Raw genomic sequence first — 57,671 nt, forward strand, 5'->3', positions numbered from 1 at the left:
GTGCCTCGCGGTGTGCCGGGATCCCTGCCGCGGTCAGTCCTGAACGACCTGGTAGATGCCGTAGACGACACCGGGAAGATGGCCGCAGAGCTGGAGCAGGAAGGCCCACAGCACCTTCATGCTCGGGCCCTCCTTGATGAGCACCGCCAGCCACGGCAGGACCAGGCAGAGCAGTACGAGCAGAACCTTCACCATGATCGCTCCTCGATCTCCTGGGGCAGCCGTGTCGCCGGGACCAGGTCGGGGCGATCCGGCCGAGCATCGTCCGGGCGACGGATGGCCAGGAAGTCCCCGGACTCCGCCCACCGGTCTAGCAGACCCGCATCGGTACCGCGACACCGATCGATTCCGCGAACGGCGTGGCGCCCCGTCACGGGCGGCCGCCCCGAGGCCGGGAAAACCGCTCGCGGCAGCACAACCGCGGCACGCGTGGGCTGACGGAACACGGGTACACGCTGGGCACAGCGCCCCTGGCCCGGTCCCCCGGGCAACTCCTGGGGGCGCCGAACAGCGTCGAAAAGGAGCCTCCCATGCTCGCTCTCGTCCTTGTCCTGCTACTCGCGCTGCTTCTCGGCGGCCTGGGGTTCGCGGTCCACGTGCTGTGGTGGGTGGCACTCGTGGTTCTGGTGTTGTGGGTGCTCGGCTTCGTCTTCCGCGGCGCGGCGGAGGGCGGGCGCAGCCGCTGGTACCGCTGGTAGCCGTCGACAGGTCCCACCCGGCCGGCCCGACAGGCGGGCGCTGCCCTCAGCGGCGGCGCCCGCCTGCTGTTTCATCGGCCTCACGGTCTTCGTGACCGTCCGTCCGACTGACGCCCGTCCGACTGACGCCCGTCTGCCGCGTCCGGGAGGCCCGCGAACGAGTCGCGTCCTAGATTCGGGGGCGGACGATGCGGCACACCCAGAGGAGGAAACATGCCTGCGGGTTCGAGCAAGAAGCGTGAACGGCAGTACGAGCACATCAAGGACAGCGCGCTGGACCGCGGGGAGAGCCGGAAGCGGGCGGAGGAGATCGCGGCCCGGACCGTGAACAAGGAACGGGCCCGGCACGGCGAGTCGAAGACCGCCAGCCGTTCCTCCACCCACGACATGTCCTCCTCCCGGCGCGGCGGACTGCACTCCCACTCCGGCTCCCAGGGGCCGACCAAGGAGCAGCTGTACAACGAGGCCAAGCAGCGCAACATCCACGGCCGTTCGAAGATGAGCAAGAAGGAACTCGCCAGCGCCCTCGGCCACTGACAGCGCCGGCCCACCCGGTGCGCTGCCCCCACGAACGACACGTAGCAAGAACGACACGTAGCAAGAAGGACGATGCGATGAGCACGGACGACACGGGTACCCGCGACGAGAACGACGCCTCGAGGGAGGACGGCGGCAAGGTACGGGAGCGGTCCGCGGAGGAGCGCAGCATCACGGCGCCCACCCCGAAGGATGTCCGGGCCAAGGCCGAGGCGGGCAAGAGCGACGAGGACGGCGAGGAGCCCAAGCCGCCCGCCGCCGACACCCAGGCGCCCTGACCGCCGGCAGCGCCACTGCCGCCCCCTGTCTCCCGGGCCGGGAGACAGGGGGCGGCGTCCGCTCCGACGGCGCGCTTGCCGAACCAGTGACCGGCGTGCGCTCCGACGGCGAAGACGCCGACCGATGCCACGATGCCGATCACGCCCAGAGCCCTGAGCCGGGAGGGGCCCAGCCCCGGTGCCGGTACCGGCGTGCCGCGCGACTTGGCCCGGATCGCGGAAGGGCTCGGCTGCGACCTCCTCATGGTTTCCGACCACGACGGACGGCCTGCCGGGCACCGCCACCGCCACCGCCACCGCGTACGGTTCGCCTCCGCTGCTTGTCCGCGGCGGCGCAGGACCCCGCCCGCCCCCGGCGCCTAGGTTCACCGGAACCGCAGGACGGCGAGAGGGGCATGCGTGAACTGGCTTATCCACGACTACCGCGAGGACGATCTGGCCGGCGTCGTGCACCTGATCGACAGCACGGCGGAGCTCGGCCAGGAGTCGGTGTTCTCACTGGCCGAGTGCATCACGGCCCTGACGGAGCGTCAGCCCGCGGTCGTCGCGGTGCACGGCTCGGTGCCGGTCGGGGCCGCGGTGGCCCAGGTGGGCGGCGAGCGGGCCTGGGTGATGCGGATCGCCATCCACCCGGCGTGGCGGGGCCGCGGCCTGGCCAGCGCCCTGCTGCGCGAGCTGGAGCGCCGACTCGTGCAGGCGCGGGTGCGGCGGATCGCCTACGTACTCCCGCAGGAGGAACTGCTCGGGGACGGGCTGCACAACGCCGGTTACGTGCGGCGCCCGGCCGTCGCGTACTTCGAGAAGACGGAACCCGCCTCGGGCGGATCGGCGGACGTGCTGGCGGACCTCGGCGGGCGGCTGCTGCCGTCGGGCCTGTGGGACGCGGTGGCCGGGATGGCCGCCGAGAAGGCGCTGATCGAGCGGCGCGTGGTGCTGCCGTTGGCCGAGCCGGAGCGGGCGGCCCGACACGGCGTCCAACCACCGCGCGCCATCGCCCTGTTCGGCCCGCCCGGAACCGGCAAGACCACCTTCGCCCGGGCGGTGGCCTCCCGGCTGGGCTGGCCGTTCGTGGAGCTGCTGCCCTCCCGGCTGGCCGACGAGGGCAGTCTGGCGGCCGGGCTGCGCGAGGCCTTCGCCCAGATCGCCGAGCTGGAACGGGTGCTGGTCTTCATCGACGAGGTCGAGGAGATCGCGCCGGTCCGCACCGGCAGCTCGGCGATGCACGGGGTCACCAACGAACTGCTCAAGCTGATCCCCGGGTTCCGGGAGCGCGGCGAGCGGCTGCTGGTCTGCGCCACCAACTCGGTGCGGTCCCTGGATCCGGCGTTCCTGCGCCCGGGGCGGTTCGACTACGTGATCCCGATCGGCACGCCCGACCAGGAGGCGCGCCGGGCGATCTGGTCCCGGTTCACCGGCCACGACGCCGCGGTGGACGTGGCGGCGCTGGTAGCCGCGAGCGAGCTGTTCACGCCGGCCGACATCGGGCACGCGGCGCGGACCGCGGCCCAGGCGGCCTTCGAGCGCGACCTCGCCGCCGAGCGGGCCGGAGCCGATCCGCTGCCCGCCGGGGCGAGCACCGACGACTTCCGCGCCGCACTCGCCCAGTGCCGGCGGACCGTCACCAGCGAGATGGTCGAGGAGTTCACCCAGGACATCGCCTCCCACGGCCGGGTGTGAGCCCGTCGACCGGACGGGGCCGAGCCCGGCGACCGGACCGGCGGCACCCTGACCGCCGCCCGGCGCGCATCGCCTCCTGTGCTGGGCCCGCTGGCTGACGGGCCGTCAGTCGTGCCGGTCCCGACCGCCCGGTCGGCGCCACCTGGCGCGGGGCGCCCGGGGGTACGGCGAGCCGGAGCTAGACGGCGCGGGGGCGGCGGCGGATCGGGCCGGCCGCTCCCCAGACTCGCGGGTGTGCGGTGCGCTGCACTGGAGGTCCTCCCAGTTCCGGTGTTCGTGGACGTCCCGGACGTTATTTGCGGCCCGTCTGACGCCTGTAAGATCACCGCAACATGTCCGAATGCGAACGGTGAGTGATGAGCGAGCGGCCCGAGCCCGTGCGTTTCAACCTGCTGGGGCCCGTGAGCGTCACAGTCGGTGACGGCGAGGTGGTACTGCCCTCGGGGATCCCGCGCACCGTGCTGGTGCTGCTGCTGGTGCACGCGAACCGGGTGGTGCCGGCCGAACAGCTGGCGTCCGCGGTCTGGGGCGAGCAGCGCCCCGCCGCGGCCGGGCCGGGGCTGCGCAACCACGTGCTGCGCCTGCGGCGGATGCTCGGCGAGGAGGCGGGGCAGCGGCTGCGCACCGTGGCACCGGGCTACCTGGTCGCGGTGCACCCCGGCGAGCTGGACGTGGAGCGCTTCCTGGACGGGTGCCGGCTCGGCGCGCAGCAACTGCGGGCGGGCGAGGTCGCCACCGCCCGGCAGACCCTGAGCAGCGCCCTGGAGCTGTGGCGCGGCGACCCGTTCACCGACCTGCCGGCCGGCCTGGACGGCGCCGCCCGGGCCCACCAGCTCGACGAGACCCGGATGAAGGCCTGGCAGGACCGGGTCGACGCGGACCTGGCCCTGGGCCGGCACCGCGAGCTGGTCGCCGAACTGCGCGGCCTCACCCAGGCCCACCCGCTGCGCGAGGCGCTGCACGGCCAGCTGATGGTGGCGCTGTACGGGGCGGACCGCCAGGCCGAGGCGCTGGCCGTCTACCAGGAGCTGCGCACCCGGCTGGTCGCCGAGCTCGGCGTCGAGCCCTCGGCCCAGGTCGCGGAGCTGCAGCAGCGGATCCTCGCCGCGGACCCCACGCTGCTCGAACCGGCGGTGCCGGGCGCGGCGGCGCAGGGTGGCGAACCGGCCCCGGCCGCCCAGCCCGCCCCGGCCGCCCCCGCCTACACCCCGCGCAACAGCCTGCCGCGCGACGTCGCCGACTTCACCGGCCGCGGCGCGGAGACCGACCGCCTGCTGACGGCCGCGGCCGCACCGGCCACCAACGCCGTGGTGATCTCCGCGATCGACGGGATGGCCGGGGTCGGCAAGACCGCGCTGGCCGTGCACGTCGCGCACACCCTGGCGCCGCGCTACGCCGACGGCCAGCTCTTCATCGACCTGCACGGCTTCACCCCCGGCCACACCCCGCTGGACCCCGGCACCGCGCTGGCCCGCCTGCTGCGCGCCGTCGGCGTGCGGGAGGAGGCACTGCCCGCGGACCCCGAGGAGCGCGCGCTGCTGTGGCGCAGCGAGGCGGCCGAGCGCCGGCTGCTGATCGTGCTGGACAACGCCGTGGACGCCGCACAGGTCCGCCCGCTGCTGCCCGGCTCCCCCGGCAGCCTGGTGCTGGTCACCTCACGGCGCCGGATGCCCGCGCTGGCCGGCGCCGGCGCACTCTCGCTGGACGTGCTCGACCAGGAGGCGGCCGTCGCCCTGTTCGGCCAGATCTGCGGGCCGGACCGGATCGCCGGCGAGGAGGCGGCGGTCGCCGAGATCGTCCACCTCTGCGGCCACCTGCCGCTGGCCATCCGGATCACCGCCGCCCGCCTGGCGCACCGCAGCTCCTGGACCCCGTCCCACCTGCTGGCCCGGCTGCGCGACCGGATCAGCCTGGCCAACGAGTTCCGCACCCAGGACCAGAGCGTGGCCGCGGCCTTCGCCGTCTCCTACCACGCGCTCGCCCCCGACCAGCAGCGGCTCTTCCGCCTGGCGGGCCTGCACCCCGGCGACGACTTCTCCGCCTATGCCCTGGCGGCCCTGGCCGACCTCCCGCTGGCCGAGACCGAGGACCTGGTCGACGAGCTGCACGGCCACCACCTGCTGATCGAGCGCTCGCCGGGCCGCTTCACCTTCCACGACCTGCTGCGCCAGCACGCGCACGGCCTGGCGGAGTCAGAGGAGTCGCCGGCCGGTCAGCAGGCCGCGCTGGAGCGGCTCTTCGACTACTACAACCACACCGCCGCGGCCGCGGCCGACCTGCTCTACCCGCACGAGGCGCACCGGCGCCCGCACCCCCCGAAGCCCGCCACGCCCGTCGACCGCCTGCGCACCGAGGAGGACGCCCAGGCCTGGCTGGAGATCGAGCTGACCAACCTGCTCAGCGCCGGCACCCACCCCGCCGCGGCCGCCACCCGGCACTGCAGCGACCTGTCCGGCATCCTGGCCCGCTACCTGGAGTACCAGGGGCACTACAGCAGGTCCCTGGTACTGCACACCGCGGCCGCCGAGGCCACCGCGACCGCCGGGGACCCGGCGGGGCACGCCACCGCCCAGACCAACCTGGCCGGCTCGCTCTGGCTGCTGGGCCGCTACCCGGACGCCATCGACGCCTTCCAGGCCGCGCTGCGCGACTTCCGGAGCATAGGGGACCAGGCCGGGGAGCGCCGGGTACTGACCAACCTCGGGGTGACCTACGCCCACCTGAGCCGCTATCAGGAGTCGCTGGAGCACCTGACCGGGGCGCTGGCCGCCTACCGCGAGGCGGGCGACCGGGCGGGCCAGGTGATCGTGCTGAACAACCTCGGCTCGGTCTGCGAGCACATCGAGGACTTCGCGCAGGCGGTCGAGTACCACCAGCAGACCCTCACGCTGGCCCGGGAGGTCGGCGACCAGGTGTCCGAAGGCCGGGCGCTGGGCAACATCGGCATCTCGCTGAACCGCCTGGACCGACCCCTCGAGGCCCTGGAGTTCCTGCACCAGGCGCTGGAGTCGGCCCACAGCTCCGGCGACCGGATCCGCCTGCTGGTGGCACTGAACGGCCTGGGCGACGTCGAGCGGGCGACCGATCCCGCCCAGGCGCTGGCCCGCCACCAGCAGGCCCGCGACATCAGCGCCCAGATCGGCGACCGGTTCACGCTGGCCGGCTGCCAGCTGCGGATCGGCGACGACCACCAGGCGATGGGCGAGCACGCGCTGGCCCGGGCGGCGTGGGAGCTGAGCGCCGCGCTGTACACCGAACTGAGCGCGAGCTCCCAACTGGAGGCGGTCCGCGCCCGACTTGACGGACCGTAACCTCTTACGGGTCTCTTTCCCACTGCTTACGTGGTGCTGTCGATCACCCGTCCGGGCTGTCCCGGCCGCTCGGCCGGCGGCAGGGTGGTGCTCACGAAGTCCCCTTCCTACCCAGGAGCTTGGTGTGCTGACCCCTGCTAAGAAGCCGCGCCGCCGGACCGCCCTGGCCGTTGCCGCGGTGCTCGGCGCCGCGCTGGCCGGCCTCGCCACCCCCGGCGTCGCGGCCGCCTCCACCGAGCGCGCGGCCACCGTCTACACGCTCTCCAACTCGGCGGCCGGCAACAGCGTGCTGGCCTTCCGCGACCTGGGCGGCGTGCTGACCCCGGCCGGCTCCTACCCCACCGGCGGCCTCGGCTCGGGCGCCGGGCTCGGCTCCCAGGGCGCGGTGGTGCCGGCCGACCACGGCCGGCTGCTGCTTGCCGTCAACGCCGGTTCGAACTCGGTGACCGCGCTGCGCGTGGCCCGCGACGGCGGCCTGACCGCGGTCTCCACCGCCCCCTCCGGCGGCACCGACCCGGTGAGCGTGACCGTCCACGGGGACCTGGTCTACGTCCTCGACGCCGGCAGCGCCACGATCGCCGGCTTCCGCCTGCAGCACGGCTCCCTGGTCCCGCTGGCCGGCTCGAACCGCGCGCTGTCGGCGGGTGCGGCCGGGGCGGCCGAGGTCGCCTTCTCCCCCGACGGCCGCCGACTGGTCGTCACCGAGAAGGGCAGCAACGCGCTCGACACCTTCACCGTGGACCGCCACGGGCTGGCCTCCGCGGCCGCCCGCACCGCCTCGGCGGCCGCGGTCCCGTTCGGTTTCGACTTCGACGACCGCGGCAACGCGGTGGTCTCGGACGCTGCGGCCAGCGCCGTCACCACCTACTCCCTCGCCTCCGGCACCGCCCGCCAGCTGTCCTATTTGCCGGACGGCGGCGGCGCGGCCTGCTGGCTGGTGGTCTCGCACCGCACCGACACCGCCTACGTGGCCAACGCCGCCACCGGCACCATCTCCACCTACCTGGTCCGCGACGGCGCCCTGACCCTGACCGCCCCCGTCGCCGCCACCGTAGGCGGCCACCCCACCGACGAGGCGCTCGGCCGCGGCGACGTGCTCTACGTCCGCGACGCGACCGGCAACCGCCTGCAGGCCGTCCGCTTCGGCGCCGGTGGTGCGCAGGTCGTCAACGCCCCGGCGGTGCTGCCGGCGAGCGCGGCGGGTGTGGCGGTGGCCAGGTAGCTGCTGCCTGACCTGCGGGAGCCCCGCCGCGGCCGGTTCGCACCGGTCGCGGCGGGGCTCCTGTTCCCGCGTGCTGTCCGTGCTACGGCACGGTCCAGCGTTGGGCACCGGTCCCGTTGCAGCCCCAGAGCTGGAGTTGGGTGCCGTCGGTGGTGTTGCTGTTCGGCAGGTCCAGGCACAGGCCGGTGGCCGGGTTGACGATCGACCCGTCCGAGCGCGGCCACCACTGCTGGGCGCCGGTGCCGTTGCACTGCCACAGGTCCACCTTGGTGCCCGGCGTGCTGCCGCTGTGCACGGCGTCCAGGCAGTTGCCGAGGACCTGAAGGCTGCCGTCCGAGGCCAGGGTCCACTGCTGCGCGGCCGTGCCGTTGCAGGTCCAGAGCTGGATCTTGTTGCCCCAGGTGGTCTGGCTGAGCGAGTCGTCCACGCACTTGCCCGCCAGGCCGGTGATCTGGCCGGTGACCGGGACGGCCGGACCGGTGTCGAAGGACGGCGGGGCACCGGCCGCCGCGGTGCCCCAGCCCGGCGAGTCGGTGCTGCTGAGCGTGTAGCCCAGCGTCCCGCCGTGCTGCACGAAGTCCTCGCTGAGCCAGGGCTGCTGGGACGGCGAGCCGTTCACCTGCAGAGCGGTCACGTAGGGCGTGTTGTCGGTCGCCCCGGGCGCGGTGATGTCGATCGTCACCCCGTTGCCCCGGGTGATCGTGATCCCCGGGAAGAGCGGGCTGGCCAGCGCCAGTTCGGCCCGCCCGGGGATCTCCGGGTACATCCCGAGCGCGGCCCAGACCGCCCAGGCGGACATCTGGCCCAGGTCGTCGTTGCCGACCTCGCCGTTCGGCCCCCAGGAGTACAGCGAGGTCAGCGCCTGGCGGACCACGGCCTCGGTCCGGTCGGGACGGCCGGCGTAGTCGTAGAGCCAGGGGATGGCCGAGGACGGCTCGTTGCCCAGGTAGGCGCCTGCGGCGTTCGGGCCGGCGTTCAGGCCGGTGCCGAAGAGCGCGTCCAGCCGGGAGACCGCCGCCCCCGCGCCGCCCATCGCGTTGATCAGCCCCTTCGGGTTCTGCGGCACCAGCCAGGTGTACTGGGCGCCGTTGCCCTCGATCCAGCCGTTCTGCGAGGTCGGGGTGAAGCCCGGCCAGCTGTGGTCGGCGTTGCGCGGCTGCAGGTACCCGCTGTCGTGGTTGAACAGGTTGCGCCAGTTCGCCGACTTGTGCAGCAGGTCGTCGTGGATCGCGGTGTCGCCGAGCCGGCCGGCCAGTTGGGAGACCGCGAAGTCGGCGGTGGCGTACTCCAGGGTCATGGAGCCACCGCCCCAGACGCTGTAGGGCACGAAGCCCTCGCTGTGCTGGCTCTCCTGGGCGGGGCGCTCGTTGTCCTTCACGGTGCCCTGCCAGGATTCCCAGAGCAGGTTCCAGTAGTCGAAGTCGGTCGCGCCGAAGGCGTACATGTCGCTGCCGATGATGGGCAGCGGGTCGCCGACCATCACGCCGGTGTTGCCGTTCGCCAGCGTCCAGCGGTCCAGGTACCCGGCCTGCGCGCCCTGGTTGACGATCGACTGGGCGACGTCCGAGGCCTCCTTGGGGGCCAGGAAGGCCAACAGCTGCGCCTGGGAGCGGTAGACGTCCCAGCCCGAGAAGTCGGCGTACTCGGCGTGGCCCGCGGGGACGGTGTGGAGCTGCCCGTCGAACCCGATGTAGCGGCCGTCCGTGTCGCTGAACACGCTCGGGTCCTGCAGCGCGTGGTAGAGCGCGGTGTAGAAGGTCGCGGTGTCGAAGACGTTCCCGCCGGTGGCCGCGATCCGCCCGAGCATCGCGTTCCACGCCGTCCGGGTCGCCGCGCTGACCTGCGGGTAGCCGCTCGCCCCCTGCTCGGCCTGCAGGTTGGCGTACGCGTTGTCCGCGCTGACGAAGGAGATCCCGACCTTCGCCGTGACCGTCCGGTTGGCCGAGGTGTCGAAGGAGACCTGGGCCAGCGACCCGCCGGTGAGGCTGCTGGTCGCGAACGGGTGGTCGAAGACCACCGAGAAGTACAGCCGGTAGCGGTTCCCGCTGCCGCAGAAGTTGCCGCTGTCGGTGTACCCGGCGATCCCGTTGGAGCTGAGCGACACACTGCCGGTGGCGGCGTTGAACGCCTTGCCCGCGTCCACCGTCAGCGAGGCCTGCTGGCCCGCCGGGTAGCTGAACTGGGCGATGCCGGAGCGCTGGGTGACGGTCAGCGCGGTCTTGATCCCGTTGTCGAAGGTGACCGAGTACGTCCCCGGCGAGGCGGCCTCGTTGCTGTGCGAGAAGGTCGAGTAGCCGGGCGAGCTGCTGCCGAGGAACGGCAGGAACGGGACGTTGCCGTAGTCCCCGCAGCCCGCCCCGGATATGTGGGTGAGGCTGAATCCGCGGATCCGGGTGTCGTCGTAGTCGTAGCCCCCGTGCTGGTAGGTCACGGTGTCCGGGCTCCACTGGATCATGCCCAGCGGCGCCACCGCGCCGGGGAAGGTGTTGCCGGCCCCGCCGCCGTTGCCGAAGTCGGTGGCGCCCTGCTGGGTGCCGACGAACGGGTTGACCCACTGGGCCGGGTCGTTGACGGTGTAGTGCTGCGTCGCGGCCACCGCCTGGGTGGCCCCCTGCAGGCCGGCCGTGGCGGCCACCAGGGTGGCGCAGGCGGTCAGCGCGAGCGCCGCCCGCCGCGGGCGGGGTGCGAGGTCGTTGGGGCCACGCCGGACAGCGGGGCCGGAGGGACGAACGGGGTTGCCGGGCCGCCGAGTGGGGCGAGCCGGGCGCGGGGGCCGCTGGGGCCGCAGGTGGCGCGAAATACTAGGGCGTCGCAAGATTCGCAACTGAACCCACCTCCCTGACTTACCGTCAGTGTCCCCCTGCGGAGCGTGATGAACCGGCGAATCGTGCATCTGTTCAGCTGTAATTTCCGGCTAGCGGTTGACAGCGGCTTCTTGACCCTGCTCACTCTGGCGCCAAATCAGGGTCAGCGGCTGGCGCGGACGCTCACGGATCGTCAGGTCGGGGTGTGGAAGGGGCCGCGGTCCAGATACTGGTGACCGGCCGCGCGCGACCCGTGCCCGCGGCCTCGACGCACGAAGACCGGGACGGGCAGCCGTCCACGAGGAGTGACCGTGACCCACCCCACCCCGACCGAGCGCTACCGCGCCGCCCGGGACCTGATGCTGCGCCGGCGGTCGGCCGACCCCGAGCCCTTCCACTGGCCCGACCTGGGCGAGCGGTTCAACTGGGCCCTCGACTGGTTCGACGCCATCGCCCGCGGCAACGACCGCACGGCACTCTGGCTGGTCGAGCAGGACGGGTCCGAGGCCCGGTACAGCTTCGCCGAACTGGCCCACCGGTCCGACCAGGTGGCCCACCATCTGGCCGGCCTCGGCGTGCGCAAGGGCGACCGGGTGCTGCTGATGCTCGGCAACCAGGTCGAGCTCTGGGAGGCGATGCTGGCGGTGATGAAGCTCGGCGCCGTGACCATGCCGACCACCACCGCACTCGGCCCCGCCGACCTGGCCGACCGGATCACCCGCGGCCGGGCCGCGCACGTGGTCGCCAACGCCGCCGACACGGCGAAGTTCACCGGTAGCGGGGTGACCCGGATCGTGGTCGGCGGCCCCGTCGAGGGCTGGGCCGCCTTCGAGGACGCGTACCTGATCGCCGACCCCGCGCCGCTGCCCGCCGTCACCGCCGCCGAGGACCCGCTGCTGGTCTACTTCACCAGCGGCACCACCAGCCGCCCCAAGCTGGTCCAGCACACCCAGGTCTCCTACCCGGTCGGCCACCTCACCACGATGGCCTGGGCCGGCCTGCGCCCCGGCGACGTGCACCTCAACATCAGCTCCCCCGGCTGGGCCAAGCACGCCTGGAGCTGCTTCTTCGCGCCGTGGATCGCCGAGGCGACGATCTTCGTGCACAACTACACCCGCTTCGACCCGGCCCGGCTGCTGGCCGAGCTGCGCCGGGCCGAGGTGACCACCTTCTGCGCGCCGCCCACGGTCTGGCGGATGCTCATCCAGGCCGACCTGTCCGGCGGCCCCGGCACCCTGCGCGAGCTGTTCGCGGCCGGCGAGCCGCTCAACCCCGAGGTGATCGCCCAGGTCGAGCGGCACTGGGGCCTGACCATCCGGGACGGCTTCGGGCAGACCGAGACCACCCTGCTGATCGGCAACCTGCCCGGCGACCCGGTCAAGCCCGGCTCGATGGGCCGCCCGCTGCCCGGCGTGCCGGTGGTGCTGGTCGACCCGGTGAGCGGCGAGCCGGCCGACGAGGGCGAGATCTGCCTGGACCTGGCGCAGCGTCCGGTCAACCTGATGACCGGTTACCTGGACGACGAGGAGCGCAACGCCGAGGCGATGGCCGGCGGCTACTACCACACCGGCGACGTGGCGAGCCGGGACGCCGACGGGCAGATCACCTACATCGGCCGCACCGACGACGTGTTCAAGGCCTCCGACTACAAGGTCTCGCCGTTCGAGCTGGAGAGCGTGCTGATCGAGCACCCGGCCGTGGCCGAGGCCGCCGTGGTCCCCGCGCCCGACCCGACCCGGCTGGCGGTGCCCAAGGCCTACGTGGCGCTGGCCCCGGGCTGGGAGCCGACCCGGGAGACGGCGCTGGCCATCCTGCGCCACGCCCGCGAGAACCTGGCCCCCTACCTGCGGGTGCGCCGGCTGGAGTTCTTCGAGCTGCCGAAGACGATCTCCGGCAAGATCCGCCGGGTCGAGCTGCGCACCCGCGAGCAGCAGGGCGCGGAGCTGGCCGGCGAGTGGCGCGACGACCAGTTCCCCGAGCTGAAGGGGTGACGCCGGCCTGACGACTGCCGCCGGGCCCGGCCCGGCCGATCACCTCCGGTCGGGGCGGCCACTGGTGGCCCCGACCGGTCGTCGGGCGCAGGGCGCCGGGCAGTCCGCGCACCCCCCAAACTGCCCACCGGGCACAGGTGGCCGCGCAGTGGATGGCAATCGAACCTTGACCCTCAAGGTGGTCTATGCCAATCTCTCAGCCAGGTCTGGACCATTGCCGTGGCGCGAGGCACCGGCAGCCGACGGAGCTTCCACGGGGGACGTGTCACTTTCCATGCAGCAAAGCGCACTTGACCACAGAACCGACCCGGCGCCGGCACCCCGCAGCTCGGCGCAGGGCTCCCGGACGGTCCACGGGCTGTTGGACCTGCGGGCCGCGGCACAGCCCGACCGGACCGCGATCAGCACCGACACCGGCACCCGGCTGACCTTCGCCGACTGGCGGGACCGCTCGGTGCGCGCCGCCCGCGCCCTGGTGGCCCGCGGGGTCCGGCCCGGCGACCGGGTGGGCCTGGTCTTCGGGCTCCGCGACTGGCCGGAATTCGCTGTCCAGTACTGCGCGGTGACCCGGGCGGGCGCCGTCGCGGTGCCGATCTCGGACGGGCGTCCGGCCGAGGCGGTCGGCGGCCTGCTGGAGCACTGCGGCGCCAGTGCCGTGGTGGCCGGCGCCGGCGCCTCGGTGCCGCTCGGCCCGTGGTGGATCGCCGCACCGGCCGAACTGGCCGCCGAGGCGGCCGAGTCCGGGGCGGCGGCGGTCCAGCTGCCAGAGGTGGCAGCGGCCGATCCGGCCCAGGTGCTCTACACCTCCGGCACCACCGGCCGCCCGATGGGCGTGCTCGCCAGCCACGGCAACGTGGTGCACGGCACCCGCCCGCTGGCCCGGCACCGCCCGCTGGCGCACTCGGAGGAGTTCCTGCACGCCTTCGCGGTCGGCACCAACGCCGGCCAGACCATGCTGGTCAACGCGCTCGACGCGCACCCGGCCGCCCTGGTGGCCACCCGCTTCACCCCGGGCCGGTTCGCCCGGCTGATCGAACAGCGGTCGGTGGGCAGCGTGTTCGTGGTTCCGGCGATGGCGGCCGAACTGCTCGGCGCCGGCGTGCAGGAGCGCCACGACCTCTCCTCGGTGCGCCTGTTCGGCTCCACCGCTGCCGCCCTGCCGCCCAGCGTGGCGACCGCGCTGACCGCGGCCTTCCCGAACGCCGTGGTGGTCAACTACTACACCTCCACCGAGGCCGCACCGGCCCAGACCGCGATGGTCTTCGACCCCTCCCGCCCCACCGCGCTCGGCCTGGCCGCCCGTGGCGCCGTCATGGTCGCGGGACCGGACGGCCGGCCGCTGCCGGCCGGCGAGACCGGGGACGTCCTCCTGCGCTCCCCCGGCGCCCAGCGCGCCTACTACCGCGACGCCGAGGCCGGCGCGGCGGTGTTCCGGTCCGGCTGGGTGCGGATGGGCGACGTCGGCTACCTGGACCCGGACGGCTACCTGCACCTGGTGGACCGGGCCTCGGACGTCATCAAGTCCGGTGCCTACAAGGTCTCCACGCTCCAGGTGGAGTCCGTGGCGCTGGAGCACCCGGGCGTGGCCGACGTGGCCGTGGTCGGCCTGCCGCACCCGGTGCTCGGGACCAGCGTGGCCGCCGCCGTGGTCCCGGCCGCCGGAACCGCGTTCGACCCGGCCGCCCTGCGCTCCTTCCTGGCCGAACGGCTGGCCGCGCACGAGATCCCCAGCACCATCCGCACCCTGGACGTGCTGCCGCGCAACGAGGCGGGCAAACCGCTCAAGCGCGCCATCCGCGAGCTGCTGGCCACCTGAGGCCCACCGGCCCTCCCCCAGCTCGCCGCACTGACGATCCGTCATCTCCACCTGTTCACAGGGTCCCGCCTCCCCAGCCCCTGACACCGAAGTGAGTCCCCCCATGCCCGACTCCGTCGCGATCCCGGCCGGCCCCGCCCAGCAGGGCGTCTGGCTCACCGAGCGGCTCGGCGCCGCCCGCACCAGCTACCACCTCCCGGTGCGGATCTCCTTCGACCGGGTCGACCCGGTCGCACTGCGCACCGCCTGTGCGGGCGTGACGGCCCGCCACCCGGCGCTGCGCAGCTGTCTGACCGAGCGTGAGGGAATCCTCGCACTCGTGCCCTGCGCGGCCGAGCCGACCATGACCGAGAGCACGGCGGCGGACTCGCCCGCCGCCCTCACCAAGCTGCTCGAGGAGGAGAGCGCCCGCCCGTTCGCGCTGGAGCACGGGCCGCTGGTCCGGTTCACCCTGTTCCACGGCCCGGCGGGCTCGGCCGAGTTGCTGGTGGTCGCCCACCACGCGGTCTTCGACGGGATGAGCAAGGACCTGCTGGTCGCCGACCTGGCGGCGGCCTACAACGCGGCCCTGACCGGTTCCGACACCGACGCCCGGCTCGGCACCCCCGCCCGACCCGCCCACCTGCCCGTACCGGATGCGGCGCTGGTCAAGGCGGCCGCCGACTGGTTCGCCCCGCGCTGGGCGGACCCGGCGGACCTGGTGCTGCCCGGGGTGCGCCGCGCGGTGCTCGGCGCGGGCGCCGGCCAGGCCCTCACCCGGCGGCTCGACCGGGCCGCACTGGCCGCCGCCGCCCAGGCCTGCCAGGTGACCACCTTCGAGTTCGTGCTGACCGCCGTCCACGCGCTGCTGCGCCGCTACGGCAACCCGAACGCGCCGGTGTCCCTGGCGCTCTCCACCCGGACCCCCGAACTGGCCGGGGAGATCGGCCTGTTCGTCAACGAGCTGCCGCACCACGCACCCGCCGCCGGCGCCGCCCCCTCCTTCGCCGAGTTCGCCGCCGCCGTCCGCACCGAGCTGCGCGAGCTGTACCGGTTCCGCACCGTGCCGTTCGGCGCGGCGGCCGGCGGGCTCAGCCCGCGGGTGGGCCTGACCCCGGTCTCGTTCAGCTACCGCCGCCGCGGCGCCGAGCCGCAGTTCACCGGGAGCACCACCCGGGTCGACTGGATGGTCTTCAACGGGACCGCGCGCAACACCCTGCACCTGCAGGCGGTGGAGTCCGCCGAGGAGTGCGAGCTGAGCCTGCAGTTCGACCCGTCGGTGCTGTCCCCGGAGGCCGCCGAGCGGATCGCCGACCACCTCGGGAACCTGCTGGCGGCGGCCGCGGCCACCCCGACCCTGGCGCTGGACGCGCTGCCGCTGCTCGGCGAGGAGGAGTTCCGGCTGGTCACCGAGGCCTGGAACGACACCGCCCGCGCCTACCCGGCCGACCGCACCGTGCTCGACCTGTTCGACGCGCACGCCGCCGGGCAGCCGGACGCGGTGGCCGTCACCGCCGTCGACACCAGCCTGACGTACCGCCAGCTCCACCAGCAGTCGGTCGACCTGGCGCACCGCCTGGTCGCGGCCGGGGTCCGCCCCGGCAGCCTGGTGGGCCTGCACCTGCGGCGCAGCTCGCGGCTGCCGGTCGCGCTGCTCGCGGTGCTCCGGGCCGGCGCGGCCTACCTGCCGCTCGACCCCGGCTACCCCGCCGAGCGCCTGGCCCTGGTGCTGGCCGACTCCGGCGCCGCGCTGCTGCTGGCCGACCTGGACCCGGCCGCCGAGGTGGCCGCCGCGGCGCCGACCGTGCTGCGCCTGGACCAGCCCGCCGAGCCCGTGGCCGGGACCGCCGCCCCGGTGCCCGCGGAGCATGAGGCCGCCCCGCCGCTCACCGAGCCCCTGACCGGGACCGCCGCCCCGCTGCCCGTCGCCACCCCGGCGGACCGGGCCTACGTGCTCTACACCTCCGGCTCGACCGGCCGCCCCAAGGGCGTGGCCGTGGGCCACCGCGCGCTGGTCAACCTGCTCAGCTCCTTCGCCGACCAACTGGACTGCGGCCCCGAGGACGGCTGGCTCGGGCTGACCTCGCTCTCCTTCGACATCGCCGGCCTGGAGCTGTTCCTGCCGCTGGTCACCGGCGCCCGGCTGGTGCTGGTCGGCGACGGCCTGGCCCTGGACGGGCCGGCCCTGACCGAATTGCTGCGGCGCGAGCGGGTCAGCCACGTGCAGGCCACCCCGTCCGGCTGGCGGGTGCTGCTCAGCGGGGACGGGCTGCCCCCGGGGCTGACCGCGCTGGTCGGCGGCGAGGCGCTGCCGCTGCCGCTGGCCCGCGAGCTGCGCGCCCGGGTGGCGCGGCTGTTCAACGTGTACGGGCCGACCGAGACCACCATCTGGTCCACCTGCGCGGAGCTGCCGGTGGCCCCCGAGCGGATCCGGATCGGCCGACCGATCGCCAACACCCGGGCGTACGTGCTGGATCCGCTGCACCGCCCGCTACCGGTGGGCGTTCCCGGCGAGCTCTACCTGGGCGGCGACGGGGTGGCCGAGGGCTACCTGGACCGGCCCGAGCTGACCGCCGAACGGTTCGTCACCGACCCCTACGCGGGCGGGCGGATGTACCGCACCGGGGACCTGGCGGCCTGGACCGAGGACGGCGAGCTGGACTTCCTGGGCCGGCTCGACCACCAGGTGAAGATCCGCGGGCACCGGATCGAGCTCGGCGAGATCGAGTCCGCGCTGCTGGAGCACCCGGCGGTCGCCGAAGCGGCCGTCGCCGTCGACCAGGATGCGGCCGGTGAACCGCGGCTGGTCGGCTACCTGGTCGCCGCGGCCGCCGTACCCGGGCCGGCCGAGCTGCGCGCGCACCTGTCGCGCACCCTGCCCGGCGCGATGGTCCCGCAGCTGTTCCTGGTGCTGCCCGCGATGCCGCTGACCCCCAACGGGAAGCTGGACCGGCGCGCCCTGCCGGCCGCACCCGCCACCGTGGCCGAGCCCGTCGCCATCCGCCACGGCGCCGGCGCGGGCGACCCGGTCGAGGCCGAGCTCTGCGCGATCTGCTCCGAGGTGCTCGGTCTGCCGGACATCGGGGTGGACGAGGACCTGTTCGACCTGGGCGCGCACTCGCTGAGCTTCATCCAGATCGCGGCCCGGATCCGCAAGTCCTTCGACGTCGACCTCGACCTCGACGTCTTCTTCGAGACCCCGACCGTGGCCGAGCTGGCCGAGGCCGTGAAGGAGTCCCAGTGACCGAGCAGTTGAGCACGGATCAGGCCGGTCCGCTGCTGGCCGAGTTGGCCCGGATGACCGCCCGGGCCAGCGACGAGGCGGTCACCGAGGCCGAGCTGCTGGCCGAGCCGGCCACCTCCTTCGTCGCCCTGGGCCTCGGCTCGCTGGCCCAACTGCGCCTGGTGGACGCGGTGGAGAGCCGCTACGGGGTCTTCCTGGACCTGGACGGCGGCCAGGAGTTCCTGGCCAGCGTGGCGGCCCTGGCCGCACACCTGACCGAGCAGCACGGCATCAGCGGGGCGAGCGGCGCATGACTGAGACCCGATCACGCCCGGCCGACTGGTCGGAGGCCAAGCGCGCGCTGCTCGCCCAGCGGCTGCGCGGCGCGGCGGCGCCCGTCCAGGTGGTCCGGGCCCGCCCGGCCGGCACCGTGCCGCCGCTGTCCAGCGGGCAGGAGCGGCTCTGGTTCATGGAGCAGTTCGCCCCCGGCGGCGCCGCCTACGCGCTGACCCCCGCCCGCCGGCTGCTCGGCCCGCTGGACCGCGCCGCGCTGGATGACGCCCTGACCGAGCTGGTGGCCCGGCACGAGGCGCTGCGGATGGCCTTCCCCACCACCCCGGACGGCACCGCCGAGGTCACCCTGGCCGAACCGGGGCCGGTGACGGCCGAGTTCACCGACCTCAGCGGGCTCGCCGAGCCGGCGGCGCGGGCCGCCGAGCTGATCGAGGCGCGCACCGCCGAGCCGTTCGACCTGGCCGCCGGCCCGCTGCTGCGGGTGCTGCTGCTGCGGCTCGGCGCCGAGGAGCACGTGCTGGCCCTGGTGCTGCACCACATCGTGGTCGACGGCTGGTCGGTGGACATCCTGCAGCGCGAGCTGGACGCGCTGTACGCCGCGCGCACCGGCGGCGCACCGGCCGACCTGGCTCCGGTGCCGGTGCAGTTCGGCGACTACGCCGCCTGGCAGCGCGAGCGGCTCGCCGGTGGGGAGCTGGACGGCGACCGGGAGTACTGGCGCACCGCGCTGGCCGGGGTGCCCGCGCTCGACCTGCCCGCCGACCGGCCGCGCCCGCCGGTGCTCACCCACGCCGGCGCCGCGCACGCCTTCCACTGGGACCGCCGGCTGACCGACCGGATCGCCGAGGTGGCCCGGGCCTACGGCGCCTCCACCTACATGACGGTGCTGGCCGGCTACCAGGCCCTGCTGGCCCGGTACGCCGGGCAGCGGGACTTCGCGGTCGGCTCACCGGTGGCCGGCCGACTGCACCGCGAACTCGAAGGCGTGGTCGGCTCGTTCGTCAACATGCTGGCGATCCGGGCCCGGTTGGAGGAGGGCCTGACCTACGGGCGCCTGCTCAGCCGGGTGCGCGAGGCCACCCTGGACGCCTACGCCCACCAGGAGGTGCCGTTCGAGCAGGTGGTGGCCGACCTGGACGTGGTGCGCGACGTCAGCCGCTCGGCCGTGTTCCAGACCACCTTCGCCTTCCAGAACTACGGCGAGCGCGGGGCCGCCCAGCCGCCCGCGCTCGCCGCGGCCGAGGGCTTCCACTACGCGGCCGGTTCCACCCACTTCGACCTGGCGCTCTACCTCGGGGAGCAACCGGACGGCCTGCACGGCCTGTTCACCTATCGCACCGACCTGTTCGACGAGGCGACGATCGTCCGGCTGGCCGAGCGCTTCGAGCTGCTGCTGGACGCCGCACTGGCCGACCCGGACCTGCCGGTGGACGAGCTGCCGCTGCTCACCGCCGCCGAGCGGGCGCAGCTGGCCGACTGGCAGCAGGGTCCCGCACTGCCCGCGGCGGGCCCGGCCACCCTCACCGAGCTGCTCGCCCGCACCGCGGCCGCGTACCCGGACCGGCCCGCCCTGGTCTTCGCCGACCAGCAGCTGACCTACCGTCAACTCGACCAGCAGGCGAACTCGCTGGCCCGGCGGCTGCGCGGACTCGGGGTCGGCCCCGACGACCGGGTGGCCCTCTGCCTGGAGCAGTCGCCGCGGCTGGCGGCGGCGCTGGTCGGCGTGCTCAAGGCCGGCGGCGGCTACCTGCCGCTGGACCCGGAGCAGCCGCCGGCCCGGCTGGCCCACCTGGTCGCGGACGCCGGGGTCAAGGTGCTGGTCACCGAGACCGGGCTGCGCGAGCGCTTCCCCGACCACACCGGGCCCACCCTGCTGCTCGACGCCCTGGCCCCGGACCCGGAGGGCACCGCGCTGGAGCCGGTCGCCGGGCCGGACGACCTGGCCTACGTGATCTACACCTCCGGCTCCACCGGCAAGCCCAAGGGCGTCGCGGTCCAGCACCGGCAGATCGTCAACTACCTGACCGGCGTGGGCGAGCGGCTGCGGATCGAGCCGGGCGGGCGGTACGGGCTGCTCCAGTCGCTGGCCTTCGACTTCAGCCTGACCGTGCTCTACCTGGCGCTCACCACCGGCGGCACCGTCCACCTGCTGGAACGCCGCATCTCGGGGGCCGAACTGGCCGACCAGGTGGCGGCGCTGGAGCTGGACTACCTGAAGATGACGCCCTCGCACCTGGCCGCGCTGACCGCGGACGCCCCGGCCGAGCGGCTGCTGCCCGGCAAGGCCCTGGTGCTCGGCGGCGAGGCGTCCGGCTGGGCCTGGGCCGCGGAGCTGGCCGCGCTGGGCCGGTGCGCCGTCTTCAACCACTACGGCCCGACCGAGGCGACGGTGGGGGTGACCGTCTTCGAGGTCACCGCGGGCCGCGCCGGCCCCGGCAACACGCCGATCGGCACCCCGCTGGCCGGCGCCCGCTGCCTGGTGCTGGACGAGCGGCTGCGCCCGGTGCCGCCCGGCGTCACCGGCGAGCTGTACCTGGGCGGCGACCGGCTGGCCCGCGGCTACCTGGGCCGGCCCGACCTGACCGCCGAGCGCTTCGTCGAGGCCCCGGACGGCTCCGGCCGGCTCTACCGCACCGGCGACCTGGCCCGCTGGCGCCGGCCGGAGGCCGGGGAAGGCACCCTGGACTACCTGGGCCGCGCCGACGACCAGCTCAAGGTGCGCGGCTACCGGGTGGAGCCCGGCGAGATCGAGGCCGCGCTGGCCGAACTGCCGGGCGTCACCCAGGCCGTGGTGGTCAGCCGGGGCGAGGGCGTGCGACAGAACCTGGTCGGCTACCTGGAGCACCCGGGCGGCGGCGAGCCGCCCGCGCCCGCCGAGGTCCGCGCCCACCTGCTGGAGCTGCTGCCGGACTACATGGTGCCGGCCCGGTTCGTCTGGCTGGACCGGCTGCCGCTGCAGGCGCACGGCAAGGTGGACCGCAAGGCGCTGCCGGACCCCGCGGAGGCGGTGGCGACCGGGGAGTTCGTCGAGCCTGCGGGCGAGGCCGAGACCCGGGTCGCGGCGATCTACGCCGACCTGCTCGAGGTGGCCCGGGTCGGCGCGCTGGACGACTTCTTCGCCCTCGGCGGCCACTCGCTGCTGGCCACCCAGGTGGTCGCCCGGCTGCGCCGCGCCTACCCGGACCTGCCCACCCCGGTCGGGGTGATGGACCTGTTCCGGTTCCCGACGGTGCGTCAGCTTGCCCTGCTGATCAGCGACCCGGCGGCGGACCGGGGCCCGCAGGGGCTGCTGCACCGGCTCACCCCGCAGCGCACCCGCACCACCGCCAGCGTGGTCTGCGCGCCGTACGGCGGCGGCAGCGCGCTGATCTACAAGCCGCTCGCCGACGCGCTGCCCGCCGACTGGGCGCTGCACTCGCTCGCCGTGCCCGGCCACGAGCTGGGCGAGGAGGCGATGGCGCCCGAGGAGGTCGCGGCCCGCTGCGCGCAGGAGATCCTGACGGAGGTCGAGGGCGAGATCGTGCTCTACGGCCACTGCGGGGTCGGCGTGCAACTGTGCGTGGAGATCGCCCGGCTGGTCGAGGCGGCCGGGCGGGAGGTGGCGGCCGTCTACCTGGGCGGCATCTTCCCGTTCGCCCGCCCGCGCGGCCGCGGCGCGGCCGTCGGCGAGTGGTGGGCCGAGCTGGCCGACCGGCTGCGCAGCGACCAAGGGGTGATCAACTCGCTGGCCGCGGCCGGGCTGGACACCGAGGACGTGACCCCCGAGCAGCTGCGTCTGATCGTGCACAACCGCCGGACCGGCGGCAAGGCGGCCGAGCGGTACTTCACCGAGCTGTACGAGACCGAGGGCGGCCGGCTGAAGGCGCCGGTGATCGCGGTCTGCGGGCAGCGCGACCCGGCCACCGAGTTCTACCAGGAGCGGTTCCGCGAGTGGCACCGGATCACCGACACCGCCGCCGTGGTGGTGCTGGCCGAGGCCGGCCACTTCTACCTGCGGTACCGGGCCGAGGAGTTGGCCGCGGTGGTGACCGGGGTGCACCCGGCCGTCGCGGCCGCGCGGGAGGAGCGGTTCCGGCGCACCGAGGAGTCCACCTGGTGGCTGGAGGCGGTCTCCCGGGACCCCCGGGAACCGGCCGGGCAGGCGGACCAGGTCCGGCCCAGCATGGCCCGCTTCCTCACCGTCGCCGCCGGGCAGCAGGTGTCGATGATCGGCTCCGCGCTGACCGAGTTCGCGCTGCCGGTCTGGATCTACCTGCGGACCGGTTCGCTGGCCCACTTCGGCCTGCTGGCCGCCTTCGCCCTGGTGCCCGGGATCGTGGTGGCGCCGCTGGCCGGCACCGTGGTCGACCGCGGCGACCGACGCCGGATCATGCTGCTCGGCGATCTGGCGGCCGGCGCCACCCAGGCCGTGATGCTGGTGCTGGCGCTCAGTCACCGCCTGACGGTCTGGGAGGTGTACCCGCTGATCTCCGCGCTGTCGGTGGCGCTGACCTTCCAACGCTTCGCCTGGGGCTCGGCGGTACCGCAGCTGGTGCCCAAGCGCTACCTGGGCCGGGCCAACGGCGTGGTCCAGATGGCCTTCGGCTTCGCCCAGTTCCTGGTGCCGCTGTTCGCGGTCGGGCTGCTGGCCGCCGTCGGCCTGGGCGGGATCCTCTGCTTCGACGTGGCCAGCTACCTGGTGGCGGTCGGTGTGGTGCTGCTGGTCCGGTTCCCGGCCGCGCTGGCCTGGACCCGGCGCGAGTCGGTGGCCGCCGAGATCCGGGCCGGGTTCCGGCTCTCGCTCGGCAACCCGCAGTTCCGGGCGATGCTGGGCTTCTTCGCCGTGCTGAACATCTTCCTCTCCCCGCTCTTCCTGCTCACCACTCCGCTGGTCCTCTCCTTCGACCGGCTGGCCGCCACCGGCTGGGTGGCGATGGCGGGCGGCGCCGGGGCGGTCTGCGGCGGGGTCGCGCTGCTGGTCTGGGGCGGCCCGCGCCGGCGACGGCTGCGCGGGGTGCTGCTGGCCACCATGGCGCTCGGCGCGGCCTGTCTGCTCACCGGCCTGCGGCCGTCGCTGCCGCTGGTCGCCCTCGGGGCGTTCGGCATGGCCGGCGGACTGGCCCTGGTCAACGGGGTGTACGCGACGATCATCCAGACCAAGGTGCCGCTGCGCTTCCACGGCCGGGTGATCGCGGTGAACACCATGGTCGCCTGGTCCACCCTGCCGGTGGGCTTCGCGGTGGTGGCGCCGTTCGGCCCGCGGCTGCTGCAGCCGCTGATGGCGCCCGGCGGCGCGCTCGCCCCGACAGCCGGCCGACTGATCGGTACCGGTCCCGGCCGCGGCATCGGCCTGCTCTACCTGCTCCTCGGCCTGGCCATCCTGCTGCTGGCCCTGGCGGCGCTGCGGGTGCCGCGGCTGGCCCGGTTCGACCGCGAGGTGCCGGACGCGGTCTCCGACGAACTGGTGGGGCTGGCCATCCTGCACGACCAGCGGGACCAGCAGGCCGAGAAGGACGAGCAGGACCAGCAGGACCAGCAGGACCAGCAGGACCGCAACCCCGAACGAGGTGCCCAGTGACCCGCTACCCCCTGACGGTCGAACAGCGCCGGCTCTGGTTCCTCCAGCAGCTCAACGCCGCCGACGCCAGCTACAACATGTACATCGCCTGGCGCTGGCGCGGTCCCCTCGACCCCGCCGCGCTGTCCGCCGCGCTGAACCGGCTGGCGGCCCGGCACGAGGTGCTGCGCACCCGCTTCGACCTGGTCGACGACCAGCCCGTGCAGCTGGTCGAGCCGTCAGTGCGGATCGAGCTGGAACAGGTCGACCTGGCCGTGCCGCCCGGTGCCCCGGAGCAGGAGCTGGACCGGATCGCGGCCGCGGCCGCCGGGGAGCGGGTCAACACGGCCTTCGACCTGGCCACCGCGCCACTGCTGCGGGCCGCCCTGCTCCGGCTGGGCCACCAGGACCAGCTGGTCTGCCTGACCCTGCACCACATCGTCTCCGACGGCTGGTCGGCCCGGCTGCTCTGGAGCGAGCTGCTGGCCTGCTACCGCGCCGAGCTGGCCGGCCGCGAGCCCGACCTGCCGGAGCTGAAGGGCACCTTCGGCGACTACGCCCTCGCCGAGCAGGAGCGGCTGGCCGGGCCGCACGCCGAGCGGGAGTTCGCCTTCTGGCAGCAGAAGCTGGCCGGGATCGAGCGGCTGGAGCTGCCGACCGACCGGCCGCGCCCGCGCCGTCCCGCCCACCGGGCCGTGTTCGGCACCACCCGGATCGAGCCGGACCTGTACGCCGCCGTCGAGCGGTTCGCCCGGCAGGAGCGCTGCACCCCCTTCATGGTGCTGCTCGCCGCCTACCAGGTGCTGCTCTCGCGCTGGTCAGGCCAGCGGGAGTTCGCCGTCGGCACCCCGATCGCCGGGCGCACCGAGGTCGAACACGAGTCGCTGACGGGCTACTTCAGCAGGACGGCGGTGATCAAGGCCGACCTGTCGGCGGAACCGGACGGGGGCGAACCTGACTTCAGGACGGTGCTGCGCCGGGTCCGCTCGGCGGCGATGGCCGCCTTCGGGCACCAGGACGTCCCGGTGGAACGGCTGGTCCCGGCGCTCGGGCTGCCGCGCTCGGCGCACCGCCCGCCGCTCTACCAGACGCTGTTCGTGCTGCAGAGCCAGAACGAACTGGCCAACGCCACCGCCGAGGACGCGATCTCGGGGGTCGACCTGCGGCCCGCCGCCGACGCCGGGTACGCGCAGGCCAAGTTCGACGTGCTGCTGGACCTGTGGCGGCACGCCGAGGGCGGGCTGACCGGCTCGTTCTGCTTCGACGCCGAGCTGTTCGACCGGGCCACGGCCGAGGCCACGGCGCAGCGCTACACCCAGTTGTTGCGCCGGGTGGTGGCGGACCCGCTGCTGCCGCTGCACGGTTCGCTGCTGCTCGACGAGGCCGAGCGGTCGGCGCTGCTCGAACTCGGGGCCGGGGCCGCGCTGCCGGCCGAACTGCCGACCGTGCTGGAGCGGTTCGCCGCGCAGGTGGCCGAGCGGCCGGACGCGGTGGCGTTGGAGTGCGCGGGCGAGACCCTCGGCTACGCCGAACTGGACCGGCGCGCCACCCTGCTGGCCGCGCGACTCGGCGAGCTGGCGGGCCAGGTGGTCGGGGTTCGGCTGGCACCCTCCTTCGACCTGGTGACGGCGCTGCTGGCGCTGTGGAAGGCGGGAGCCGGGTACCTGCCGCTGGACGCCGCGCACCCGGTGGAGCGGCTGCGCTTCCTGCTCGCCGTCGGCGGTGCGCAGCTGGTGCTGGCCGCGGCCGGCGACAGCGAGGCGGCTGCCCTGGGGGTGCCGGTGCTCGAGCTGCCGGCGGTCTGGCCGGCCGGCACCGCGGACCCGCTGCCCGCCCCCGCGCCCGGTGCACCCGCCTACCTGCTGCACACCTCCGGCTCGACCGGGCAGCCCAAGGGCGTCCTGGTCGACCACCCGGCGCTGGCCGCCCGGGTGGCCTGGATGGCCGGCCCGGACGGATACGCCCTCGGGGAAGGCGACGCCGTCGTGCAGTTCGCCTCGATCGGCTTCGACACCCACGCCGAGGAGCTGTGGCCGGCCCTGGCGGCCGGCGCGCGCTGCGTGCTGCTGCCGGACGGCGGCCGGCTGCTGCCCGACTTCCTGCGCACGCCGGCGGCCGCGGCCGTCACCGTGCTCGACCTGCCCACCGCCTACTGGAGCGAACTGGTGGCCCTGGGCGCGGAAGTGGCCTGGCCGGCCGCCCTGCGCCTGGTCGTGCTGGGCGGCTCGGAGCCGGCCGCCGGCTCGGTCGCGGCCTGGCGCAAGCGGCACGGGGACAGCGTGCGCCTGGTCAACACCTACGGGCCGACCGAGGCCACGGTGATCGTGACCAGCGCGGAGCTGGACGCCGGTTCCGCGGTGGGGCGCCCGCCGCTGGGCCGGCCGCTGCCCGGGGTGCGGTGCTACGTGCTGGACGGCCGACAGCGCCTGGTGCCGCGCGGCTACGAGGGCGAACTCGCGCTCGGCGGCGCGGGCCTGGCGGCCGGCTACCGGGGCCGGCCGGAGCTGACCGCGGCCGCCTTCCTCGCGGACCCCTTCGCGGGCGGGCGCATGTACCGCACCGGCGACCTGGTGCGGTGGCGGGCCGACGGCCAACTGGAGTTCCTCGGGCGCACCGACGACCAGGTCAAGCTGCACGGGCGCCGGATCGAGCCCGGCGAGATCGAGGCCGTGCTGACGCACCATCCGGCGGTGTCCCGGGCCGCGGTGGTGGTCCGGGACGCGACCCGCCTGGTGGCGTACCTGGTACCGCGGGCAGGGGCGGTGGTGGACCCGGCCGCCGTGCGGGCCCACCTGGCCGACCGGCTGCCCGCGTTCATGGTCCCGGCCGGGTACGCGGTGCTCGACACCCTGCCGCTCACCCCGAACGGCAAGCTGGACCGGGCCGCGCTGCCCGACCCGGGTCCGGACACCGCCGCCGCCCGCGAGTTCCGGGCGCCGGACAGCGACGCCGAGGTGCTGGTCGCCGAGATCTGGCAGGAGGTCCTGGGCGTCGCCCGGGCCGGCGCGCTGGACGACTTCTTCGCCCTCGGCGGCGACTCGCTGCTGGTCACCCGGGTAGCCGCCCGCCTGCGCGCGGCGGTCGGCCTGGAGATCCAGGTCCGCGACGTCTTCGAGCAGCCCACCCTGGCGGCCCTGGCCGCCCGGATCGAGGACCTGCTGATCGCCGAGATCGACGGCCTGACCGACCAGGAGGCGCGGCAGCAGCTGACCTGACGTCCCGTCCGCGCAGACACCGGACGTGTCGTACGGGAGAATCCCGCCATGGCATCTCTCGTACGACACGTCACCATCGACTGCGCCGACGCCTATGCGCTCGGCTCCTTCTGGGCCGCCGCGCTGGACGCGCCACTGCACGAGGACGACCACCCCGGCGACCCCGAGGCGGTGCTCGAAACCCCGGGGGCCGCACTGCTGTTCGTCACCGTGCCCGACCCGAAGACCGTCAAGAACCGGGTCCACCTGGACCTCCAACCGCAGGACCGGACCCGCGACGAGGAGGTGGCACGCCTGCTGGCCCTGGGCGCCACCCTGGTGGCCGACCACCGCAACCCCGACGGCACCGGCTGGGCCACCCTCGCCGACCCCGAGGGCAACGAGTTCTGCGTCGAGCGCAGCCGCGCCGAGCGCGGCTGACGTACCGTCAACTTCCGTCGAGGTCCAGTGACCTGCTCTCCTCCAGGACGGCGTAGCCGGTCTTGGTGTACAGGTTCATCGCGATCTCGTTGCCGCCGAACACGTTGAACATCAGCGCCCCGTCACCGGCGGCCAGGCTCGCCCGCTCGCAGACCGCCATGGCGGCGCGGCCGAAGCCGCGGCCGCGGTGCTCGGGGTGGACCAGCAGCGAGTAGAGGTAGCTGACGCCGGGCAGGTAGCCGTGCTTCAGCCAGACCACGCCGAGCTCGGCACCCTCCGCCTCCAGGACCAGGATGCTGGTGTCCGGGGTCTCCAGGGCGTACGGCAGCAGTTGGGCGTACTCCTGCTCGGCCTGTCGCAGCGCCTCCGCCAGGGTCAGCGAGCCGGCGCGCACGATGTCCTCGGCGTACTCCCGCTGCTCGGTGGCGGCCCAGCCGGCGTACTCGGCCGCGGTCATCGGACGGACCGTCACCCCGGCGGGCGGCTCGGGCGCCTTGCCGAGCGCCTTGCAGCGCGTCTGCGAGCGCAGCGGGTAGTCGGCGAACACCGGGTCCGGCTCGACCAGCCGTACCGCCACCCGCCGCGCCTCGCGCGCCTCGCACCACTGCCGCGCCCAGGCCTCGGCAGCGGCCCGGTGCCGGTCGTGGGCCGGCTCGGTCCACAGGTCCACGATCCGCCCGACCACCCGGCCCTGCGGGTGGACCACCCCGACCACCAGCTGTCCGACCCGCTGACCGTCCGCCTCCGTGATCGCGACGGCCGTCCAGTCTCGCCCGTGCTCCACCAGCCGGTCGACGCACTCCTCGGCGGCGGGCCCCGGCAGCCCCGCCGCCTGGTAGGCGTCCACCTGGCGCTGCCTGAACGCCGGATACCAGTCGGCGAGTTCGGTCAGAGGTACGTATGAGATCATCCTGGCAGCATAGGCCTCCGCGGTTCGGCTGCGGAGCGGCGCAGGGGGTCAGAGCACCGACGCCAGCAGGGCGGCGGTGCGGGCCGGCAGGGCTCGCAGCGCCTCACTCCAGGGCGGCCGCCACCACGCGCTCCTCCACGCCGCGCAGCAGCGGTTCCACCTGCGCCGCCGGCACGCACCGGGTGTCCACCAGCAGCGTGGCGATCGGGCCGCCCGAGCCCTGGGCCAGGCCGAAGAAGAAGCGGCAGTCCTGGCGGGCCCAGCGCGAGCGCCAGCGGAACGCGCCCGGGGCGGTGGCGGCGAGCTCGCCGGCGAACGGGCGGGCCAGGTCCCGGTGGTCGTTGAAGAGCGCGTTCAGGTCGAGGACGGCGCCCCGCCGCTGCTCCTCCCCCGCCACCGCCGCCGCCAGCGCGGACGGGTCGTAGTGCCCGTGCCGCGAGGTCTGCAGCTGCGCCCGCCCCGCCGCCTGGGCGAGCTCCCCGAAGTCCGCCTGGTCCGCACCCGCCAGCACCACCAGCCCGTTCTGGGCGAACGCCCCCACCGCGCTGCGCTGCTCCTCGCTCACCCGGTTCCCCAGGATCACCTTCAACGGCACGGCCGCGCACCCGGTGCGCGCCCCGAGCTCCTGCCCCAGCGCGGCCAGCACCACCGCGCTCGCCGAGACCCCCAGCCGCCCGGCCGCCACCCGGCTCGCCGCGTCCAGCCGCTCGGCCGCCAGCTCGCCCTCCCACCAGCGCTCGGACTCGCCCGGGCCGACCTGCTCGGGCCACAGGCTGGCCGGGATCGCGGCCAGCTGACGGGTCCACAGGGCGATCGCCGCCGCACTGCGCGCCTGCGCCTGCGGGCCCGCCTCGTACGCGGCCTGCTCGCGCGGCTGGCGCCCGGCCACCGGCGGCGGCAGCTCCCCCGGGCGGCGCCGCTGCTGGGCGAGCAGGCGGCGCAGGTCGTCCAGCACCACCTGGGCCCCGGTGCCGTCCGCCGCGATGTGCGCCACCGTCAGCACTGCCGCCACCACCTCGCCCGCGGTGAGCAGTGCGCAGACCCGCACCGGCAGCCCGTCCCCGAGCAGCTCGAAGCGCTGCGCCTTCTCCTCGGCGGCCACCCGCTCCAGTGCCCCGGCCAGGTCCTGCTCCGCCGCCACCTCGACCAGCCGGACCGTCAGCCGGCCCGCCCCGTGCAGCCGCTGCGCCAGCAGGCCGTCAGGACCGAGCCGGTAGCTGGTGCGCAGCGACTCGTGCCGGGTCAGCAGCGCCCGCAGCGCCGCCACCAGGTCTGCGGGCGGGACCGGTCGCCGCAGCCGCAGCGGGAGCGCGATGTTGAAGTAGTGGTCGTCGGGGGCGTACCAGGCGATCGGCGCCCAGATCGTCCGCTGCCCCCAGGTGGCCGGCCCCTGCCACGCCGCCAGCCCCGCGAACCCGACGTCCAGCCCCTCGCGCGCCATCGGCGTGCCTCCGTCCCCTGTCGGCCCAGATGGTCCAGACCATTTCCTGGCACCGGATCCTAGGGCCGTGACGGCACCCGCCACCAGGAGATCGACGGACCGGTGTAATGATCCACCGCCCCCGCGCTCTCCCCCACCAGCAGCAACACCCACCCTCGCAGCAGAAGCAGAAGGAGCCCCCGTGGCCGTCATCCCGCTCGACCCCGCCTCGCCCGCCTCGCACGCGGTCGGCCTGGACTTCGACCAGACCCTGGTCGCCCACGACGACGGCTGGCAGGACGGCCGGATCTACGGCGAGCCGATCCCCGGTGCGATCGAGGCGGTGCACGCGCTGGTCAGCGTCCGGGCGGTGTTCGTGGTCACCGCGCGGCCGCGGCGGTTCCACTCGGCGGTCGCCGCGTGGCTCAGCCGGCACACGGGGCTGGCCACCCTGGTGGACGCCGACCCCGACCGCGCCTACTGGCTGGAGCGGCAGAAGCTGCTGGTGACCAACAAGAAGCTCGGCGCCGCCCTGTACGTGGACGACCGAGCACTGCGCTTCGAGGGCGACTGGACCACCACCCTGGCCCAGGCCAGGCACGCGATCGGGCTGGGGCGGCCGCACCACTGCTGACCGGGACAGCAGCCCCGGCCGCCGGCCCCGGCCACCGGATTCCTCCACCACCAATTCGGTCCGCACCGTTGACGGGATTGAAGTGGTCATGGCAGCTTCGATCGGTCCGGGTGCGCACACCAGGTAGCGCACCCGGCCATCCCCCACAAGGAGAGCCATGTTCAAGGGACTTGCCGCCGCGCTCGGCGCGGCGGCGGTGGTCGCGGGCACGTTGACGGTGGCAGCGGCGCCCGCCCAGGCGGCCCCGGCCCCCACCCGGGCAGCCGCCGCCCCCGCCCTCGCGGCTGCCGACCTGACCTCGACCATCGCGCTGGACGACTGCTCGGCCTCGCTGGTGCGCTTCCCCAGCTCGCAGAGCGGTGACCGGGCGATGATGCTCACCAACGGCCACTGCCTGCCCACCATGCCCAACTACGGCCAGGTGATCCAGAACACCGCGGCCAGCCGCAGCGGCACCCTGCTCAGCAGCAGCGGCGCCGCGCTCGGCACGGTCAACGCCGACAAGGTGCTGTACGCGACCATGACCGGCACCGACGTGACCCTCTACGAGCTGACCGACACCTTCGCCTCGATCACCAGCAAATACGGGGCGACCGCACTGACCGTCAGCAGCAGCCACCCGGTGGACGGGTCCTCGATGTACATACCGTCCGGCTACTGGAAGCAGGTGTGGAACTGCTCGATCAACGGCTTCGTACCCACCCTGCGCGAGGACCAGTGGACCTGGCACGACTCGCTGCGCTACAACACCGGCTGCAACACCACGCACGGCACCTCCGGCTCGCCGATCATCGACGCCACCAGCGGGCAGATCGTCGGCATCAACAACACCGGCAACGACAACGGCCAGATGTGCACCCTCAACAACCCCTGCGAGGTGGCGGCCGACGGCTCCACCAAGGAGTACCAGGGCCAGAGTTACGGTGAGGAGACCTACTGGTTCACCACCTGCCTGAACGCGAGCAGGGCCATCGACCTCACCGTCAGCGGCTGCCTGCTCACCAAGCCGGGCGGCGGCAGCAGCGTCACGGTCAGCAACCCCGGCGCCCAGAGCACGGTGGTCGGCACCGCCGTCAGCCTGCAGCTCGCCGCGACCGGCGGCACCGCGCCGATCCGCTGGACCGCGACCGGCCTGCCCGCCGGACTCACCGTCAGCTCCTCGGGCCTGATCTCCGGCACCCCGACGGCGACCGGTAGCTCCACCGTGACGGTCACCGCCACCGACGCCACCGGCGCGACCAACTCCGCCGGCTTCTCCTGGACCGTCAACCCCGCCGGTGGCGGCGGCTGCACCGCCGCCCAGCTGCTCGGCAACGCCGGCTTCGAGACCGGCACCGCCGCACCGTGGACCACCTCCACCGGCGTCATCGACAACAGCTCCTCCGAGGCCGCCCACAGCGGCTCCTGGAAGGCCTGGCTGGACGGCTACGGCTCCGCCCACACCGACACCCTCTCCCAGACCGTCACCATCCCGGCCGGCTGCCACGCCACCTTCAGCTTCTGGCTGCACATCGACACCGCCGAAACCGGTTCGACCGCCTACGACAAGCTGACCGTGGCCGCCAACACCACCACCCTGGCCACCTACTCCAACGTCAACGCCGCCACCGGCTACGTGCAGAAGTCCTTCGACCTCTCCGCCTACGCCGGCCAGAGCGTCACCCTGAAGTTCACCGGCACCGAGGACTCCTCGCTGCAGACCAGCTTCGTGATCGACGACACCTCGCTGCAGACCAGCTGACCCGGCTGACCGGCTGACCGGCTGACCGATGGGTGCCCGGGCCGCGGAAATCCGGCGGCCCGGCCGTGAGCGTCGCTGACGCTCCGTCAGCGCACTCGGCCCCGCTGCCCCCGCGCCGGTGCGCGGGGGCAGCGGGGGCAGCGGGGGGGACCACTCACCCCGCGGTCAGCGCCTCCCGGTCACCGGCCTGCCGCACGAGCGCGGTCCACCGGGCGAGCAGCAGGTCCAGCTCGGCCTGCTCGGCCGGCCCCGGGGAGGTGACCGCCAGCCGCGCGTACCGGCGCACCGTGAACTGCACAGCACCGAAGGCCGGGTTGGCCCAGCCGAGGAGCAACCAGCCCTCGGGCAGCGCGGGTTCCGCGTTCAGCACGAAGCCGTACCGGGCCCGGTCCGCCTCGGGGCAGCGGCGCAGCAACTCCTGCCAGGCGGCGAAGGCCCGTCCCGTGAAGCCGGCGTCGGCGCGGGGACCGGCGGCCTCGGCCGCGGGCGGTTCCACCCCCAGGGCCCGCTCCAGCTCCCCCGCCGCCGCGGCGGAGGCCGCAGCGGTGATCCGGGCCTGCGGGCCGTCCCACCCGTCCCGCACCCGCACCCCGAACCGGGGATCGCCCGCCGCCCCGGCCAGCCGCTCCCGCAGCTGGTCGACGGTCAGCAGCGGTGCCACCAGCTCCAGCACCGCTACCGTCGTCTCGTCAGTCCCGGTCATCCCGGTCAGCTCCCTCCGGCGGCCACCGCCGCAACCAGACCCGTCCCAGCCGGCCCCGGGTCACGAACGAGGCCATCAACCGCGCACCGGACGCGGCCGGCGCCGCCAGCAGCGCCGTGCTCGCCGCCCACGGCTCGCCCCCGGTGCGGGCGATCCCCAGCAGGGCGGCGCCGCCGTGGGCCGGGAAGGAGAGCGTCACGTCCCCCACCCCCTCGGCCAGCCCCCGCCCCGTCGCCTTGACGGCGGCCTCCAGCAGCGTCCAGGCCGAGAAGAAGAACTCCGGCCCGGCCAGCTCCGCCTGCGGGGGCAGCGCGGGGTAGACGGAGGCCAGCACCTGGGTGGCGGCGGGGATCAGCCGGACCCGTTCCAGGTCCACCCCCAGTGCCCCCTGCTCCGAGATGCCGAGCAGTAGCAGGTCCTCGGAGCGCGACCAGCTGACCTTGAGCTCCGGGTGGTCCGGCAGGTACGGCTTGCCGCCCCTGGTCCGGCCCAGCCGCACCGCGCCGGGGGCCTCGCCCAGGCGCGCGGCGAGCAGCGAGCGGACGGCCAGCCGGGAGCGCAGGAAGAGCCGGGCGTCCTCCCCGTTCAGGTAGCCGGCCGCCCGCCTGCGTTCCTCCTCGGTCAGGTCCAGGCGGTAGTGGGCCGGCGACAGCGCCTCGGCATCGGCCGCGAGGTCCGCGAGCCAGGCCTCGACCCCCGCCGTCGGCGCCCCGGCGCCCGGGCCCGTCACGTCGGGCGCAGGCTGAACACCTGCGTGCCGGATCGGGAGGGGTCGCCGGGCCGCAGGTGCAGTTCCCCGCGCTCGGGGAGCAGCACCACGGCGGCCACGGTCCGCTCGCGGCGGATGTCGCCCTCGTCGGGGACGCAGATCGGCGGCCTGGACAGCAGCGCGAAGTGGTCCTCCGCCGCGGCCGCCGGGCCGAGCTCGGCCAGCCCGGCCCTCACCTCCTTGAGCCGGCGCACCGAGGAGTTGCGGGCGAACACGTTGAGCTCGTCGTGGGCGGCGAACTCCGGGTCGAGGAAGTGGTTGGTGTGGGTGGTCTCGCACCGCTCGCGGTCCTCGTGCACCCGCACCGAGTCCCCGAGCACCTCCACCCAGACCGCCCGCTCCCGGTCGCAGAGCGTCAGCGAGCGGGAGCTGGCCAGCCGCATTCCGCGCAGCCGCGCCACCGCCTCGTCCACGCTCCCTGCCTCGTCCAGCAGTTGGCGGATCGCCAGGTACGGCGGCAGGCCGGGCCGCCAGTCGCCGCCGAGCACCAGGTTGAGCCCGATCGCCAGGCCGTCGCTGTTGATCCCCAGGTACCCGAGCAGTCCGGCGAAGGAGAGCACCAGCGACCGGCGCCCGCTACCCGCCACCGAGACGTCCAGCACGCTGATCGCGTCGTCCAGGTTGCCGTTCAGGTCCACCGTCTGCGCCAGCACCGGGTGTCCGGCGAAGCGGCCGCCGGCCCGGGCGTAGGTGGTGCAGTCCCCGGCGGTGGGCACCTTCTGGTACCCCATGATCTCCCGCCGCAGTTGCAGCAGCCAGGCCTGTTCCCCGGTCAGCCCGGCGCCGGCGGCCAGCCCCTCGACCTCGGCGGCCAGCGCCGGGGCGGCGGCCGCGACCGCCGCCCGGTAGGCGTCGATCCGCGGCCGCAGCCCGGCCGGCGTCAGCGGGGCGGCGGTCAGGTGGTTGAGCCGGGCCAGTCCGTCGTCCAGGAAGGCGTGCAGGCTCGCGGCCAGCGCCGTCCCGTGCTGCCGCCCGACCTCGAACGGGTCACCGGCCAGCCGCAGGGCCGCACTCATGCCGACCCCTGGCGGACCACCCGCGGTGCGCGGGCCAACTGGCCCTTCACGTCCGGCCACTCCTCGCGCAGCACGCTGTAGAAGACGGCGTTGCGGCGGCGCCCGTCCGGCATCGGGTTGAAGCTGCGCAGCGTGCCCTCCTCGCGGGCGCCGATCTTGCGCAGTCCGGCCCGGGCCTGCTGGTTCAGCTCGTCGGTCTTGAACTCGACCCGCAGCGCGCCCAGCCGCTCGAAGGCGTGCTGCAGCAGCAGGTACTTGGCCCAGCGGTTGACGCCCCGGCCCTGGAAGTCCAGGCCCAGCCAGGACCAGCCGATCTCCAGCCGGCCGTCCGCCTCGGCCAGGTTGCCGAAGCTCATCGAGCCGGCGGTCCGGCCGGTCCGCTTGTCGATGATGACGAACACCGCCCGGCGGCCGGCCTGGTGGTCGGCCAGCGTCGCCTCGAAGAAGGCCTCGTAGTCGGCCGGCGTCTCGATCCGGGTGACGAAGTAGCGCCAGATCTCGGGGGCCAGCGCGACCTCGCGCAGTCCGTCCCGGTCGGCGGCGGTCAGCGGGTGCAGGCGCACGTGCTCGTTCTCCAGCACCACGGGTGCCTCGACGGCCCAGGTTCCCATCGTCACACCGCCCGGATGCCGGTGGGGGCGACGGCCTCGACGACCTCGCGCAGCGTGGTCATCCGGGCCAGGTCGTGCTCGGTGAACCGGGACAGCTCGGTGCCGGTCTCGTCGCACAGCGAGGTCAGGAAGAGCACCTTGTTGAGCGAGGTCAGTCCGTAGCGGCCGGCCAGGTCGGCGTCGGGGTCGATCTCCTCGGGTTCGACGGGGCTGGTCAGCACCAGCACCAGGTTCTCCCGGGCGGCGGTCTCGGTCTCAGTGTGCATGGATACCCTCCTGCGGGTTGGCGAGCTCGGTGGCGTAGGCGGCGCGGATCTGCGGGCGCCGGGGCTTGAACTGGGAGGTGAGCAGGCCGTTCTCGACGGTGAACGGCTCGGTGGCGACGATCGCGCGCGAGATCCGCTCGTCCTTGCCGAGCGCCGCGTTGGCGGCGTTCAGCGCGGCCGCGATCGCGCGCTCGTCGGGCGGCTGGGCGGCGGCGCAGACGACGGCGACCAGGTCGGTCTGCTGCGGGCAGAAGAGCACGGCCTCGGTGATCGCCCCGCCCGCGCGCAACTGCTCCTCGATCGGGCGGACCACCACCTTCTTGCCGTTCTCCAGCACGATCACGTCGTCGGCCCGGCCCAGGATGTAGAGGTAGCCGTCCTCGTCCACCAGGCCCAGGTCGCCGGTGCGCACCAGGCCGCCGGGCCGGAAGACCTTCTCGCTGTCGCCGGGGGCGGCGTACTCGTAGTGGTCGTTGACGGGGTGGTCGCTGCGCACGCTGATCACGCCGTCGGCGTCCAGCAGCACCTCCTTGCCGACCACCACCCGCCCGACGCTGCCCTCGCGGGAGGCGCCGGGGTGGTTCTTGGCCACGATGCAGGTCTCGTTGAGGCCGTAGCCCTCGTAGATGGGCAGGCCGGCCTCGGTGAAGAAGCGCAGCATGGCGGGGGCGGCGGGCGCCGAGCCGGTCCACAGGTAGCGGATCCGGTCGCCGAACAGCTGCCTGGCCAGCTCGGCGGCCGGCTTGCCGGAGCGGGCGGCCCGGCTCTCCAGCTGGCGGCGGGCGGTCTCGTAGTAGGCGGGCACGCCCATCACCACGGTGGGCCGGGCCCGGCGCATGGTGGCGAAGGCCGCCTCGTAGGTGGAGATTGTCACGTCGTGGCCGTGCCGCAGTGCGGAGTAGACCCAGTACCGCTGCTGCAGCAGCGACAGCGGCAGGAAGACGAAAAGGTCGTCCCCGGGCCGGTGGTGGAACATGTCCTGGACCGCGCGCAGCGAGCTGTCGATCGAACCGGCGGTCGCACCCAGCCCCTTGGGCTCGCCGGTGCTGCCGGAGGTGAACTTGACGGTGGTCACCTGCCAGGCCGCCCAGCTGACCGGTTCGGGAGCCGAGTCGGCCTTCTCCACCAGCCGGTCCACCTCGGTCAGCGGCAGCGCCTCGGCGGCCTCGGACGGCCGGTCGGTGAAGAGCAGCCGCAGTCCGTAACGGGTGATCAGCTGCTGGTCGGGGTCGAACTTGCCGGGTTCGAAGCCGGCCGTCTGGGCGCCCAGCCACAGGGCCGCCAGGTCGAGCAGCACCCACTGCGGGCTGTTGGCCGCCAGGATCCCGATCCGGTCTCCCGGGCCGATCCCGAGCTCGGCCAGGGACGCGGCCAACCTGCCTGCCCTGGCGTGCAGTTCGGCGAGCGAGAAGGTCTCGGTGCCGTCCAGCCGGGCGAACGAGATCCGCCCGCCCACCGGCGCCTCGGCCGTGATCCGGTTGACGATCACCGCTGGGCCTCCTTCGCCGCCAGCGTCGCGTCCACGTGTGCCGCCATCAGCCGCACCGTCTCCAGCGCGGCCAGCCGGCCCAGCGGGATGCCCACCCCGAAGCGCTTGCGCACCGCGGTGAGGATCCGGGCGGCGCTGATCGAGTCGCCGCCCAGCGCGTACAGGTTGTCGTGCGGGCCGACGGCGCTGCGGTGCAGGATCTGCGCCCAGATGCCGGTCAGCTCGGTCTCGGTGGGGCCCGCCGGGGTGTCGTCCGCCTCGGGGGCGGCGGCGGTGGCGGCGGGCTCCGGCTCGGCGGCGGGGGCCCGGCGGATCAGCTCGCCGCGGTCCACCTTGCCGTTGCGGGTCAGCGGCAGCTCGTCGTGCCAGACCACCGCGGCCGGGACCATGTACTCGGGCAGCGCCTCCCGCAGCTCCTGACGGATCACCAGGACGTCCGGCCGGTCCGCCCCGGCCGGGACCAGGTGGGCCACCAGCCGGTCGCCCTGGCTGCCCTCCTGACGGACCACCACGGCCTGGCGGACCGCCGCCAGGCCGGCCAGCCGGGTTTCCACCTCGCCGGCCTCGATCCGGTAGCCGTTGACCTTGATCTGGAAGTCGCTGCGGCCCAGGATCTGGATCTCGCCGCTGGGCAGGTAGCGGCCCAGGTCGCCGGTGCGGTAGAGCCGCTCGCCGAGCCGCTCGTCCTGCTGGAACTTCTCGGCGGTGCGCTCCTCGTTGCGCCAGTAGCCCTTGGCCAGGCCGGTGCCGGCGCCGCAGATCTCGCCGGTCACCCAGTCGGGGGCGTCCTGACCGTCCTCGTCCAGCACGTAGGCGCGGTTGTTGGCGTTGGGGCGGCCGTACGGGATGGACTCGGAGCCGTCCTCCCACTCCTCGACGGGGTGCAGGATGTTCCAGACCGTGGTCTCGGTCGGCCCGCCGAGCGAGACCACCTCCAGCCCCGGGACCAGCCGGCGCAGCGCGGCCGGCAGCGCCGGGGGCAGCCGGTCGCCGCTCATCATCACCAGCCGCAGGGCCGGCGGCGCGCACTGCTCGGCGAGCGCCTGGTCGTGCAGCAGGCCGACGATGGCCGGCACCGAGTTCCACACCGTCACCCGGCCCAGCTCGCACATCCGCAGCCAGTGCCCCGGGTCGACGGCCCGGTCGGCGTCCGGCAGCACCAGGGCGGCGCCCGCGGTCAGCGCGCCGAACACGTCCCAGACCGAGAGGTCGAAGTTGAACGCGCTGATCGCGAAGAACCGGTCGGCCTCGGTGATGCCGAAGCGGGTGTAGCAGTCGGCGACCACGTTGGCCACGTTGCGGTGGGTCACCATGACGCCCTTGGGGGCGCCGGTGGTGCCGGAGGTGTAGAGCACGTAGGCCAGGTCGTCCGGGGTGGCCCCGGCCGGCGGGGCCAGCTCGGCGGGCTCGCCGGCCGGGGCCGGGGCGGCGGCGTCCAGCAGGAGCACCGCGCGGCCGTCCTGGTCCGGGTCCGCCACGTTGGCCAGCACGCACCGCACCTGACCGTCCGCCAGCATGTACCGGCGCCGCTCGGCGGGCAGCGCCGCGTCCACCGGCAGGTAGGCGGCGCCGGCCAGCACGGTGGCCAGGATGCCGATGACCTGCTCGGGGCCGCGCCGCATCACCAGGCCGACCAGCTCGTTGCGGCCGACCCCCTGCGCACGCAGCCAGCCCGCCGCGTGCGCCGCCCGCCGGTACAGCTCGCCGTAGGTCAGGGTGAGCTGACTGGTGATCAGGGCCGGGTTGTCCGGGCAGCTGCGGGCCCGGGCCGTGAAGGCCTCCTGCAGCAGCAGCTCGGGCAGTTCGACCGCCGTGTCGTTGGCCTCCCGGCGCCGGCGCACCTGCTCGCCGGGCAGCAGGTCGAAGCTGGTGCGCGACCAGGCCGCCTCCTCGGCCAGCTGCTCCAGCATGGTCTGGTAGCCGCGGGCCAGCGCGTCCAGCAGGCCGTCCGGGAAGAGCTCGTCCAGTCCGTCCAGCTGGACCACCAGGCCCTGGCGCTGCTCCATCGCGAAGGCGTTGAGCCAGATCTGCGGGGTCTGGCTGACACTGAACACCTCGGGGCCGAACAGCTCGAAGGTCGAGCCGTCCACCTCCTCGGTGTAGCCGATCGCGCTGTTGAAGGTGTACGGCATCCGCGCCTCGGCGCTGCCGCGCCGCCGGCCGAGCTCGCGCAGCACCTCGATGCCGGACTGGTGGCGGTGGTCCAGGTCGGTGCGCAGCTGCCGCTGCAGCGCCCGGGCGCGGTCCGCGAACGGCCGGCTGCGGTCGACCTCGATCTCCACCAGCAGGGTGTCGGAGAACTGCCCGACCGCCTCGGCGATCCGGTGGTGCACCGGCGGCCGGTTGGCCACCGTGGTGGTCACGGTGAACCGCCGGCCGGCGCCCCAGCGGGAGAGCACCTCGCCGTAGGCCGCCAGCAGCGCGCCGGACGGGGTCAGGCCCGCCGCGGCGGCCCGGCGCTTGACGGCGGCCCACAGCTCGGCGTCCAGCCGGACCTGGCGCTGGACGAACCTCGGCCGCTCGATCGCGGCCGGGCTCGCCGCCAGCGGCAGGTCGGGGTGGGCCGCCAGCTGGTCCAGCCGGCCGGCCCAGTAGGTGCGCGAGCGGGCGGCGGGCGCCTTGTTGCCGGCCGCGGCCAGCGCCGCGACGTAGTCCTCCAGGGCCAGTTCGGCGGTGTCGGTGGCCAACTCGCCCTGGTAGGCGCGCCACCAGTCGCGGAAGAACAGGAAGGAGCTGATCCCGTCCATCACCAGGCCGTCGTGGCTGACGTGCAGCACCATGGCCCGGTCCGCGAGTTGGGTCACCTCCACGGCCAGCAGCGGCGCCCGGTCGGCGGGCAGCACCCGGTGCGAGCGCTCCTCGCGCAGCGCGGCGCGGATGCGCAGCTGCTCCTCGGCAGGCTGCCCGCGCAGGTCCAGCCGCTCGATCAGGACCGGGGCGACCGAGGCCTCGACGAGCTGGCGGCCGTCCTCGGTGAACCGGGTGCGCAGCGCGTCGTGCTTGCGGACCACCGCGTTGAGCGCGGTCTCCAGTCGGGCGAGGTCCCAGTGGCCCTCGATCTCGTGGTAGACGTGGCTGGCGGTGGAGATCTCGAAGACACCGCCGCGGCCGAGCAGGTAGGCGTGCTGCAGCGGGGTGAGCGGGAAGCTGCCGCTCTCGTGCGGGGTGGCGGCGCTCAGGTGGCTGATCAGCTCGGACTTCAACCGCTTGATCCGGCCGACCAGTTCGGGGTCCATCCGGTCGCGCAAGCCCTGCAGGCGCAGGTCGCCGCCGGTGACGGACAGGGCCAGGCCCCGCTCCTCGATGTCCTGGACCAGCTCCAGGATCTCGGCGCTCATGCCGCCGCCTCCGCCGTCGCCGCGCCGCCGGCCCGCTCGCCGAGCAGTTCGGCCAGCGCCCTCAGGTCGTGCTCGCCGAGCAGCTCGTCCACCAGCACGTCCACGTCCAGGGCGGTGAGCAGCTGGTACTGCAGCTGGACCGCCTGCAGCGAGCTGATGCCCAGGTCGATCAGGGTGGCGTCCGGCGCCGGAGGCTGCGTCAGCTGCAGGGCCTCGGTGACCAGTTCGGTGAGCAGCCCCAGCTGGGCCGGCTCGGCGGCGACGGGCAGGGACTGCGCGGTGGTCGCGGCCGGCGCGGCGAAGAACGTGGCGTCGGCCAGCGTCACCTCGGTACCCGGGGCGAGCAGTTCGACGCTCTGCGGCCACCGCTGCGGCTCGGCCAGCCCCAGCGCGGCGGCCAGCCGGCCGGCGAACCGCGGCATCACGGGAGCGGCCACCTGGGCCAGCAGCTTGGCGGCGGCCAGCTCCAGCGCGACGGCGGTGCGGGTCTCGGCCTGCCAGCGGTCGGCGTCGGCGGTCAGGCCCTCCTGCTCGGCGAACCGCACGGTGTCGCGCACCAGGCCGTCCAGCTCGGCGGCGGCCTGGTTGAGCGAGAACCCGGCCTGGCCGAGCGCGCCGGTCACCGCCCTCAGCCGGGCGTCGAGCCGGGCCAGGAAGGCGGTCTGCTCGGGGGTCCAGTTGCCGGCGTCCGGCGCCTTGCCGTCGTACGCCTTGCGGACCCGGGCGCCCAGGTCGTTGAGCCAGCGCTGCCAGGTGCCGGTCAGCGTCTCCTCGACCACCCGCTGGTACTCCTCGCGGCGGAAGTTGGTCCGCCGGCCCTCCGGGCGGGTCAGGCTGAGGAAGAACCGCACCGCGTCCACCGTGTCGGGGGTGAGGATCTCCTTGCCCCAGATCGCGTGCCGCCGGCTGGTGGAGAACTTGGCGCCCTCCAGCAGGTAGAACTCGTTGACGTGGTAGTCGATGTCGGGCGTCCAGTCGGGGAACGCCAGGCGGTACAGCGCCGGGTAGAGCACGCCGTGGTAGAAGCTGTTGTCGTAGCCGAAGAAGTGGACGATCTTCCAGTCCTGGGTGGGCGCGGCGGCCTGCCAGTCCTGGTCCAGTCGGCGGCCGAGCGCCTGGATGCCGTGCAGGAAGCCGTAGGACATCTCGGGCCAGACCCAGATCACCTGGTCGGCGCCGGCCGGCTCGGCGGGGCGCACACCCCAGTCGGCCAGGTGGCTGACCGGGATGTCGAGTTCGGGGCGGACGAACAGCCGGCGGGCCAGGTCGCGCAGCCGCACCGGGACCCGGCCCAGGCGGTGGTGCGCGGCGATCTCGGCCTCGAACTCGTGCAGCGGCAGCGAGTAGCGGGTGGCCTCCCCCAGCTGCGGGGCGGCCGTGGAGCGGGCCGAGCGCGGCTCGGCCAGGTCGACCACCAGATTGGGCTCGCCGCACTCCTCGCAGATGTTGCCGCTGGTGCCGTTGCCGCAGGTCGGGCAGGTGCCCTTGACGTCCACCTCGTACAGGTAGCCGCCGCTCTCGCCGTCGAACAGGGCCGGCGCCGCCTTCGGGGCGACCCGGCCGGAGTCGACCAGCCGGGTGAAGAACTCCCGCAGCCCGTCCGGGTACTCCTGGTCCGCGTTGGTCACCGTGTACTGGTCCAGCGGGATGTCCATCAGTTCCAGGGTGGCCGCGATCTCCGCGCTGAAGTGCGCGGCGGTCTCGGCCGGGGTGCGGCCGTCGCGCTCGGCGGCGCCGACCACGTAGCTCTGGAAGTCGTCGCTACCGGTCAGGTGCCAGGCCCGGGTGCCGTTCATCCGCTGGAACCGAACGAAGGCGTCGGCGCCCAGGTACGGCCCGGACAGGTGGCCCAGGTGCAGGTCGCCGTTGGGGGTGGGCGGGGTGGAGAAGACGAAGACCGGACGGTCCCCGAAGCCGGTGCGGCCGGGGGCGGTGGCCGCCTGCACCGCGCGCTGGGCGTCGCGCCAGTACTGGGTGACGAACAGGAGGTCCTCGGTGCCGGTGTTGCGCAGCACGTGGGTCTCGAAGGGCTCGAAGAGCGCGACCGTGCCGGGCACCGCCGGGTGGGTTTCCTCGCCCACCTGGAACTCGCCCCGGCCGGCCACGATCACGAAGAACTCGGTCTCGTCGTGCCGGTGCAGTTCGGAGCTGACCCCCGGGGCCACCCGGCCCCAGCCGGCGCCCGAACCCTGACTGCCCTCGATGCCCTCGATGCTGCTCATGTCGATACCGAAGGCTTCGTGCAGCACGCTCTCGTCGTAGCTGCTCAGTATCATGCGTGACTCCTGGTCGGACTGCCCGCGGCAGTCGGGAACGGAATGTCGATCAGATCGGCGGCCTGGGCCGCGATGGCGGGGGCCAGCCGGTAGCCGGAGCCGTTGGCGGCTCCGGCGAAGACCACCCGGGGATCGGCCGGCAGCGGGCGCACGATCGGCTCGCCGGTGCCGCTGTAGGCGTCGCAGAAGACCCGGCCGGAGCCGCAGTGCGCCGCGTACTCGGGAGCCAGGGTGCGCAGCACCGCGAGCGCGTCGCCGAGGTCCTGGTCGGACAGGCCCTCGCCGCCCAGCGCGTCGGGGTCGACGCCCCACTCCTGGCAGGTGTAGCTGAACAGCCAGTGCCCGCGGTCGTGCAGCGGCAGCAGGAAGGCGTCCTCGGCCTGGAAGACGATCACCCGGTCGGTGGGCCCGGGGACCAGGTCGACGTGCAGCGCGACCACCTTCTTCACCCGCACCTCCAGCGGGGCGAGCAGCTCCCGCCAGGCGGGGGCGGCGATCCACGGGCCGGGCGCCAGCACCAGCTGACCGGTCGTCAGCTCGCCTCCGCTGCTCAGGCCCAGGGTGATCCGGTCGGCGCCGAGGTCGATCGCGTCGACCCCGGTGCCCTCGTGCACCACGGCCGCGCCCCGCAGTTCGGTGAAGAGCCGGCCGGTCAGGCCCGCCACGTCCGCGTACTGGCCGCCCTCGACCTGCCAGACGCCCGGCGTGGCCTTGGTCGGCCGGGCGCTGGCCAGGTAGCTCTGGCGCACCGCCTGCTCCGCACCGACCACGTCCATGCCGACCTGGTGGATCGGCAGTTCGGGGCGCCCGCTGGTGAGTTCGGCGTAGTACTGCTGGCTGTAGGCGGCCATGCCGCGCACCCGGCCGGTCGCGCCGCGCGGGAAGTGCAGGCCGGCCGAGCGGCGGGAGGCACCGGAGCCGACCGAGTCGCGGTCCAGCACCGCCACCCGGCGCCCGGGGCGCCGGGCCAACAGCTCACGTGCGGTCAGGCAGCCGATGATGCCGCCGCCGACGACCGCGATGTCCACCTCGGTCATCGGGTCACGCTCCCCAGCCGGCGTCCGCGCCGACCTTGGCCGACCAGTCGATGAAGGACTCCAGCGGCTCGTTGCCGCGCACCCCGCGGATCCGGTCGACGATCTTGCGGCTGCGCCAGGCGTTCAGGCTCAGGTTCGGGTCGGCCAGGCCGCGCTGCTGCTTGGCCGCGTTCTGCACGAAGATGCTCCGGTCCCGCGGGCCGTCCCAGCAGACGGCGTAGTCCTGGTCGATCCGCAGCTCCTCGCCCTCGCGCTCCAGCCGGTCGGTGATCGGGGCCAGGAAGTCGGTGGAGGCCGGCCGGAAGCCGGTCGCCCAGACGATCACGTCCGCTTCGAACCGCTCGGTGCCCTGGCGCTGGTCGTTGTGGCGCACCTCGACGGTCCAGCCGCCGCCGACGGCGGCGCGCACCGACTCCACGTTGCGGTTGGGGGCCAGCGCCACCAGGTCCTCGGCGCCCTCGATGAACCGGTGCACGTAGATCCGCTGGTAGATCTCGCGCAGGGTGCTCTCGGAGACCCCGTCGCTGGTCAGGATGTGGTCCGCGTTGAAGCGCTCCCGGGCCGCGGGGGCCAGCCGGTAGAAGTACTCGGCGTGGCCCGGCATGTAGAAGTCGTTGGTGAAGGGCGAGTCGTCGATCGGGAAGTAGTTGCGCCGGCGGGAGATCCAGGAGACCCGGCGCGGCAGTTCGCTGCCCGGGCGGGAGATCAGGTCGAGGAAGGCCTCGGCCCCGGACTGGCCGCCGCCGATCACCGCGACCCGCTTGCCCGCCAGGTCCTTGGCCCGGTCCATGAACTCGCCGACGTGGAACTGGCTCGGACCGGTCAGGCCGTGCGCCTGCGGCGGCACCCAGGGGCGGTTGCCGACGCCGAGCACCAGGTTGTCCGCGCTCACCCGGCGCCGGTCGGTGTCGACCACGAAGCGTTCGCCGTCGAAGTCGACCGCGCGCACCTCCTCGCCGAACCGCACGTTCGGGTTGCGGCGGCTGGCCCAGTCCAGGTAGTTGCGGAACTCCTGGCGCGGCACGTCGGCGAACTGGGCGTTCAGGAAGTGGTAGATCCGGCCGTGCTCGTGCAGGTAGGCCAGGAAGGAGTACGGGTTGGTCGGGTCGGTGAGGCTGACCAGGTCCTTGAAGAGCGAGACCTGCAGGGTCGAGCCGGGCATCTGCTGGCCGTCGTGCCAGCCGAACTTCTCCTTGCGGTCGAGGAAGAGGTTGCTGACCTCGGGGGTGCTGTGCAGCAGCGAAGCGAGGCTGAGGTTGGCGGGGCCGGCACCGACACCCAGGCAGGTGTAGTGGGCCTCGACGGACTGGGCATGGGACATGTTGCGGGCCTCTCTGGTGTTCGGGATGGCGAAGGTGGAGAAGCGGGCGCAGCGCTCTGCCCGCGGGGCGGGCGCGTCCGAGGGGGTTGGGGGATGACGCGGGATCAGTGGGCGGGCACGGGGTCGGCGGACTGACGTGGGGTCAGTGGGGCCGAGGCGGGGTTCGTGGTCCGGGGTGGGGTCAGGCGGTCTTCGGGGCGGGCCGCACGGCGGCCAGGCCCAGGACGGTGGCGAGCAGCGAGCCGAGCCCCAGCAGCGGCCAGACCAGCCCGCCGGCCTGCAGGTAGAGCCAGCCGCCGACCATCGGGCCCACCGCGCTGCCCAGGCCGAACATGAACTGGAAGCTGCCGATGTAACGGCCCTTCAGCTGCTCGGGTCCGGCGGTACCCGGGTAGGCGAAGACGGTGGGGCCGCCGATGATCTCGCCGATCGACCAGACCAGGGTGCCGATCACGATCGCGGCCGGTCCGATCGGCAGGGCGTAGCAGGCGACCCCGGCACCGACCAGGGCGAACCCCAGCCCGATGGTGATCCTGGCGGGCCAGGACTGGGCGAGCCGGGTGACCAGCAGCTCGAAGGCGATCACCACGAAGCCGTTGAGCGAGACGGCCACCGTGTACCAGACGATCGCCAGCTTCCGGTCCTGGACGAACATGGGCAGCGTGGACAGGTACTGCACGTAGACCACGGCGTGGCAGAAGGCGGCGGCCAGGTAGCGCAGGTAGCGGCGGTCGGCGAGCACCGCGCGGTAGCCGCCGGCCTGCGCCGCCGCGGACTGCGCGGCCGACCCGGTGTCGGCGCCGGCTCCCCGGTGGCGGGTGCCGGCCGGCAGGGTGGCCAGCGCCAGCGCCGCGTAGGCCAGCGCGATCAGCGCCTCGCCCCAGAACAGCAGGACGTACCGGTCGTGGCCCGCGTGGTAGAGCCAGAAGCCGACGAGCGGGGCGGCGGTGGCGCCCAGGTTGAGGCCGAAGCGGTACATCGCGAAGACCATCACCTGCCGCTCGTCCGGGGTCAGTTCGGCGAGCAGGGTGGCCGAGGCGGGCCGGAAGACCTGGGCGCCCAGGCTGGCCAGGCCGACCGCGGCCATCAGCGTGCCGTAGCCGGGCAGGTAGAGCAGCGCGGCGGTGAGCAGGGCGGTGGTGCCCATGCTGGCCACGGTGGCGTTGCGCACGCCGAGGCGGTCCGCCAGCGAGCCGCCGACCAGCACCCCGAGCACGGCGCCGCCGCCGTACACGCCGAGCGCCAGCACGGTCTCGGCCGTGGAGTAGCCCTTGGAGGTGAGGAAGAGCACCAGGAAGACGTTGAGGAAGCCGCTCAGCCGGTTCACCAGCACGCCGGCCAGCACGGTCTTCACCGCGAGCGGCGCCTGCTGGAAGGTGGCCCAGACGGTGGCCCGGGGCGGGGCGGGCGGGGCGAGGACCTCGACCGGCGCGGTGTCAGTCGACATCGCGCACCTCGATCCGCACCGCCGCGCGCACCCGCTGCTCCAGCGCGTCCAGCGCCTCGGGTGACGGGGCGTCGATCAGGAAGCAGACCGCCCGGTCCTCGGAACTCTCCAGCGGGCCGAGCCGGCTGCCGCGCTCCTTGAGCACCAGCACCGCGCGCAGCGCGCCCGGCTCGCCCGCAGCCCCGACCGCGGGGTCCGGCCAGACGCCGGCCTCGCCGAGCCAGACCGGCTCGATGCCGGGCCAGTCGACCCGCACCTCGGCCAGCTCGCCCTGCTCGTGCTCCAGGTACACCTGGCGGGTCCAGCGCCGAGGCTCGGGGTAGTCGGCCGGCTCGCCGAGCGCCAGGCGCACGATCTCCGGCTCCAGCGGCCGCCCGGTGGCCAGCCGGTACAGCGCCAGCAGCCCGTCGCCCGGGGTACGGGCCGCGACCTCCACCAGCACCGGCCGGCCGGCCGCGCCCACCCGCCACTCGGCGTGCGCGATCCCGCTGCCGAAGGCCAGCGTCTCCAGCAGCCGGGCGTTGGCGGCCAGCAGGGTGGCGTCCACGGCCTGCGGGGCGCTGGGCACCGAGTGCGAGAGCTCGACGAAGGTGGCCGCGTGCGACTCGGTGGTGGTCTTGCGGGTGACCGAGGCGAAGAGCACCTTGCCCTCCTGCACCAGGCTCTCCACCGAGTACTCCTGGCCGACCACCTTCTGCTCCACCAGCAGCGTCTCGTGCGCCGGGTACCCGCCCAGCCGGGCCGCCAGCGCGGCGGCGTCGTCGACCGTGACCACACCCGAACTGGAGTGCCGGGCAGCCGGCTTGACCACCGCCGGGTAGCTGACCGAGTGCGGGTCGAAGGCGGCCCGCTCGGCGGCAGGCAGCACCGCGCCGGCCGGGGCGAACTCCGGCAGGTACCAGCGCTGCAGCGGCTTGGAGCGGCACACCCGGGTGGCCCGCAGGCCCGGTCCGGGCAGGCCGAGCGCGTCGGCCAGCAGGCCGGTGGGCTCCACCAGGGTCTCGCCGACGGCGTAGGCGCCGGTGATCCGGTAGCGGGCCCGCCAGTCGGCGGCGCGGGCCAGCACGCCCGCGGTGAACGAGCCGTCCTGGTTCAACTCGCCGTCCACGAAGGCTATCTCGTCGATCAGTGCGGCCGGGTTCGCCGGGTCGGCCTGGGCCGCCAGCGCGGGCTCGCGCCAGCCGCGCGGGGTGACCAGCAGGATCTTCAGGCCGCGGGCGGCCAGCTCCTGCAGGTAGCGCGGGTTGCGGCAGACCACCCAGAAGGCTCCGGTCAGCACGAAGGCCGGGGGTCGTCGGTCGTTCATCGGGGTGCTCCTTGGGCGGTGCGTTCGGTGGTGCGCAGTTCGGTGGTCAGGCCCCGGCCGGCCAGGAAGTCGAGCCAGCGCTCGGCCTCCTGGGCGGACTCGGCGGCGCGGTTCAGCCCCGGGGCGAGGGCGCCGTCGAGGATCCGGGTGATCCCGAAGGCCAGCGGCAGCGAGACCAGCCGGGCCATCGCGCTCTCCCGCTCGTCGCCGTACAGGTCGAGCAGGCAGCTGCCGGACCAGGCGCCCTCGACCCAGTCCAGGTCGAGCGCGACGGCCAGCACCACCCGGTCCCGGTCCTGCTCGCGCATCGGGTGGCGCTGCGCCAACTCGGCGGCCAGGGCGGCGATCCGCTCGTCGTCGCCGGTCTCCACGGTGGCGAAGACCTCGGCCCAGGCGGCCCGCCAGCCCGCGGGGCGCAGCGTGCCGCGGACGAAGGAGCGCTTGCGCCAGTGGTACGGGAAGCCGTACTGCTCGGCGAACGGCAGGCTGTCCCGGTTCGGGTAGACCTCGAAGCGTTCGGCGCCGACCGGATAGTCGGTGGTCGCCTGCCAGGGGCGGGTGGCGGTGTGCAGCTGCCAGTCGCGCAGGTAGCGGGCCGGCGAGCGCAGCGCGTTCAGCACCCCGAGCGGGGCCCAGCTGAACCGGTAGCGGAACTCGTTGGGTTCGGCGGGCAGGCCGCCGCAGTAGGAGGTGAAGTCGGCGGTGGCGACGGCGTCCCCGGCCGCCGCCCGGCCGAGCTCGACCAGGCGGTGGGCCATCAGGTGGTCGATGCCCGGGTCCAGGCCGGCCTCGGTCAGGACCACGCTCTGCTTCGCCGTGGCGGCCAGTTCGGCGAGCTCCGGGGAGACGTAGCTGGAGCAGGCGAAGTGCGCGCCGCACTCCAGCGCCAGCCGCAGCAGCGCGGTGTGGTGGGCGGCGGGGAGCATGGAGACCAGCACGTCGCCCGGAGCCAGCTCGGCGGCCAGCGCCTGCTCGTCCAGCGCGCGGGCCGCCGCCCGGCCGGCCAGGCCGCGCTCGGCCAGGCACTGCTCGGCCTTCTCGGCGGTGCGGCCCCACAGGACCAGCCGGGCGCCGTGGTCGAGCAGCAGCTCCAGGCCGCTGCGGCCGGTGGACAGGCCGGTGCCTATCCAGTGCACGGTGCGCACGCCCTCGGTTCGGTCGGACTCGGTTCGGTCAGACATGGACGGCCTCCAGGTGGTGGGCGCGACAGGCGGTCTCGAAGTCGGCCCGGCAGTGCCGCCAGGGCGAGTCCGGGTCGGCCAGGGTGCGCAGCGGGCCGACCAGTTCGGCGGAGAAGGCCCGGCTGGCCTCGGCGGGCAGCAGCGAGGGCAGGTTGTCGATGGCGATCAGGTCCAGCGGCGGGTCCTGGTGCAGCCGGCGCACCGGGTCGGCCCACTCGGTGACGGTGCGGTAGACCGGCAGCACGTTGAGGTCGGAGGTGACGTCGCAGGTGACGTCCACCACCAGGGCGAGCCGGCGCCCGCGCTCCTCGAGATCGGTCGGACGCAGGAACGGGGGGATCGGACGGGTCGTCAGCACGGTGTTGACCAGCAGGTCGTGGTGGAGCAGCGCGGTCCGGTCCAGTGCGCGGGTCTCGGCCACGTCCCAGCAGGTGGCGGCGAGGCCGGCCACCTCCAGGGCGTCCACCGCGCCGCGCCCGCACCGGCCGAGCGCGCCGATCACCAGCGCGTCCGGGGAGCCCTCGCGCATCGAGTGGCGCAGCTGGTCGTCCAGCTCGGCCTTGGCGAGCGGGCGCAGCGGGGCGGTCAGCCGGCCCCGGGCCTGGAGCACGCCGAGCGCGGCGCCCACGTAGCCGGCCCAGTAGCCGAAGGCGGCGAGCCGGCGGCCGGCGTCGTCCACCAGGTACTCCAGGTCCAGCAGCTCGCCCCCGCCGCGGCAAAACCGGGCGAGCAGCTCGCGGCTGCCCTGCTGGCCCTTGTAGGCGTGCCCGAAGAAGATGTGCCGGTGGGTCAGCTGCTCGGGGTGCTCGGGCAGCTCCTTGAGGCCGAGCACGTAGCTCTGTTCGGGGGCGGTGGTCCAGGAGCCCGCCGGGGCCGCCGTGCAGCCGGCCGCCAGGTACTCCTCGAGCGGGAACACCCGCTGCGGCGACTCCTCCACGGTCAGCCGGAACCCCAGCTCCACCAAGCGCCGGGCATCCTGCGGCACCAGCGGCGCCCGCCGCTCGGAGGCTCGCACCTCGTGCCGGATCCACAGCTGCGGCTGTTCTGCCATCGGTCTGGTCCTTCCATTAATGGCATGATCACGTCATAAGCTGTCCCGCACCCGCCCGCCGGCCCCTCCCCCGGCCTGTGGGGCTGAGGGAGGGTCAGCTCGGGCGGCCGCCTGCGGTCGCGGTCGAACGAGGTCTCAGAGGATCGGGATGCGCGCGTTCGGCAGGGCCCGGTACTGCGGATGTTCAGGCAGGACGGCGGGGTCGAAGCCGTGGGCCAGCAGCTCGGTCAGCACGCCCTCCGCGATCGCCACCGCCAGCTCGGCACCCGGGCACCGGTGGGCCCCCGCGCCGAAGGTGAAGACGGCCGGCGCCACCCGCCCCGGATCGAACACGGCCGGCTCGGGGTTCACCGCCGGGTCCCGGTTCGCGGCCGCCAGCACCACCAGCACCGCCTCCCCGGCCGCCACCGCGGCCCCGCCGATCCGGCACGGCTCGGCGGCGAACCGGCGGGTGTTCTGGATCGGCGCGTCGTGGCGCACCACCTCCCGCACCACTCCCGCGAGCTCGCCGCCCGGGTGGCGCCGCAGCGCCCGCAGCGCGTTGCCGATCAGCCCGGCCGTCGCGTCGTAGGTCTGCGACAGGAACCCCACCGCGTTCGCCAGCAGCGGTGCCCGGTCGGCCCAGTCCTGGCGCACCGCCGCCCGCACCAGCCCGGCCAGCAGCCCGCCCGCCCCGGCCCCGTCCAGCTGCGGTCCGAGCAGCTCGCACAGCCGGGCCGCGGCGAGCGCGGCCGCCTGCTGCTGGGCCGAGGTGGCCCCGGCGGGGATGCACTGCACGAAGTCCCCGACCAACCGGGCCGCCTCCGGCTCCAGCCCGGCGTCCAGCCCGCAGAGCGCGGCCACCACCTGGGCCGGCACGGCGAACATCAGTTCCGCCAGGTCGGGCCGGCCGGTCCGTGCCAGGCTCTGTCCGGTCCGGGCAGCCGCCAGTTTCGCCGCGTCCGCCGGGTCGGCCTCGGCCAGCGCGGCCGTCACCACCTGCTTGAGGCGCTGCTGGTCCGGCCCGTCGGTCATCCGGACCAGCCGGCCGAACACCTCGCCGGCCGCGGTGCCGACCAGGCCGGCCGGCACCGGCTCGGCGGGCGGGCGGACCCGCAGCTCCCCGGCGGTCAGCGCCTCGGTCACCGAGGCGGCGTCGGCGGCCACCCACAGGCCCAGCTCCGCGTCGAAGCCGAACGGGCGCTCGGCGGTCAGCCGGGCGTAGTACGGGTAGGGGTCGGGATGCCGGACGGCCTCGACCGGGTTCGTCGGGGTCTGCATGGCGGGGGTGCTCCTCGCAGTGGGTCTTGACGGCGGGTCAGCGGGCCCGGCGCGCGTCCAGCGCACCGGCGATGGTCAGCTGTTGAACCTCGGAAGCGCCCTCGTAGACACGCAGCGCCCGGACCTGCCGGTACAGCCGTTCGGGCAGGCTCTGCGCGACCAGGCCGGCCGCGCCGTGCAGCTGCACGCAGCGGTCCACGATCCGCTGGGCGGCCTCGGTGGCGTGCAGCTTGGCGATGCTGGAGTGCTTGGCGAAGCCCCGGTGGCCCTGGTCGAGCTCCCAGGCGGCCCGCCCGACCAGCAGCGAAGCGGCGTTCAACTGCACTTCCATGTCGGCCAGTTCGAATTTGACCGTGGGCAGGTCGAACAGCACCCCGCCGTAGATGGCCCGTCGGCGCACGTGCGCCTGCGCGGCGTCGGCGGCCCGCCGGGCGAAGCCGAGCGCGGCCGCGCCGACCGTCACCCGGGCCCGCTCCAGCAGGTCCATCGCCACCACGAAGCCGCGCCCGGGCCGGCCGAGCACCGCGTCGGCGGGCACCCGGCAGTCCTCGAAGACCAGGTGGGCGAAGGGCCGCGGTGCCATCGCCTCGATCGGCTCGCGCACCCGCAGGCCCGGGGTGTCCCCGGGGACCAGGAAGGCGGTCAGGCCCAGCGGCCCGGGCCCCTCGCCGGTGCGGGCGATCACGCAGACCACGTCCGCCACGGTGCCGTTGGCGATCCAGGCCTTGGCGCCGTTCAGCACGTACTGCGCTCCGTCGCGCTCGGCGGTCAGCGCCACCGCGGCGACGTCCGAGCCGGCCTGCTCCTCGGAGACCGCGAAGGCGCCGGCCAGGGTGCCGGCCGCCAAGCCCGGCAGGTAGCGCTGCCGCTGCTCGGGGCTGCCGTGGCGCAGGATGGGGGTGGCCGAGAGCACCTGGATCGAGAAGGCGAAGTCGGCCAGGTCCTCCGCGTAGGCGAGCGCCTCACGGGCCAGGCAGACCGCGCGGCAGTCACCGTCGCTGCCCGGCTCGGCGGCGGCCAGGAAGTCCAGCCAGCCGGCCCCGCCGAGCGCGGCCAGCGCCCGGCGCACCGCCTTGTCCGGGTCGTCGGTGCGCAGTTCGGTCCAGAGCGGGGCCTGCTCCTCACACCACTGGGCCAGCCGCCGGGCCCGGTCGCGGTGCGCGTCGGTGTAGAAGGGCAGCCGGAGGATGTCGGGGTCCAGGGCGTTGGGGGTCAGCGAGTTGGGGGTCACGGCGGGGCTCCTCAGATGACCAGGTCGTCGGCGGTGTCGGCCTCGGTGGCCAGCGAGTTGACCAGGTGGTGCTCCACGAACCAGGCGAAGGAGGCGTAGCCGCGCCAGATCCGGCGCCACTCGCGCCGCACCGCGGCCTGGCCGGCCTCCCGGCGCACCCCGTCCAGGTGGGAGATGATGATCTCGGCGGACTGGCGGGCGTGCCCGGCCGAGAAGTTGTCGATCGACAGGTGGGCTTCCTCGTACCCGGTGTCGAGGTTGTACCGGCGCAGCTTCTGCACCTCGTGCAGCCGCATCTCGCCGAGGCCGAACATCTCGATGCCCAGGTTGTAGCCGAGGATCTCGCTGTGCAGCCGGTCCGGGAACAGCGCCAGGCAGATCTGGTGGATGGAGAACCGGTAGAGCTCGTCCGGGAGTTCGCCCTGCTCCAGGAACTCGGCCGAGCGGATGTGCGGCAGCTGCACGTCCATGCTGGCCAGCACCTGGCGGATCAGCGTGATGTGGTTCTTGGCGAGCTCGCCGCGGCCCATCTCGTCGGCGTAGATGGAGAACAGCATCGCGTCGGCCTGGCGCTGGTAGCGGCCCAGGTTGCCGATCCGGTAGGCCCAGGTGCCGTCGATCAGGCTGCCGAGCGCGAAGGTCTTCTGGTGGAAGATCACCTCGTCGCGGTCGGGCAGCTCCTGCAGCGGGCGGAACGGCCCGACCAGCTTGTCCCAGTAGATCCGGTCCACCCGCTCCAGCAGCGCCTCGGGGCTGTAGTCGAGCCAACTGGCGTCGGTGTAGCGGCCGCCGGCGCCGTGGGCGAAGAGCAGCTCGGCCCGGGCCAGGCCCTCCTCGGCGGTGCGGGCGGCGAGTTCCAGGGTGTTGGGGTACTGCTCGATGTTGACCAGCCGGTGGAAGAACTCCCGGTCGTCGGCCGGCGCGGCCTCGGCGAAGCGCAGGTCCTTCGGCGCGGCGGCCAGCACGGCCCGCTGCCAGTGGGCGGCCGGCCGGTCGCCGCTGGTGTCGGGGCGCAGCGGCTCGCCGGCCAGCTCACCGGCGGCCACCGCGGCGGCCCACTCCTTGAAGGCGGCGGCCTCGGCCTCGTCGAAGATGCCGAACATCGGGCCGCCGAACTTCACCGCGCGGGTGAACGGGCAGCCGCCGCCCCGCAGCGGGCGCAGCTGGCGCGAGGCCCGGAACTCGGCCATGAAGGCGGCCAGGTCGAACTGCGGGTCGGCGAAGGTCTCGGAGAGCAGCTCGCCGCCGATCTTCACGTTCTTGTGCTGGCGCCCGGCGTACGGGCGGTGCCGCTCGACGATCTCCGCGACCCGGGCGTCCAGCGACATCCCGGCCCGGTGGTCGACCAGTTCGGTGAGCAGCGCGAGCTGCTCGCGCTCGATCCGGACCAGCAGCCGCACCGCACCGGCCAGCCGCTGCCGGTCCTCGGCACCGGTGTCCGAACGGTCGGTCAACTCGACGTACTCGGTGAGCAGTTCCTCGACCGCAAGGGGCGGCTCGGTCCCGTTCAGCAGGTCGTCCAGGCCGAGTGCGTGGAAGGCGTACTGGACGCCGACCACCTCGGGCAGGAAGGCGGCGGGCAGCCGGGAGAGGGCGAGCAGGAAGGCGCCGTGCAGGGCGGCCAGCGGGCGGGCCCGGGCCCGGGTCAGGAAGTCCGCCTCCTCGACCTGCGGCAGCAGCACCCCGGCGTCCTCCAGCGCGCGGCGGCGCTGCTGGAGCACCGACTGCTGCGGGCGGCCCTGGCCCTTGTGCTCGAAGTACTGGGCGTACAGCCGGTTCACCACGATCGCGGGCTGGGTGGCGGGCTGCGAGACGGTGTCCAGCCAGCACCCGGCCAGCAGCGCCACCGGGGCCCGGCCGCGCAGCGCGACGGCCTTGGTGGCGGGGTCGGCGGTCAGCCGGGCCACCTGCGGGGCCAGCTCGGCGCGGGCCTCGGCCACCAGTGCGGCGAGCGCGGCGGCGGTGACCGGCTCGGCGGGCCGGTCCTGCTGGTCGGCCAGGAAGGCGGCCAGCACCCGGCGGGCCACCAGCAGGGTGGCCTCGGTCTCCTGGTCGGCCAGCAGGCGGGTGTAGATCCCGGCCGGCCCGGTGGCCAGCACGGCCTCGGCCTCGGCCTGGGCGGCCGGGCTGAATTCGAAGCCGCCCCGGGGCAGCGAGGTGGTCAGGTCGTCGAGTTCGTGGGTCTGGTGGGCGTACACGGGCACTCCATCGGACGGTGGCGTGGCAGGGCGCGCCGGGGCGACCCACGGACGGCGGGCAGCGCGGCGGAAGGGGCTGGCGAGGGTGACTCGGCTGACGAGGGGTCGGCGGGGCGGTCAGCCGGCCTGGCGCTGGAGCAGGACGGCGACCCGGGAGCCGGGCACGCTCACCGCGGCCAGGTAGTGCCCGCCGTCCCGCAGCAGGCCCCCCGCTTCCTGGTCGACCAGGTTGACCAGCGGGTCCGCGGCGAAGCAGTGCCCCAGCCGGGTGATGTTCGCGGTGTACAACTGCTCGGCGGTGAAACCGGCCTGACGTTCCTTCATGACGACCAGCGGCAGGAAGAGGTTGGCGTGCAGCAGCCCGTCCAGCTCCGCCACCGCCAGCCCGTGCGGGGCGAGCAGGCGCGCGTTGGCCTCCTTGGCCAGGTCCGCACTGATCTCGTGCGACCAGTCCAGCGCGGCCGCCTCCTGGGCACTGGCGGTGGAGCGGATCCGGTACCCGGCAGCCCCGGACTCGGCGTCGGCGTCGGCGGTGACCAGGCAGCTGGCCGCCCCGTCGCTGAAGAGCGCGAAGCTCTCCATCCGCTCCTTCTCGTCCTCGACCCGGTCCGTGGTGACCACCAGGATCCGGCGGTAGCGGCCGGCGGTGACCAGCGCGTGCGCGGTGTCCAGCGCGACCAGCAGGTTGGTGCAGCGGTTCAGGGTGATCCCGAGGAACGCCGCGCGGTCCAGGCCGAGCCCGGTCAGGATCCGCTCCACGAAGCGGCCGTGGGTGCGCGGGCCGCCCGGGAACCGGGTGGAGCACAGGAGCAGCGCGTCCACCGAGCCGGGGTCCGTGCCGGCCGCCCGCAGCGTGGCGGCGCCGGTCTCGATCGCCAGGTCGGCCAGGCCGCGGCCGGTGCGGCGCACCGAGCCCCAGCCCCAGAGCGCCGCCTTGGGCACCATCCGCAGCTCCGCGGCCCGCTCGGCCAGGCACTCCACCTCGGTGTGGTCCAGCTCCTCCTCGCCGAGGACGTACCGCGGAGCCTGCAGCGTACTCATGATGATGTCTCACCCTTCGGGGGTCGGTGCGGCTCGGACAGCTCGGTGAAGATCTCGTTGGCCCGGGCGTACGGCACGGCCCGTGCGGTGAACCCGAAGGTCCCGGTGGTGCGCACCTCCTCGGCGGCCGCCAGCAGTCCGCCCAGCGCGGCCCGGACCAGGGCCGAGCCCAGGCTGATCCGGCGCACGCCGAGCTCGGCCAGCTCCGCGACGCCCAGGTCCAGTCCGCCGGCCGCGGCCAGCACGTTGACCGGGCGGTCGACGGACTCGCAGACCGCGCGCACCGCGGCGGCGTCCGGCAGGCCGGGGGCGTAGAGCACGTCCGCGCCGGCCTCCTGGTACGCCTGCAGGCGGGCGATGGTGTCCTTCAGGTCGGGGCGGCCGTACAGGAAGTTCTCGGCCCGCGCGGTGACGGTGAACGGGAAGTCCAGCGCGCGCGCCGCCTCCACCGCGGCCCGCACCCGCTCGGCGGCGGCCTCGGGTGCCAGCACGGGGGCCGACGGGTCCCCGGTGGCGTCCTCGATCGAGCCGCCGACCAGGCCGGCCTCGGCGGCCAGCCGGATGGTCTGCGCCACGTCCTCGGGGGTCGGCCCGTAGCCGCTCTCCAGGTCGGCGGCGACCGGCAGCGCGGTCGCGGCGACGATGTCCGCGGCGTTGGCCAGCGCCTCGGCGCGGCTGACCTGGTTGTCCCCGTCCGGGCGGCCCAGCGAGAAGGCCAGCCCGCCGCTGGTGGTGGCCAGCGCGGCGAACCCGAGCCCGGCCAGCAGCTTGGCGGAGCCCGCGTCCCACGGATTGGGGATCACGAACGCGTCCGGCCCTTCGTGCAGTGCGCGAAATGCCCGGGCGCGGCGGTTCTGGTCTGCGGTGGCGGACTGCATCGCAGGATCCTCTCTGTTGTGGCGCGGGGTGCCTGGGTTTGCCGGGGGTACCGGTACCCGTGGTGACGGCGGCACAACTAGATAAGTTCGACGTGTTCTTCCCGCGGGCTCGGCGCGCCGGAGTCCGCACGAACGAGTGAGCGCAGCAGGTCGACCGCGGGGGCCGGGTCGGGGTTGAAGTAGAAGTGGCCGCCGTCGGCCCAGTGGTAGCGCAGCGGCAGCACCGACTCGTGCTCCCAGTGGCGCAGTTCGGCCGGCCCGACGTGCGGGTCCTCCCGGCCGTTGACCAGCGAGATGCCCAGTTGCAGCGGCGCGGCGGGCTGGTAGCGGTAGCCGGAGACCAGGCGGAAGTCGGCGGCCAGCCCCGGCAGCAGCAGTTCCTGCAGCTCGGGCTCGGCCAGCACCTCGGGCGGCAGGCCGCCGAAGAAGGAGACCGCCTCGGTGAAGTCCTGGCCGGTCAGCTCGGCCGTGCGGCGCACCCGCTCGCTGGGCAGCAACCGGGGCGCGGCGCAGCCGGAGGCCACCAGGTGGCGCAGCAGCGGCTGCTCGCGCAGCCGGCGGGCCACCTCGAAGGCCAGCACGGCCCCGAAGCTGTGGCCGAAGAGCAGGAACGGGCGGTCGGCAGCGGCCGCGATGGCCCGGGCGGCACCCTCGGCGAGCTCGGCGATGGTGGCCGGAGCCGGCTCGGCCAGGCGCAGGCCGCGGCCCGGGGCGCAGACGCCGACCAGTTCGGCGTCGGACCCCAGCCGGGACTGCCAGCCGAGGAAGGAGCGGGCGTTGCCGCCGGCGTGCGGGAAGCAGTAGACCAGGTACGGGGCCAGGCCGGCGGTGGGGCGGGAGACGAACCACGGTGAGTCGGACATGGCAGCGGACTGCTCTCTTCGGATCTGTCGGCGCCGGGCGCCGGAACGGTTCTGACGGCACCTCGGCCGGGACGGGCTTGACGGGGCGTCGGCCGGGAGTGGCTGACGGCACCTCGGCCGGGACGGGTCAGGCGGTGGGCGTGGGGGTCGGCGCCGGGGTGCTGGTGCCGCCGACCGGAGTGTTGTTCCAGCCCACGTCAGCGCGGTCCTGCACGGCGGCCGGCGCGGTGGCGTGGGTCAGTTCGGCACTGGCGAGGACGCCGGCCACCGGGGCCAGGACCAGGAAGAGCGGGGCCAGGATTCGAACCGAAGCGTGCTGGCGCATGGCAGACCTCTTTCGGGAAAGCGAAGATCGGGGAAGGGGTTTTCCGGACAGCGCTGACCAGGCGTCAATTCCGGAATTAATGCGTTGCGTCAAATCCACTGAGCGGAGCTCAATTCCCTTGCGCATACGCTGAGTTCAGATGCGAGGCGGCGTCTTCCGCGGTCCCCCCGGGAGTTCCGCCGCCCGCATGACCAACCTTCCCCTGGCTGGCTTCACGGCTCCAGACCTAGGATGGTTCGGGTCTACGCATTGCAGGTAACCGAGGGGTCTATATGGGCGCAGAGTCGCGCGAACCGGACACACACGTCGGTACCGAAGGGCTGTCCCAGCCAGGGACGGAACCGCAGGCCCAGGGCCT

40 protein-coding genes and 2 pseudogenes (1 of these 42 running past the window's edge) are annotated in these 57,671 nt (G+C 74.3%); 17 read left to right on the top strand and 25 right to left on the bottom strand.

Annotated features, from left to right (window positions below; translation table 11 throughout):
- Positions 1-33: 33 nt before the first annotated feature.
- On the bottom strand, positions 34-195 hold the full coding sequence (locus C7C46_RS26315) for a YqaE/Pmp3 family membrane protein (RefSeq protein ID WP_110672417.1): 162 nt from the start codon (positions 193-195) through the stop codon (positions 34-36).
- A gap of 335 nt (positions 196-530) precedes the next feature.
- On the opposite strand from C7C46_RS26315, the gene C7C46_RS26320 reads away from it, so the two are divergent.
- The 6 genes from C7C46_RS26320 to C7C46_RS26350 all read left to right on the top strand — a co-directional run bounded on the left by C7C46_RS26320 (position 531) and on the right by C7C46_RS26350 (position 7,723).
- Positions 531-698, top strand: coding sequence for a hydrophobic protein (locus C7C46_RS26320; RefSeq protein ID WP_110672418.1), 168 nt, complete (start codon positions 531-533; stop codon positions 696-698).
- Between the two features lie 213 nt (positions 699-911).
- Positions 912-1,235: a plasmid stabilization protein gene (locus C7C46_RS26325; protein WP_110672419.1), complete on the top strand. Its 324-nt coding sequence runs from the start codon at positions 912-914 to the stop codon at positions 1,233-1,235.
- 77 nt (positions 1,236-1,312) lie between these two features.
- Positions 1,313-1,513 carry a hypothetical protein gene (locus C7C46_RS26330; RefSeq protein ID WP_110672420.1) on the top strand — a complete coding sequence of 67 codons (201 nt, stop codon included), beginning with the start codon at positions 1,313-1,315 and terminating at the stop codon, positions 1,511-1,513.
- Between the two features lie 399 nt (positions 1,514-1,912).
- On the top strand, positions 1,913-3,190 hold the full coding sequence (locus tag C7C46_RS26340) for an ATP-binding protein (protein ID WP_110672422.1): 1,278 nt from the start codon (positions 1,913-1,915) through the stop codon (positions 3,188-3,190).
- A 401-nt stretch (positions 3,191-3,591) separates the two neighbouring features.
- Entirely contained in the window at positions 3,592-6,501 is a 2,910-nt protein-coding gene (locus tag C7C46_RS26345; RefSeq protein ID WP_181442533.1) for an AfsR/SARP family transcriptional regulator, read from the top strand.
- Positions 6,502-6,625: 124 nt separating this feature from the next.
- Entirely contained in the window at positions 6,626-7,723 is a 1,098-nt protein-coding gene (locus C7C46_RS26350; protein ID WP_110672424.1) for a lactonase family protein, read from the top strand.
- 82 nt (positions 7,724-7,805) lie between these two features.
- Here C7C46_RS26350 and C7C46_RS26355 read toward each other — a convergent pair whose 3' ends face one another.
- A complete protein-coding gene (locus C7C46_RS26355) occupies positions 7,806-10,358 on the bottom strand; it encodes a GH92 family glycosyl hydrolase (RefSeq protein ID WP_245984956.1) in 2,553 nt (850 codons plus the stop codon).
- Positions 10,359-10,838: 480 nt separating this feature from the next.
- Between C7C46_RS26355 and C7C46_RS26360 the strand changes: the two genes are divergently transcribed.
- The 7 genes from C7C46_RS26360 to C7C46_RS35295 all read left to right on the top strand — a co-directional run bounded on the left by C7C46_RS26360 (position 10,839) and on the right by C7C46_RS35295 (position 27,001).
- A complete protein-coding gene (locus tag C7C46_RS26360) occupies positions 10,839-12,518 on the top strand; it encodes an AMP-binding protein (RefSeq protein ID WP_281278588.1) in 1,680 nt (559 codons plus the stop codon).
- A 361-nt stretch (positions 12,519-12,879) separates the two neighbouring features.
- Positions 12,880-14,334: a class I adenylate-forming enzyme family protein gene (locus tag C7C46_RS26365; RefSeq protein ID WP_342775437.1), complete on the top strand. Its 1,455-nt coding sequence runs from the start codon at positions 12,880-12,882 to the stop codon at positions 14,332-14,334.
- Between the two features lie 103 nt (positions 14,335-14,437).
- Positions 14,438-17,557, top strand: a complete 3,120-nt coding sequence (locus C7C46_RS26370; protein ID WP_110672427.1) for a non-ribosomal peptide synthetase — start codon at positions 14,438-14,440, stop codon at positions 17,555-17,557.
- A complete protein-coding gene (locus tag C7C46_RS26375; RefSeq protein WP_220040691.1) occupies positions 17,554-17,850 on the top strand; it encodes a phosphopantetheine-binding protein in 297 nt (98 codons plus the stop codon). Before C7C46_RS26370 ends, C7C46_RS26375 begins: the two co-directional genes overlap by 4 nt.
- Positions 17,847-23,387, top strand: a complete 5,541-nt coding sequence (locus C7C46_RS26380) for a non-ribosomal peptide synthetase/MFS transporter (RefSeq protein WP_110672428.1) — start codon at positions 17,847-17,849, stop codon at positions 23,385-23,387. Before C7C46_RS26375 ends, C7C46_RS26380 begins: the two co-directional genes overlap by 4 nt.
- A complete protein-coding gene (locus C7C46_RS26385) occupies positions 23,384-26,581 on the top strand; it encodes a non-ribosomal peptide synthetase (RefSeq protein WP_110672429.1) in 3,198 nt (1,065 codons plus the stop codon). Before C7C46_RS26380 ends, C7C46_RS26385 begins: the two co-directional genes overlap by 4 nt.
- 48 nt (positions 26,582-26,629) lie before the next feature.
- Entirely contained in the window at positions 26,630-27,001 is a 372-nt protein-coding gene (locus C7C46_RS35295; RefSeq protein ID WP_181442534.1) for a VOC family protein, read from the top strand.
- 7 nt (positions 27,002-27,008) lie between these two features.
- Here the strand turns inward: C7C46_RS35295 and C7C46_RS26395 are convergent, their stop codons facing one another.
- Together C7C46_RS26395 and C7C46_RS26400 are read right to left on the bottom strand one after the other, a co-directional pair.
- Positions 27,009-27,911 carry a GNAT family N-acetyltransferase gene (locus tag C7C46_RS26395; protein WP_110672431.1) on the bottom strand — a complete coding sequence of 301 codons (903 nt, stop codon included), beginning with the start codon at positions 27,909-27,911 and terminating at the stop codon, positions 27,009-27,011.
- A gap of 103 nt (positions 27,912-28,014) precedes the next feature.
- The gene (locus tag C7C46_RS26400) at positions 28,015-29,352 is read right to left on the bottom strand and encodes a condensation domain-containing protein (RefSeq protein ID WP_110672432.1); all 1,338 of its coding nucleotides are present in this window, start codon (positions 29,350-29,352) and stop codon (positions 28,015-28,017) included.
- A 181-nt stretch (positions 29,353-29,533) separates the two neighbouring features.
- Here C7C46_RS26400 and C7C46_RS26405 point away from each other — a divergent pair, with 181 nt between their 5' ends.
- The 3 genes and pseudogenes from C7C46_RS26405 to C7C46_RS37430 all read left to right on the top strand — a co-directional run.
- Complete coding sequence (locus C7C46_RS26405; RefSeq protein WP_110672433.1) at positions 29,534-29,965, top strand: HAD family hydrolase; 432 nt, start codon at positions 29,534-29,536, stop codon at positions 29,963-29,965.
- 373 nt (positions 29,966-30,338) lie between these two features.
- A pseudogene (locus C7C46_RS37425) lies at positions 30,339-30,776 on the top strand (trypsin-like peptidase domain-containing protein); the annotation flags it as partial.
- 204 nt (positions 30,777-30,980) lie between these two features.
- A pseudogene (locus tag C7C46_RS37430) lies at positions 30,981-31,706 on the top strand (putative Ig domain-containing protein); the annotation flags it as partial.
- Between the two features lie 154 nt (positions 31,707-31,860).
- Here the strand turns inward: C7C46_RS37430 and C7C46_RS26415 are convergent.
- The 21 genes from C7C46_RS26415 to C7C46_RS26515 all read right to left on the bottom strand — a co-directional run bounded on the left by C7C46_RS26415 (position 31,861) and on the right by C7C46_RS26515 (position 57,313).
- Positions 31,861-32,409, bottom strand: a complete 549-nt coding sequence (locus tag C7C46_RS26415; protein WP_110672435.1) for a hypothetical protein — start codon at positions 32,407-32,409, stop codon at positions 31,861-31,863.
- Positions 32,396-33,139 (bottom strand): 4'-phosphopantetheinyl transferase family protein, encoded by a 744-nt coding sequence (locus tag C7C46_RS26420; RefSeq protein ID WP_110672436.1) that lies wholly within the window; start codon positions 33,137-33,139, stop codon positions 32,396-32,398. The genes C7C46_RS26415 and C7C46_RS26420 overlap by 14 nt, the downstream gene beginning before the upstream one ends.
- On the bottom strand, positions 33,136-34,194 hold the full coding sequence (locus tag C7C46_RS26425; protein ID WP_110672437.1) for a C45 family autoproteolytic acyltransferase/hydrolase: 1,059 nt from the start codon (positions 34,192-34,194) through the stop codon (positions 33,136-33,138). Before C7C46_RS26425 ends, C7C46_RS26420 begins: the two co-directional genes overlap by 4 nt.
- Complete coding sequence (locus C7C46_RS26430) at positions 34,191-34,805, bottom strand: GNAT family N-acetyltransferase (RefSeq protein WP_110672438.1); 615 nt, start codon at positions 34,803-34,805, stop codon at positions 34,191-34,193. Before C7C46_RS26430 ends, C7C46_RS26425 begins: the two co-directional genes overlap by 4 nt.
- A gap of 2 nt (positions 34,806-34,807) precedes the next feature.
- Entirely contained in the window at positions 34,808-35,071 is a 264-nt protein-coding gene (locus C7C46_RS26435; RefSeq protein ID WP_110672439.1) for an acyl carrier protein, read from the bottom strand.
- The gene (locus tag C7C46_RS26440) at positions 35,061-36,560 is read right to left on the bottom strand and encodes an AMP-binding protein (RefSeq protein WP_245984958.1); all 1,500 of its coding nucleotides are present in this window, start codon (positions 36,558-36,560) and stop codon (positions 35,061-35,063) included. The genes C7C46_RS26435 and C7C46_RS26440 overlap by 11 nt, the downstream gene beginning before the upstream one ends.
- Complete coding sequence (locus C7C46_RS26445; protein WP_110672440.1) at positions 36,557-39,898, bottom strand: non-ribosomal peptide synthetase; 3,342 nt, start codon at positions 39,896-39,898, stop codon at positions 36,557-36,559. The genes C7C46_RS26440 and C7C46_RS26445 overlap by 4 nt, the downstream gene beginning before the upstream one ends.
- Positions 39,895-42,174: a class I tRNA ligase family protein gene (locus C7C46_RS26450; RefSeq protein ID WP_110672441.1), complete on the bottom strand. Its 2,280-nt coding sequence runs from the start codon at positions 42,172-42,174 to the stop codon at positions 39,895-39,897. The genes C7C46_RS26445 and C7C46_RS26450 overlap by 4 nt, the downstream gene beginning before the upstream one ends.
- Positions 42,171-43,211 carry an NAD(P)/FAD-dependent oxidoreductase gene (locus C7C46_RS26455; protein WP_110672442.1) on the bottom strand — a complete coding sequence of 347 codons (1,041 nt, stop codon included), beginning with the start codon at positions 43,209-43,211 and terminating at the stop codon, positions 42,171-42,173. The genes C7C46_RS26450 and C7C46_RS26455 overlap by 4 nt, the downstream gene beginning before the upstream one ends.
- A gap of 4 nt (positions 43,212-43,215) precedes the next feature.
- Positions 43,216-44,532: a lysine N(6)-hydroxylase/L-ornithine N(5)-oxygenase family protein gene (locus C7C46_RS26460; protein WP_110672443.1), complete on the bottom strand. Its 1,317-nt coding sequence runs from the start codon at positions 44,530-44,532 to the stop codon at positions 43,216-43,218.
- Between the two features lie 181 nt (positions 44,533-44,713).
- The gene (locus C7C46_RS26465) at positions 44,714-45,979 is read right to left on the bottom strand and encodes an MFS transporter (RefSeq protein WP_110672444.1); all 1,266 of its coding nucleotides are present in this window, start codon (positions 45,977-45,979) and stop codon (positions 44,714-44,716) included.
- The gene (locus tag C7C46_RS26470; protein ID WP_110672445.1) at positions 45,969-47,285 is read right to left on the bottom strand and encodes an ATP-grasp domain-containing protein; all 1,317 of its coding nucleotides are present in this window, start codon (positions 47,283-47,285) and stop codon (positions 45,969-45,971) included. Before C7C46_RS26470 ends, C7C46_RS26465 begins: the two co-directional genes overlap by 11 nt.
- Positions 47,282-48,466 (bottom strand): saccharopine dehydrogenase family protein, encoded by a 1,185-nt coding sequence (locus C7C46_RS26475; protein ID WP_110672446.1) that lies wholly within the window; start codon positions 48,464-48,466, stop codon positions 47,282-47,284. The genes C7C46_RS26470 and C7C46_RS26475 overlap by 4 nt, the downstream gene beginning before the upstream one ends.
- Positions 48,459-49,517, bottom strand: a complete 1,059-nt coding sequence (locus C7C46_RS26480; RefSeq protein WP_110672447.1) for a saccharopine dehydrogenase — start codon at positions 49,515-49,517, stop codon at positions 48,459-48,461. Before C7C46_RS26480 ends, C7C46_RS26475 begins: the two co-directional genes overlap by 8 nt.
- Positions 49,518-49,652: 135 nt before the next feature.
- A complete protein-coding gene (locus C7C46_RS26485) occupies positions 49,653-50,777 on the bottom strand; it encodes a cytochrome P450 (protein ID WP_110672448.1) in 1,125 nt (374 codons plus the stop codon).
- A gap of 37 nt (positions 50,778-50,814) precedes the next feature.
- Positions 50,815-52,008, bottom strand: coding sequence for an acyl-CoA dehydrogenase family protein (locus C7C46_RS26490; RefSeq protein ID WP_245984960.1), 1,194 nt, complete (start codon positions 52,006-52,008; stop codon positions 50,815-50,817).
- Positions 52,009-52,019: 11 nt separating this feature from the next.
- On the bottom strand, positions 52,020-54,206 hold the full coding sequence (locus C7C46_RS26495) for an iron-containing redox enzyme family protein (protein WP_110672449.1): 2,187 nt from the start codon (positions 54,204-54,206) through the stop codon (positions 52,020-52,022).
- Between the two features lie 117 nt (positions 54,207-54,323).
- On the bottom strand, positions 54,324-55,247 hold the full coding sequence (locus C7C46_RS26500; protein WP_110672450.1) for a 3-oxoacyl-ACP synthase: 924 nt from the start codon (positions 55,245-55,247) through the stop codon (positions 54,324-54,326).
- Positions 55,244-56,125, bottom strand: coding sequence for an isocitrate lyase/PEP mutase family protein (locus tag C7C46_RS26505; protein WP_110672451.1), 882 nt, complete (start codon positions 56,123-56,125; stop codon positions 55,244-55,246). Before C7C46_RS26505 ends, C7C46_RS26500 begins: the two co-directional genes overlap by 4 nt.
- Before the next feature lie 77 nt (positions 56,126-56,202).
- The gene (locus C7C46_RS26510; RefSeq protein ID WP_110672452.1) at positions 56,203-56,988 is read right to left on the bottom strand and encodes a thioesterase II family protein; all 786 of its coding nucleotides are present in this window, start codon (positions 56,986-56,988) and stop codon (positions 56,203-56,205) included.
- Between the two features lie 127 nt (positions 56,989-57,115).
- Positions 57,116-57,313: a hypothetical protein gene (locus C7C46_RS26515; protein WP_110672453.1), complete on the bottom strand. Its 198-nt coding sequence runs from the start codon at positions 57,311-57,313 to the stop codon at positions 57,116-57,118.
- A gap of 272 nt (positions 57,314-57,585) precedes the next feature.
- Between C7C46_RS26515 and C7C46_RS26520 the strand changes: the two genes are divergently transcribed.
- Positions 57,586-57,671, top strand: the 5' end (the start) of a protein-coding gene (locus C7C46_RS26520; protein WP_110672454.1) for a helix-turn-helix transcriptional regulator. Its footprint extends 778 nt past the window's final position; 86 of the gene's 864 nt are visible here — the first part of the coding sequence; the start codon lies at positions 57,586-57,588; its stop codon lies off the right edge, out of view.

Source organism: Streptomyces tateyamensis (assembly GCF_003205575.1).
Taxonomy (GTDB): domain Bacteria; phylum Actinomycetota; class Actinomycetes; order Streptomycetales; family Streptomycetaceae; genus Kitasatospora; species Kitasatospora tateyamensis.

Bases quoted from the DNA above. Each gene is read 5' to 3' on its own strand.
- C7C46_RS26315 (WP_110672417.1), bottom strand. From the start codon at position 195: ATGGTGAAGGTTCTGCTCGTACTGCTCTGCCTGGTCCTGCCGTGGCTG.
- C7C46_RS26320 (WP_110672418.1), top strand. From the start codon at position 531: ATGCTCGCTCTCGTCCTTGTCCTGCTACTCGCGCTGCTTCTCGGCGGC.
- C7C46_RS26325 (WP_110672419.1), top strand. From the start codon at position 912: ATGCCTGCGGGTTCGAGCAAGAAGCGTGAACGGCAGTACGAGCACATC.
- C7C46_RS26330 (WP_110672420.1), top strand. From the start codon at position 1,313: ATGAGCACGGACGACACGGGTACCCGCGACGAGAACGACGCCTCGAGG.
- C7C46_RS26370 (WP_110672427.1), top strand. From the start codon at position 14,438: ATGCCCGACTCCGTCGCGATCCCGGCCGGCCCCGCCCAGCAGGGCGTC.
- C7C46_RS26380 (WP_110672428.1), top strand. From the start codon at position 17,847: ATGACTGAGACCCGATCACGCCCGGCCGACTGGTCGGAGGCCAAGCGC.
- C7C46_RS35295 (WP_181442534.1), top strand. From the start codon at position 26,630: ATGGCATCTCTCGTACGACACGTCACCATCGACTGCGCCGACGCCTAT.
- C7C46_RS26395 (WP_110672431.1), bottom strand. From the start codon at position 27,911: ATGATCTCATACGTACCTCTGACCGAACTCGCCGACTGGTATCCGGCG.
- C7C46_RS26400 (WP_110672432.1), bottom strand. From the start codon at position 29,352: ATGGCGCGCGAGGGGCTGGACGTCGGGTTCGCGGGGCTGGCGGCGTGG.
- C7C46_RS26415 (WP_110672435.1), bottom strand. From the start codon at position 32,409: ATGACCGGGACTGACGAGACGACGGTAGCGGTGCTGGAGCTGGTGGCA.
- C7C46_RS26425 (WP_110672437.1), bottom strand. From the start codon at position 34,194: ATGAGTGCGGCCCTGCGGCTGGCCGGTGACCCGTTCGAGGTCGGGCGG.
- C7C46_RS26430 (WP_110672438.1), bottom strand. From the start codon at position 34,805: ATGGGAACCTGGGCCGTCGAGGCACCCGTGGTGCTGGAGAACGAGCAC.
- C7C46_RS26435 (WP_110672439.1), bottom strand. From the start codon at position 35,071: ATGCACACTGAGACCGAGACCGCCGCCCGGGAGAACCTGGTGCTGGTG.
- C7C46_RS26445 (WP_110672440.1), bottom strand. From the start codon at position 39,898: ATGAGCGCCGAGATCCTGGAGCTGGTCCAGGACATCGAGGAGCGGGGC.
- C7C46_RS26450 (WP_110672441.1), bottom strand. From the start codon at position 42,174: ATGATACTGAGCAGCTACGACGAGAGCGTGCTGCACGAAGCCTTCGGT.
- C7C46_RS26455 (WP_110672442.1), bottom strand. From the start codon at position 43,211: ATGACCGAGGTGGACATCGCGGTCGTCGGCGGCGGCATCATCGGCTGC.
- C7C46_RS26460 (WP_110672443.1), bottom strand. From the start codon at position 44,532: ATGTCCCATGCCCAGTCCGTCGAGGCCCACTACACCTGCCTGGGTGTC.
- C7C46_RS26465 (WP_110672444.1), bottom strand. From the start codon at position 45,979: ATGTCGACTGACACCGCGCCGGTCGAGGTCCTCGCCCCGCCCGCCCCG.
- C7C46_RS26470 (WP_110672445.1), bottom strand. From the start codon at position 47,285: ATGAACGACCGACGACCCCCGGCCTTCGTGCTGACCGGAGCCTTCTGG.
- C7C46_RS26475 (WP_110672446.1), bottom strand. From the start codon at position 48,466: ATGTCTGACCGAACCGAGTCCGACCGAACCGAGGGCGTGCGCACCGTG.
- C7C46_RS26480 (WP_110672447.1), bottom strand. From the start codon at position 49,517: ATGGCAGAACAGCCGCAGCTGTGGATCCGGCACGAGGTGCGAGCCTCC.
- C7C46_RS26485 (WP_110672448.1), bottom strand. From the start codon at position 50,777: ATGCAGACCCCGACGAACCCGGTCGAGGCCGTCCGGCATCCCGACCCC.
- C7C46_RS26500 (WP_110672450.1), bottom strand. From the start codon at position 55,247: ATGAGTACGCTGCAGGCTCCGCGGTACGTCCTCGGCGAGGAGGAGCTG.
- C7C46_RS26505 (WP_110672451.1), bottom strand. From the start codon at position 56,125: ATGCAGTCCGCCACCGCAGACCAGAACCGCCGCGCCCGGGCATTTCGC.
- C7C46_RS26510 (WP_110672452.1), bottom strand. From the start codon at position 56,988: ATGTCCGACTCACCGTGGTTCGTCTCCCGCCCCACCGCCGGCCTGGCC.
- C7C46_RS26515 (WP_110672453.1), bottom strand. From the start codon at position 57,313: ATGCGCCAGCACGCTTCGGTTCGAATCCTGGCCCCGCTCTTCCTGGTC.